This window comes from Bacillus sp. RC51, assembly GCF_044908115.1.
Lineage (GTDB): Bacteria > Bacillota > Bacilli > Bacillales > Bacillaceae_G > Bacillus_A > Bacillus_A mycoides.
The window spans coordinates 57,191-114,861 of the sequence record NZ_JBIYCW010000012.1 but is presented as its reverse complement, the minus strand read 5'-3'; the positions used below and the strand labels follow the sequence as shown (position 1 = coordinate 114,861).

57 protein-coding genes, 1 tRNA gene and 1 riboswitch (2 of these 59 running past the window's edge) are annotated in these 57,671 nt (G+C 35.9%); of the genes, 20 read left to right on the top strand and 38 right to left on the bottom strand.

Annotation, left to right across the window (positions count from 1 at the left end; genetic code table 11):
• From ABH959_RS21645 to phaR, 5 genes are all read right to left on the bottom strand, one after another.
• Window positions 1-143, bottom strand: partial view of a TrkH family potassium uptake protein gene (locus tag ABH959_RS21645; RefSeq protein WP_002011570.1) — the beginning only. It extends 1,207 nt beyond the left edge of the window; 143 of the gene's 1,350 nt are visible here — the first part of the coding sequence; its start codon is at window positions 141-143; its stop codon lies off the left edge, out of view.
• A gap of 23 nt (window positions 144-166) precedes the next feature.
• Window positions 167-1,360 (bottom strand): NAD(P)/FAD-dependent oxidoreductase, encoded by a 1,194-nt coding sequence (locus ABH959_RS21640; RefSeq protein ID WP_002011571.1) that lies wholly within the window; start codon window positions 1,358-1,360, stop codon window positions 167-169.
• A 94-nt stretch (window positions 1,361-1,454) separates the two neighbouring features.
• Window positions 1,455-2,540: a class III poly(R)-hydroxyalkanoic acid synthase subunit PhaC gene (gene phaC, locus ABH959_RS21635; protein WP_002011573.1), complete on the bottom strand. Its 1,086-nt coding sequence runs from the start codon at window positions 2,538-2,540 to the stop codon at window positions 1,455-1,457.
• Window positions 2,541-2,623: 83 nt separating this feature from the next.
• Window positions 2,624-3,367: an acetoacetyl-CoA reductase gene (locus ABH959_RS21630; protein WP_000250406.1), complete on the bottom strand. Its 744-nt coding sequence runs from the start codon at window positions 3,365-3,367 to the stop codon at window positions 2,624-2,626.
• 152 nt (window positions 3,368-3,519) lie between these two features.
• Window positions 3,520-4,005: a polyhydroxyalkanoic acid synthase subunit PhaR gene (phaR, locus tag ABH959_RS21625; RefSeq protein WP_113936970.1), complete on the bottom strand. Its 486-nt coding sequence runs from the start codon at window positions 4,003-4,005 to the stop codon at window positions 3,520-3,522.
• A gap of 198 nt (window positions 4,006-4,203) precedes the next feature.
• Here phaR and phaQ point away from each other — a divergent pair, with 198 nt between their 5' ends.
• The 7 genes from phaQ to ABH959_RS21590 all read left to right on the top strand — a co-directional run bounded on the left by phaQ (window position 4,204) and on the right by ABH959_RS21590 (window position 9,675).
• Window positions 4,204-4,656 carry a poly-beta-hydroxybutyrate-responsive repressor gene (phaQ, locus tag ABH959_RS21620; protein WP_000903018.1) on the top strand — a complete coding sequence of 151 codons (453 nt, stop codon included), beginning with the start codon at window positions 4,204-4,206 and terminating at the stop codon, window positions 4,654-4,656.
• A 42-nt stretch (window positions 4,657-4,698) separates the two neighbouring features.
• A complete protein-coding gene (gene phaP / locus ABH959_RS21615; protein ID WP_002011575.1) occupies window positions 4,699-5,223 on the top strand; it encodes a polyhydroxyalkanoic acid inclusion protein PhaP in 525 nt (174 codons plus the stop codon).
• A gap of 101 nt (window positions 5,224-5,324) precedes the next feature.
• Window positions 5,325-5,768, top strand: a complete 444-nt coding sequence (locus tag ABH959_RS21610) for a MaoC family dehydratase (RefSeq protein WP_001067911.1) — start codon at window positions 5,325-5,327, stop codon at window positions 5,766-5,768.
• 142 nt (window positions 5,769-5,910) lie between these two features.
• Window positions 5,911-6,096 carry an alpha/beta-type small acid-soluble spore protein gene (locus tag ABH959_RS21605; protein ID WP_000241212.1) on the top strand — a complete coding sequence of 62 codons (186 nt, stop codon included), beginning with the start codon at window positions 5,911-5,913 and terminating at the stop codon, window positions 6,094-6,096.
• Window positions 6,097-6,209: 113 nt separating this feature from the next.
• On the top strand, window positions 6,210-7,529 hold the full coding sequence (locus ABH959_RS21600) for a TrkH family potassium uptake protein (RefSeq protein WP_113936969.1): 1,320 nt from the start codon (window positions 6,210-6,212) through the stop codon (window positions 7,527-7,529).
• 38 nt (window positions 7,530-7,567) lie between these two features.
• A riboswitch (yybP-ykoY riboswitch) is annotated at window positions 7,568-7,742 on the top strand.
• Window positions 7,743-7,819: 77 nt separating this feature from the next.
• On the top strand, window positions 7,820-8,614 hold the full coding sequence (locus ABH959_RS21595) for a TerC family protein (RefSeq protein ID WP_113936968.1): 795 nt from the start codon (window positions 7,820-7,822) through the stop codon (window positions 8,612-8,614).
• A 209-nt stretch (window positions 8,615-8,823) separates the two neighbouring features.
• Window positions 8,824-9,675 carry a formate/nitrite transporter family protein gene (locus ABH959_RS21590; RefSeq protein WP_002011581.1) on the top strand — a complete coding sequence of 284 codons (852 nt, stop codon included), beginning with the start codon at window positions 8,824-8,826 and terminating at the stop codon, window positions 9,673-9,675.
• A gap of 27 nt (window positions 9,676-9,702) precedes the next feature.
• Here ABH959_RS21590 and ABH959_RS21585 read toward each other — a convergent pair whose 3' ends face one another.
• The 9 genes from ABH959_RS21585 to ABH959_RS21545 form a co-directional block, all read right to left on the bottom strand.
• Entirely contained in the window at window positions 9,703-10,014 is a 312-nt protein-coding gene (locus tag ABH959_RS21585; protein ID WP_002064363.1) for a cyclic-phosphate processing receiver domain-containing protein, read from the bottom strand.
• A gap of 14 nt (window positions 10,015-10,028) precedes the next feature.
• Window positions 10,029-10,751, bottom strand: a complete 723-nt coding sequence (locus ABH959_RS21580) for a prepilin peptidase (protein WP_242309976.1) — start codon at window positions 10,749-10,751, stop codon at window positions 10,029-10,031.
• Between the two features lie 112 nt (window positions 10,752-10,863).
• Window positions 10,864-11,574 (bottom strand): LutC/YkgG family protein, encoded by a 711-nt coding sequence (locus ABH959_RS21575; protein WP_002126142.1) that lies wholly within the window; start codon window positions 11,572-11,574, stop codon window positions 10,864-10,866.
• Complete coding sequence (locus ABH959_RS21570) at window positions 11,574-12,995, bottom strand: LutB/LldF family L-lactate oxidation iron-sulfur protein (protein WP_002011586.1); 1,422 nt, start codon at window positions 12,993-12,995, stop codon at window positions 11,574-11,576. Before ABH959_RS21570 ends, ABH959_RS21575 begins: the two co-directional genes overlap by 1 nt.
• 16 nt (window positions 12,996-13,011) lie before the next feature.
• Entirely contained in the window at window positions 13,012-13,731 is a 720-nt protein-coding gene (locus ABH959_RS21565) for a (Fe-S)-binding protein (RefSeq protein WP_002011587.1), read from the bottom strand.
• Window positions 13,732-13,899: 168 nt separating this feature from the next.
• Window positions 13,900-14,589 (bottom strand): FadR/GntR family transcriptional regulator, encoded by a 690-nt coding sequence (locus ABH959_RS21560; protein ID WP_201053587.1) that lies wholly within the window; start codon window positions 14,587-14,589, stop codon window positions 13,900-13,902.
• Between the two features lie 229 nt (window positions 14,590-14,818).
• The gene (locus tag ABH959_RS21555; RefSeq protein WP_078421964.1) at window positions 14,819-16,219 is read right to left on the bottom strand and encodes a sensor histidine kinase; all 1,401 of its coding nucleotides are present in this window, start codon (window positions 16,217-16,219) and stop codon (window positions 14,819-14,821) included.
• A 3-nt stretch (window positions 16,220-16,222) separates the two neighbouring features.
• Window positions 16,223-16,894: a response regulator transcription factor gene (locus tag ABH959_RS21550; RefSeq protein WP_002126137.1), complete on the bottom strand. Its 672-nt coding sequence runs from the start codon at window positions 16,892-16,894 to the stop codon at window positions 16,223-16,225.
• Window positions 16,891-17,862, bottom strand: coding sequence for a YncE family protein (locus ABH959_RS21545; protein ID WP_341307344.1), 972 nt, complete (start codon window positions 17,860-17,862; stop codon window positions 16,891-16,893). The genes ABH959_RS21550 and ABH959_RS21545 overlap by 4 nt, the downstream gene beginning before the upstream one ends.
• 288 nt (window positions 17,863-18,150) lie before the next feature.
• Between ABH959_RS21545 and ABH959_RS21540 the strand changes: the two genes are divergently transcribed.
• The 4 genes from ABH959_RS21540 (at window position 18,151) to ABH959_RS21525 (ending at window position 23,396) form a co-directional block, all read left to right on the top strand.
• Entirely contained in the window at window positions 18,151-19,266 is a 1,116-nt protein-coding gene (locus ABH959_RS21540) for a CdaR family transcriptional regulator (RefSeq protein WP_404445715.1), read from the top strand.
• A gap of 117 nt (window positions 19,267-19,383) precedes the next feature.
• A complete protein-coding gene (gene glcD, locus ABH959_RS21535) occupies window positions 19,384-20,796 on the top strand; it encodes a glycolate oxidase subunit GlcD (protein ID WP_404445718.1) in 1,413 nt (470 codons plus the stop codon).
• Complete coding sequence (locus tag ABH959_RS21530; RefSeq protein ID WP_404491158.1) at window positions 20,793-22,121, top strand: (Fe-S)-binding protein; 1,329 nt, start codon at window positions 20,793-20,795, stop codon at window positions 22,119-22,121. Before glcD ends, ABH959_RS21530 begins: the two co-directional genes overlap by 4 nt.
• A 465-nt stretch (window positions 22,122-22,586) precedes the next feature.
• On the top strand, window positions 22,587-23,396 hold the full coding sequence (locus ABH959_RS21525) for a CAP domain-containing protein (RefSeq protein ID WP_404457270.1): 810 nt from the start codon (window positions 22,587-22,589) through the stop codon (window positions 23,394-23,396).
• A gap of 36 nt (window positions 23,397-23,432) precedes the next feature.
• Here the strand turns inward: ABH959_RS21525 and ABH959_RS21520 are convergent, their stop codons facing one another.
• The 11 genes from ABH959_RS21520 to inhA1 all read right to left on the bottom strand — a co-directional run bounded on the left by ABH959_RS21520 (window position 23,433) and on the right by inhA1 (window position 36,566).
• Window positions 23,433-24,038: a DUF1648 domain-containing protein gene (locus tag ABH959_RS21520; protein WP_002126129.1), complete on the bottom strand. Its 606-nt coding sequence runs from the start codon at window positions 24,036-24,038 to the stop codon at window positions 23,433-23,435.
• A 91-nt stretch (window positions 24,039-24,129) separates the two neighbouring features.
• Window positions 24,130-25,053 (bottom strand): RluA family pseudouridine synthase, encoded by a 924-nt coding sequence (locus ABH959_RS21515; protein ID WP_201038524.1) that lies wholly within the window; start codon window positions 25,051-25,053, stop codon window positions 24,130-24,132.
• Window positions 25,054-25,153: 100 nt separating this feature from the next.
• Window positions 25,154-25,570, bottom strand: coding sequence for a hypothetical protein (locus ABH959_RS21510; protein WP_002011605.1), 417 nt, complete (start codon window positions 25,568-25,570; stop codon window positions 25,154-25,156).
• 99 nt (window positions 25,571-25,669) lie between these two features.
• On the bottom strand, window positions 25,670-27,862 hold the full coding sequence (locus tag ABH959_RS21505) for an MMPL family transporter (protein ID WP_242309965.1): 2,193 nt from the start codon (window positions 27,860-27,862) through the stop codon (window positions 25,670-25,672).
• 110 nt (window positions 27,863-27,972) lie between these two features.
• Window positions 27,973-28,620, bottom strand: coding sequence for a phosphatase PAP2 family protein (locus tag ABH959_RS21500; protein ID WP_404457265.1), 648 nt, complete (start codon window positions 28,618-28,620; stop codon window positions 27,973-27,975).
• Window positions 28,621-28,680: 60 nt separating this feature from the next.
• A complete protein-coding gene (potD, locus tag ABH959_RS21495) occupies window positions 28,681-29,730 on the bottom strand; it encodes a spermidine/putrescine ABC transporter substrate-binding protein PotD (protein ID WP_016093032.1) in 1,050 nt (349 codons plus the stop codon).
• A 38-nt stretch (window positions 29,731-29,768) separates the two neighbouring features.
• Window positions 29,769-30,569, bottom strand: coding sequence for a spermidine/putrescine ABC transporter permease PotC (potC, locus tag ABH959_RS21490; RefSeq protein ID WP_002135065.1), 801 nt, complete (start codon window positions 30,567-30,569; stop codon window positions 29,769-29,771).
• A 6-nt stretch (window positions 30,570-30,575) separates the two neighbouring features.
• The gene (potB, locus tag ABH959_RS21485; protein WP_002126118.1) at window positions 30,576-31,424 is read right to left on the bottom strand and encodes a spermidine/putrescine ABC transporter permease PotB; all 849 of its coding nucleotides are present in this window, start codon (window positions 31,422-31,424) and stop codon (window positions 30,576-30,578) included.
• Complete coding sequence (gene potA, locus ABH959_RS21480; protein WP_113937745.1) at window positions 31,421-32,404, bottom strand: spermidine/putrescine ABC transporter ATP-binding protein PotA; 984 nt, start codon at window positions 32,402-32,404, stop codon at window positions 31,421-31,423. The genes potB and potA overlap by 4 nt, the downstream gene beginning before the upstream one ends.
• Before the next feature lie 236 nt (window positions 32,405-32,640).
• Entirely contained in the window at window positions 32,641-34,008 is a 1,368-nt protein-coding gene (locus ABH959_RS21475; protein WP_088038168.1) for an aldehyde dehydrogenase, read from the bottom strand.
• Between the two features lie 170 nt (window positions 34,009-34,178).
• Window positions 34,179-36,566, bottom strand: a complete 2,388-nt coding sequence (gene inhA1, locus ABH959_RS21470) for a M6 family metalloprotease immune inhibitor InhA1 (protein WP_113937744.1) — start codon at window positions 36,564-36,566, stop codon at window positions 34,179-34,181.
• 342 nt (window positions 36,567-36,908) lie between these two features.
• On the opposite strand from inhA1, the gene ABH959_RS21465 reads away from it, so the two are divergent.
• Window positions 36,909-37,043 carry an anti-repressor SinI family protein gene (locus ABH959_RS21465; protein ID WP_113937743.1) on the top strand — a complete coding sequence of 45 codons (135 nt, stop codon included), beginning with the start codon at window positions 36,909-36,911 and terminating at the stop codon, window positions 37,041-37,043.
• 79 nt (window positions 37,044-37,122) lie between these two features.
• On the top strand, window positions 37,123-37,446 hold the full coding sequence (locus tag ABH959_RS21460) for a helix-turn-helix domain-containing protein (protein WP_002011473.1): 324 nt from the start codon (window positions 37,123-37,125) through the stop codon (window positions 37,444-37,446).
• An 82-nt stretch (window positions 37,447-37,528) separates the two neighbouring features.
• Here ABH959_RS21460 and calY read toward each other — a convergent pair whose 3' ends face one another.
• From calY to ABH959_RS21430, 6 genes are all read right to left on the bottom strand, one after another.
• A complete protein-coding gene (gene calY / locus ABH959_RS21455) occupies window positions 37,529-38,122 on the bottom strand; it encodes a biofilm matrix protein CalY (protein WP_002135058.1) in 594 nt (197 codons plus the stop codon).
• A 422-nt stretch (window positions 38,123-38,544) separates the two neighbouring features.
• Complete coding sequence (locus tag ABH959_RS21450) at window positions 38,545-39,423, bottom strand: DUF4047 domain-containing protein (RefSeq protein ID WP_404493145.1); 879 nt, start codon at window positions 39,421-39,423, stop codon at window positions 38,545-38,547.
• Window positions 39,424-39,585: 162 nt separating this feature from the next.
• Window positions 39,586-40,173: a CalY family protein gene (locus tag ABH959_RS21445; RefSeq protein WP_002064335.1), complete on the bottom strand. Its 588-nt coding sequence runs from the start codon at window positions 40,171-40,173 to the stop codon at window positions 39,586-39,588.
• Between the two features lie 61 nt (window positions 40,174-40,234).
• Window positions 40,235-40,804, bottom strand: a complete 570-nt coding sequence (gene sipW, locus ABH959_RS21440) for a signal peptidase I SipW (protein ID WP_113937741.1) — start codon at window positions 40,802-40,804, stop codon at window positions 40,235-40,237.
• Window positions 40,805-41,001: 197 nt separating this feature from the next.
• Complete coding sequence (locus ABH959_RS21435; RefSeq protein ID WP_113937740.1) at window positions 41,002-42,288, bottom strand: D-alanyl-D-alanine carboxypeptidase family protein; 1,287 nt, start codon at window positions 42,286-42,288, stop codon at window positions 41,002-41,004.
• A 155-nt stretch (window positions 42,289-42,443) separates the two neighbouring features.
• Window positions 42,444-42,671: a hypothetical protein gene (locus ABH959_RS21430; protein ID WP_002064332.1), complete on the bottom strand. Its 228-nt coding sequence runs from the start codon at window positions 42,669-42,671 to the stop codon at window positions 42,444-42,446.
• Between the two features lie 283 nt (window positions 42,672-42,954).
• Here ABH959_RS21430 and ABH959_RS21425 point away from each other — a divergent pair, with 283 nt between their 5' ends.
• Both ABH959_RS21425 and ABH959_RS21420 read left to right on the top strand, forming a co-directional pair.
• Window positions 42,955-43,179: a hypothetical protein gene (locus ABH959_RS21425; RefSeq protein ID WP_113937739.1), complete on the top strand. Its 225-nt coding sequence runs from the start codon at window positions 42,955-42,957 to the stop codon at window positions 43,177-43,179.
• A 190-nt stretch (window positions 43,180-43,369) separates the two neighbouring features.
• Window positions 43,370-43,441, top strand: a tRNA-Val gene (locus tag ABH959_RS21420).
• Between the two features lie 64 nt (window positions 43,442-43,505).
• Here ABH959_RS21420 and ABH959_RS21415 read toward each other — a convergent pair.
• The 6 genes from ABH959_RS21415 to ABH959_RS21390 form a co-directional block, all read right to left on the bottom strand.
• Window positions 43,506-44,102, bottom strand: coding sequence for a hypothetical protein (locus tag ABH959_RS21415; RefSeq protein ID WP_113937737.1), 597 nt, complete (start codon window positions 44,100-44,102; stop codon window positions 43,506-43,508).
• A 158-nt stretch (window positions 44,103-44,260) separates the two neighbouring features.
• A complete protein-coding gene (locus ABH959_RS21410; RefSeq protein WP_404493143.1) occupies window positions 44,261-44,806 on the bottom strand; it encodes a hypothetical protein in 546 nt (181 codons plus the stop codon).
• A gap of 49 nt (window positions 44,807-44,855) precedes the next feature.
• Entirely contained in the window at window positions 44,856-45,209 is a 354-nt protein-coding gene (locus ABH959_RS21405; protein ID WP_404493142.1) for a hypothetical protein, read from the bottom strand.
• 134 nt (window positions 45,210-45,343) lie between these two features.
• Complete coding sequence (locus ABH959_RS21400) at window positions 45,344-45,526, bottom strand: DUF3976 domain-containing protein (protein ID WP_002086895.1); 183 nt, start codon at window positions 45,524-45,526, stop codon at window positions 45,344-45,346.
• 28 nt (window positions 45,527-45,554) lie between these two features.
• Entirely contained in the window at window positions 45,555-45,932 is a 378-nt protein-coding gene (locus ABH959_RS21395; RefSeq protein ID WP_002117153.1) for a hypothetical protein, read from the bottom strand.
• Complete coding sequence (locus tag ABH959_RS21390) at window positions 45,929-46,144, bottom strand: helix-turn-helix transcriptional regulator (RefSeq protein ID WP_002188807.1); 216 nt, start codon at window positions 46,142-46,144, stop codon at window positions 45,929-45,931. The genes ABH959_RS21395 and ABH959_RS21390 overlap by 4 nt, the downstream gene beginning before the upstream one ends.
• A gap of 826 nt (window positions 46,145-46,970) precedes the next feature.
• Between ABH959_RS21390 and odhA the strand changes: the two genes are divergently transcribed.
• Together odhA and odhB are read left to right on the top strand one after the other, a co-directional pair.
• A complete protein-coding gene (gene odhA / locus ABH959_RS21385; protein WP_404493140.1) occupies window positions 46,971-49,838 on the top strand; it encodes a 2-oxoglutarate dehydrogenase E1 component in 2,868 nt (955 codons plus the stop codon).
• Window positions 49,839-49,967: 129 nt separating this feature from the next.
• Entirely contained in the window at window positions 49,968-51,224 is a 1,257-nt protein-coding gene (gene odhB, locus ABH959_RS21380) for a 2-oxoglutarate dehydrogenase complex dihydrolipoyllysine-residue succinyltransferase (protein ID WP_242309898.1), read from the top strand.
• 53 nt (window positions 51,225-51,277) lie between these two features.
• Here the strand turns inward: odhB and ABH959_RS21375 are convergent, their stop codons facing one another.
• A complete protein-coding gene (locus tag ABH959_RS21375; protein WP_404493139.1) occupies window positions 51,278-52,744 on the bottom strand; it encodes an RNA-guided endonuclease InsQ/TnpB family protein in 1,467 nt (488 codons plus the stop codon).
• Between the two features lie 266 nt (window positions 52,745-53,010).
• Here ABH959_RS21375 and ABH959_RS21370 point away from each other — a divergent pair, with 266 nt between their 5' ends.
• The 3 genes in view from ABH959_RS21370 to ABH959_RS21360 are tightly spaced (at most 22 nt apart) and all read left to right on the top strand, a layout consistent with a single transcriptional unit that may run on beyond the window.
• A complete protein-coding gene (locus tag ABH959_RS21370) occupies window positions 53,011-54,930 on the top strand; it encodes a putative thiazole-containing bacteriocin maturation protein (protein ID WP_113937730.1) in 1,920 nt (639 codons plus the stop codon).
• Window positions 54,927-56,876 (top strand): TOMM precursor leader peptide-binding protein, encoded by a 1,950-nt coding sequence (locus ABH959_RS21365; RefSeq protein WP_113937729.1) that lies wholly within the window; start codon window positions 54,927-54,929, stop codon window positions 56,874-56,876. Before ABH959_RS21370 ends, ABH959_RS21365 begins: the two co-directional genes overlap by 4 nt.
• Before the next feature lie 22 nt (window positions 56,877-56,898).
• A protein-coding gene (locus ABH959_RS21360) for a SagB family peptide dehydrogenase (RefSeq protein ID WP_404493138.1) crosses the window boundary here: on the top strand, window positions 56,899-57,671 show its 5' end (the start). 790 nt of this gene lie beyond the right edge of the window; only the first 773 of its 1,563 coding nucleotides appear in the window; it begins with the start codon at window positions 56,899-56,901; its stop codon lies beyond the right edge, outside the window.

The following is a 57,671-nucleotide window of genomic DNA, read 5'->3' as shown; positions in this document are numbered from 1 at the left end:
TCGATAAATGTCCATTTCACTTCAGGCTTCGTAACAAATGGTAAACTAAGCAAAATTACCGATACGACTACTGCTAGTAAATAAAATACAACGATAAGTTGTACGGGACGTAACTTTTGTAAAAACTTTTTTATATCTCTCATTCCATCACTTCGCTACCTTTTTTCTATCGATTAAATAAAGAAAAATCATCACTTTCTTCATTTGTAAATAACTGCTGAAATAGTTTCGCAAATACCATTCCGTATACAGTTCCATTTCCCCCATACGGCAGTGCGTAATATAAATTATGTATTTTTTTATCTTCTTTTAAAATAGGAAGACCGTCATGACTGCCACCAAATGCTGCTGCCCAATAGTACTCTGCCCGTATATTTTTATACTGCGGGAACATTTCTTTTACAATGTTAATAAGAAGATCACGCTTATGCAATAATTTCGTATCGCCGATTTTTTGAATTTTCAGCGCCTCATCTAATCCGCCTATAACAATGCGGTTTTGATACGTTCGACTATACAAATACGGACGTGCTGTTTCCCAAATTAACGATTGCTCATGCCAGCCTTCAAAATAATCTATCTTATTTGTCACAACGGCATAAGACGTTTCTACAGTTGTATTTTTTTCTTTCTTTCCAAAAATTGCTTCATAACCTGTCGCCATAATAATATTCTTTGCTACTATTTTATTTCCTGTATTCGTGTAACAAATTAAATCATTTTGGATTTGTTTAATATGTAATGCCTCTGTATGTTCGTATATAGTAGCGCCCATTTGTTTCGCTTTATGCAAAAGACTATGCGCTAATAAATACGGATTCACTTCTGCATCACCGCTTGTATATAACGCTGCTTGTTTTGCAAATGAATAACGTTTCTTAATATCAGACTCTGTAAAATATTCAACCGGAAATCCATAATGGCGTAACGTATTATATTCTTCTTGTAAAAATGAAACATCCTCATCTCTACTTGCATAATACAAACTATTTCGCGGAATAAAATGGGGATCAATATCGAGAGTTGGCACAACCTTCTCCATTGTTTGCAGCGCTTCATAACAAAGTCTATATGCTCGTACCCCTTTCTCTTCACCAAATGTATGAATAAGAGAGGTTAACGATTTATCATGAACAAATTGTAATAATCCTGTATTTGCAGCTGTGCTACCACATGCAATTGCTCTTTTTTCAATGAGCATAACACGCATTCCAATTTTAGCTAACGAATACGCTATATGAGCACCCGCTTCTCCACTTCCAATTACGAGCACATCACATATCATATCATTTTCTAACGTTGGATAACAAGGTACAGAAACTCCAGAATTCCAAAACAACTTACCAGTCATAAGCTTCATAATTATACTCCTACCATATAATTTTCTCCTTTCTATGTTTCGTCATTTTCCATAAAAAAATCCAACTAACATACGCTAGTTGGATTTTTTCTCTTTAATTAGAACGCTCTTCAAGCCAATTTCCAACCGTCGGATATGTTTGCTTTACAGCCGTTCCACCATACACAATAGACATATGTCCTGTCGGTAAACATACATACTCTTTATCTGTGCTAGAAATATGATCAAGTAAAGCTTCTACTTGACATGGCAGAGCGATATGATCACGCTTCGCAGAAATATTTAAGACATTCGCCTTAATATTTGCAAGGTCTACCTTTTGTCCGCGAATAACGAGTTCACCCTTCACTAATTTATTATTTTGATAAAAATCACGAATCCATTGTCTATACGATTCACCTGGGAACGGAATACCATCGCCTACCCACTTTTGAACTAATTTCCAACTTTCGACGAAGCGCTCATTTTCTGAACGATCGACTAAAGCAACATATGGACCGACAAAGTTTGTAATTGGTTTTAACATCTTATTTCCGAAATCAATCATTTCTGGTGGAATATTTCCAAATGTATCAACTGCTTTATCTAAATTGAAATATTTCTCATCTAATAAAGGACCGTATAACCCTGTTTCAGAGAAATCAAAAGGACTTGTCATAAAAATCAAGTTTCGAATTGGCATGTCCGGATGAAGCGCTGCATAAATAGATGTTAACGTTCCACCCATGCAATAACCAAGTAAAGAAATCTCGTCCGATTTTGCAGTTCTCATTACTTTTTTCACTGCTTTTGCAATATAATCGAACACGAAATCATCAAATTTCAAATGACTATCTTCTAAACCGAATGTGCCCCAATCAAGCATATACACATCAAAACCACGATCTACTAAATATTCCACTAAACTATTACCTGGAGTTAAATCCATAATATACGGTTTATTAATAAGAGCGTATATTAATAAGATTGGAACTCTCTGTGTTTTTTCTTGTTTTGGAATGTAACGATACAGCTTCGTTTTATTCTTCGTCCAAATAACCTCTTTCGGTGTTAAACCAACTTGTGGTTCTGGTTCGCGTAATAAAACTTCGCTCGCTCTTTTCACACGGCGATATGCTTTACGATATTCTTCTGGGTACAACTCCAATTGCTTTTCCCATTCTGTTACGAATGTAGTCATTTTTTCTATCTCCTTTTTGGTCAATTTCTTTCTAAAAAAAGAAGTGCATTCCTGCTATGGATATGCACTTTTTTCTTACTTCATTACATGTATAATCCGCCGTTAATGTTTAATTGCTGACCTGTGATATACGCACCGTCACGGCATAGATATACTACACCTTTTGCAATTTCATCAGCTTGACCAAAACGTTTTTTCGGGATTTTCGCAACGATTTTTTGACGCACTTCTTCTGGTACTTCTGCTACCATTTCAGTATCAATAAATCCTGGGCAAATTGCGTTTACAGTTACATTTGTTCTTGCAAGTTCTAACGCTAATGATTTTGTAAATCCTAGCATACCTGCTTTTGCTGCTGAGTAGTTTGTTTGTCCAAATCCACCAGCTTGGCCAATAATAGAAGAAATACTAATGATTCTTCCTTCTTCTGCTTCCGATATGTATGGAAGTACCGCACTTGTCGTATTAAATACACTGCTTAAGTTCACGTCAATTACGCGCTCCCAATCTTCACGATTTAATTTTTTGAATGTACGATCTCTTGTAATACCAGCATTATTAACAAGAATATCAACTTTACCAAAATGATTCACAGCTTCTTCTACAAGTCTGTTTGCATCTTCTACTTTAGAAACATCCGCTTGAACTGCATAAACGTCATGTCCTTCTTTTCCTAATTCATTTACTAAGTTTTCAGCTGCTTCTTTACTGCTGTTATAGTTAATAACTACTTTTGCTCCCTCTTCTGCTAATGCTACTGTAATTGCTTTTCCAATTCCTTTTGCCCCACCTGTTACGATTGCTACTTTGCCATTTAATTGAACCATTTCTTTTCCCCCTTAAATGAATTTGTGAACGATTGTTATGAATCATTTTGGTACTCATACTAATTGAGTCCATATATTAATTATGTTTCGTTGTTTATACATGAAAAGAGATTCTCCCTCTCTCTTTTACACGTTATAAACAAACGCGATTATCATTTTTTATTTTCTGGCTTATTTACTACAGGCTTTACTTCTTCTTTTACAGGTACTTGTAGTTTAGCTAGTACTGCATTTTGCTTTTCTAGCAATTCTAAAATTTGATCAACTTTCGTTTCTAACGTGCGCATATCTTGTTTTACTTTCGTAACATCACGCTTTAATGTAGGAGCTTGTCCTAATGAATCCACTTTCTCTTCTAGAATTTCCTCGATATTATCAACTTTATTTTCTAAGTTAATAACAAGCGTAGCTACTCTAGCGATATCCTCTCTCGTCGGCACATTCACCTGTTCTAAATAATTTTTTGTCGTATCATTTAATGCTTTTTGATAAAACAAATTCAAATCTAGAACGCTGCCCATCCAAGCAGAATATTCTTCTGTTTTAATTGTTTCATTGAGCGCTTTTCCCCAAAATGTTTCGGTTTGTTCATAAGCATTTTTCCATGCTTGCAATGGATCGAATTTTTGATCAATCACTTCGACTACACTCCCTTTTTCGTTTTTGAAACAATTCAACCTATTCACTATTTTCTAATATTCCGAATAAAACTTCAAGTATATATTTTATTTTTCTTTATTTTCTAACAAATGTATTGACATTAAAAACAGATAGGTGTAAATTGCACTTATAAGCAAAAAATTCCATCTAACTGATTCATGAGGTGATGCACAATCATGCTACATAATGAACCAGAACACCCAGAAAGTTTGGAAAAAAACCAAGCGAAACAACCAAACTCCATGCCAAAAAACTTCTTAGTTCCTTTCTTACTTCTCTGTCTAAAAGACTGGAGTCTTCATGGTTACAAACTTATTCAAATGCTAATGGACATCGGCTTTTCTTCTGTTGACCAAGGTAATGTGTATAGGACACTACGCAAATTAGAAAAAGAAAATCTTATTTCTTCTACTTGGGATACAAGCGAAGGCGGGCCAGCGAAACGAATTTATTCTTTAACAGAATATGGAGAGCAATATTTAACAACATGTGCGACTTCTTTTGAACATTATCAAAATATGTTGCGGACGTTTTTCACGTTATACACCAATGCATTCTTTCCATTTTCTACTTCTCCAGAAAAGGATGAAAAGGATTCTTCATCTTCACCTGGTGGTACAGCAGAGTAATCTGCGTTCACAATATGCAAAAAAACATTTGGAGGTCAAACAATGGAAACTAAGCCATACGAATTAGTCGATGCATTTTGGAAAAACTGGTCTCAATCTCTTTCCCTCTTCTCTTCAGCTGGGAAACAATTAGAGCAACTTACTTTAGAAACGTTAAAACAACAACAAGACGCTTTGCATAAATTAACATCAGGAGTAGATGAACTAGAAAAAGAACTACACCAATTCACTGCTCAGTTCAATAACCAATATACAGACTATGTGAAGCAATTAACTGGAAACTCCTTAAATGATCAAATTAACGAGTGGCAAGAAAAGTGGAATGAGCTTTCTAATCAAATGCACCAACTTACTGTTTCGCCTACGAAAACATCTTTGTCTATTCTTACTCAAACTAGCGGCCAATTTGAAGAAACAACAAAACACTTTATCGAACAACAACAGTCGCAACGTGAAGAGGTTCAAAAACAGTTAGAAGTTTTTTTGGGAGAGTTCAAGTCCAAACAACTAGAACTCGCAAAGCAGTTCGAGGAAAACTCAAAAAATCTATTTACTTCCATCAAATAAGAAAAATGTGGCAACTAACTGCAGCACAAACAAAACTCTTTCTTCCTCCTACTACATCAAGATGGCTTACATTTTTCGATATGGAAAAGAAGGAGGACAAAATGAATCCATTTCAAGAAGCACAAACTGTTCCGGAGCTTCGTTACGATGAGATTCAAGTCGGTGATCAAGCATCACTTACAAAAAAAATTACGGATGAGGACGTTATCAATTTTGCAAAATTGACTGGAGATGTAAATCCTATTCACATTCTAGACTCTTTTGCAAAAACGACAATGTTCAAAGAACGTATTGCCCATGGCATGCTCGTTTCAAGTTTTATTTCTACCATTCTTGGAACGAAACTTCCTGGCAAAAATACGATTTATTTATCACAAAACGTTTCATTCCGTGCTCCTGTCAAAATCGGTGATACACTTCGCGTTGTGGCAGAAGTTATTAAAAAACGGGACGATAAAAAAATTATCACATTGCAAACAAACATATATAATCAATCTGATGATATTGTCGTAGAAGGTACAGCGACAATACTGAAAAAAGAGTAGCAAATTTGCTACTCTTTTTTCTATCCAAGAACTTCTAATCACACCGTTTACTTCCGTGTATGAGTACGTCGTTTACACATAAAATAACATTACCAGATAGCACTTAGCTAAACTGGATTACTCTTTAAGGATGTGTATCAACATGGTGAAAACAAACAAATTACTAGTTCCGGGTGCAGAGCAAGCACTTGAACAATTCAAATATGAAATCGCACAAGAATTCGGTGTAAGCTTAGGATCTAATACAGCATCTCGTTCTAACGGATCAGTTGGCGGTGAAGTAACGAAACGTCTTGTTGCTTTAGCTCAACAACAATTACGCGGATAACTATATAACCTATGGCTTAGAGGCAGATATTCTCTGCCTCTTTCTTTTTTAACATACATAATAGTGCTTCTTCACATACTAGTAAGAGCAAATCGAAAGGAACGATATGTGAAATGAAACGGATTAACATTAGCATGAGCCCTCCCCGTGTTCTTACTGTATCTTTTATTATGCTATCAATTATCGGTACATGCCTATTGAAATTGCCAATTGCTACAACAACGTCTATTTCATGGCTCGATGCTTTATTTACAACGGTTTCTGCTTGTACGGTTACAGGGCTTGGTGTTGTGGACACTGGTAAAGTATTTACCTTATTTGGCCAATGTGTCATTTTAACACTTATACAAGTTGGCGGGCTTGGCATTATGAGCTTTGCTGTTTTAATTGCAATTATGCTCGGCAGAAAAATCGGCCTTCAAAACCGGATTTTATTACAACAAGCATTAAACCAAACAAATGTCGGCGGAATCATTCGTCTTGCAAAAGCGTTATTTTTATTTTCTTTTACTGTAGAATGTATCGCTACTTTACTTCTCTCTTTTGAATGGGTACCAAAATACGGGGTTGCCAAAGGTATATATTATAGCTTTTTTCATTCTATCTCAGCCTTTAACAATGCTGGGTTTTCTGTGTGGAGCGATAATTTAATGCCGCACTCCCATAGCATTCTCGTCAATCTCGTTATTTCTTCCCTCATTATTTTAGGTGGGATTGGTTTTACGGTTATCGTAGATATAAAAAGAAAGAAAAACTTTAAAAACCTTACTTTACACTCAAAGCTTATGCTCTCTTCTACTCTAATCATCAATATTATTGCTACAGCTTTTATTTTTATATTCGAGTTCCATAATTCTCTTTCTATGAGAGGATTTACACCATTTGAAGAAGGTATGGCTGCTTATTTTCAAGCAATCTCGACTCGTACAGCTGGGTTTAATACAGTGGATATTGCCGCTCTATCTAAACCATCACTTTTATTAATGATGCTTCTTATGTTTATTGGTGCTGGCAGTGCTTCTACTGGTGGTGGGATTAAATTAACAACTTTTTTAATTATGTTTTTCGGCGTATTTAAATTTTTGCAAGAACAAGATGATATTGTCGTGTTTAAAAAATCCATTAAAGATACGCTCATTGTCAAATCATTAACGATTACTATTATTTCAATTTCGTTTATTTTTCTTTCCATTTTAATTTTAAGCATCACTGAGAAGGTTCCTTTATTAATGAGTGCTTTTGAAGTATTTTCAGCATTTGGAACTGTCGGCCTTAGCATGAATTTGACACCACACTTAACAATCATCGGCAAAACAATTATTATCTTTATGATGTTTTTTGGAAAGATGGGGCCTTTAACATTAGCCTTTTCATTTGCACGTAAAAAACAAAGAAAAATAAAATATCCAAACGAAGATATTTTAACAGGTTGACAACCGTATAAATTATCCATATAATGAGAGTACAATAGCATATCTCCAAAGGGGAGTAGCGTCCAAGAACTATTTCTTGGAAACAAAGTCGTCATTACGTAGAACTTAGTTCTTCCGGCTTTGTTGGCATTTTCATTACATATGTCTAGCAAGACCTTTGCCTATCAACGGCAGAGGTCTTTTTTGTTTTCAAATTTCCTCCACCGTTGATGCGTAGGAGTATGGGGAAACTAAACAGTGGGGAACTTCTTCACTTGTTTAGACTTTATAGAAATGAGAGGAGAATTTACATGGATGTATCATTATTATTGGAGTATGGTTGGGTATTACTCATCCTAATTGCACTAGAGGGGATTTTAGCGGCTGATAACGCTCTCGTTCTCGCAATTATGGTAAAACATTTACCAGAAGAAAAACGAAAGAAAGCACTATTTTATGGATTAGCAGGAGCGTTCGTTTTCCGATTCGGATCACTATTTATGATTTCGTTCCTAGTCGATGTATGGCAAGTGCAAGCAATCGGTGCAATTTACCTTATGTTTATCGCTGGTAATCACTTATTTAAAACGTATGTTAAAAAGAATTCAGATGAAGAAACAGAAGAAAAAGAAGCAAAGAAAAAACAAGAGAACTTTTGGTGGACTGTATTTAAAGTCGAGGTTGCTGATATCGCCTTCGCAGTTGATTCAATTTTAGCTGCTGTTGCATTAGCAATGACTTTACCGAAAACAGGATTAGGTACAATCGGTAGTCTTGATACTGGACAATTCATTGTTATCTTTGTAGGTGGACTTATCGGATTAATCATTATGCGATTTGCAGCAACTGCTTTCGTACAAATTTTAAAACGTAAACCAGGACTTGAAACTGCAGCATTCTTAATTGTAGGTTGGGTTGGTGTGAAATTAGCAGTTTATACATTAGCACACCCTGCATTAAATGTAATTCCGCATTCATTCCCAACATCTACTCCGTGGAAACTTACTTTCTGGATTGTATTAGTTGGAATCGCAGTTGGCGGTTGGTTCTTCTCGAAAGAAGTAGAAGTAAAAGTAGAAAAGAATTTAGACGAAAAAGCGCTGTAATTACAGCGCTTTTTCTTTTTTCTCGTTTCAATCCCCCTCTCTATTTTTAGAAAAAATTCCATTATACTACCTTTTGTAAACGCTTCCCTTCTAGATGTATGTCCTTTTTGTGAAATATTGCACAAACTTATTGAAACTATGAACAAATCCATGTACCTTATTCATATAAGGAGTATTTATAGACGATGTATTAAAGGAGCGTATTACTCATGCTAGAACAAGGATTAGATTACGTTGTAAAACTGGCTAAGAGCAAAAAACAAATGCTAGATATAAATCCAATGCAATATTTCATTCGTGCTGCACTTGCGGGCATTTATATCGGTTTTATTATTGTACTATGTTTTAAATTAGGTAACTTTTTTCATATTGCAGATTCACCAGCAACATATTTAGCTTCCTCCATGTTTTTCGGAATTGCTCTCGTACTTATTATATATGGCGGCGCTGAATTATTTACTGGCAATACGATGTACTTCACAGTGGCAACTTTAAGAAAAGAAACAACGATTTCTGATACACTTCGCAACTGGGTTGCTTGTTATGCAGGTAACTTAGCTGGCGCTTTATTCTTTGCCTTACTATTTTACGCAACTGGAATTTTCGAAGCAATTGATCACAGTCATTTAATGAATAAAGTTGTTGAAGGAAAGATGAATACACCTACAATGCAATTATTCTTTAAAGCGATTTTATGTAACTGGCTCGTATGTCTTGCCTGCTTCTTACCTTCTCAAGTGAAAGGTGACACAGCCAAAATATTAATGATGATGATGCTCGTTTTCACTTTCTTTTTATCTGGTTATGAGCATAGCATTGCTAACTTATCACTGTTTGCTTTATCTTTAGTATCACCACATCCTGAGACAATTTCTTTTGCGGGCGCTATTCATAACTTAATTCCAGTTACAATCGGTAACATTATTGGCGGATCCGTATTTGTCGGTATGGTATATCATTACTTAACAAAGAAAGCACCTGTTGTTGAACAAGAGAAAACTCAATTAGTTGGAGCTCAAACAGAGGAAATTATTCCTTTACAAGCACATATGAAACATTAAAAACTCCAAAGTTTCACTTTGGAGTTTTTAACTCCCTACATATTTCAAGGCAATATAAGGATTAATTTCCCCGTTTTCCTTCCCTCTCTCTATGCTCTTTTTCATCTGATGCATACCGATGACATCATTTGTATGAAGGTGAATTTCATTAACATATAAACCTTCGTTGCAGAAAGCTTCTACGAAATCTAACCCACTTTTTTGTCGCCATCCCATATTATAATCGAGGGAAATAATATTCACCTCATTGTCCCTAACAATTTGCAAGGCAGATTCTACTGTAGTTGCCAAAACATATCCGTATGGGCAACTTCTTTGATCATCCATATATACATTCATTTTCTATCTCCTCTCTATTTTGCATATGTGACCAACACATAACATATTGCTCCAAGGCTAATAAAAGGTCCAAACGGAATTGGAGTTCTTATTTTTATACGCTTTAGCGCTATACCTATTCCGAAAAAACAAAGACTAAAGCAAGATGCTAAAAATAAAGTTATAAAAACCCCTTTCACTCCGACTATACATCCGAGTAACGAAAGTAATTTTACATCACCTCCGCCAAGACCATCTGGATAAATCTTTTGCATGCAATATAACAAAATGAATATAGTTCCACTGCCAGCTAAACTATCTATCCAAGTAACTAACGGTACAAAAATACATTCTAAAATAAGCAAAAGTGCAAACCAAATTAAAATACGATTAGGTATTAGCATATATACTAAATCTGTAACTGAAATAATTAGAAGTAACGAAAAAAGCGATAAAATGATGATGAGCTCTCGTTCCATTCCAATTACATATACAGTAAGAAAAAATAAACTGCCTGTAACAAATTCAAATACTATGTACAAACTTGAGATTTTCCTTTTACAATTCGTACAACGCCCTTTTTGTATACAAAATGAAATGATTGGAATAAGTTCTTTCGGCTGTAACGTATACTTGCAGTAATGACAGTACGAACGCGGTGTAATAATAGATTCCCCTACTGGGACTCTCATCGCAATCACCATAAAAAAAGAACCAAACACCATACCTATTAACAATGCATATAAATAAGTGAACATCCCTTCCTCTCCTTTCCAAAAGAACATAACAAAAAAAGGAGAGAACTTCTACTTCATATTATCTTTATTCTATTAAAAAAGCAGGCCGTTTTCCGGCCTGCTTTCCCCTATTTTATACGATGAAATATACTGCTTTTAATGGCCCGTGTACTCCGACAACAAGATTCATTTCAATATCCGCAGAGTTACTTGGTCCTGTAATAAAGTTAATGCAAGATGCGACTGCTTCACCTTTTTCCACACGTGAGTTCATATGTTGAACTGCTTGTGTAATACGCGGTACAAGTGTTTCACGTGGAATAATTGCAAAGTATACAGTCGGTAAAAAGTGTAAAGAACGCCCTTGTCCTTTATGACTTTGTACAACAATCGTACCAGATTCAGCTAAAGTATAATCACTAAATGCAATACCGATATTCGCTTTTTCCGCTATACGCATATTCTCTTCTTTTTTCTCAGGATCCCATACATTTACCTCAACATTTTGCTTTGGAAGCTCTTCTTTAAATAAAGAAGTCAATCCATAGGAATCAAAACGTTCATCTGCTGATAATATAATAGGTCCTCCGCCGTTTTCAACGATTACTTTTTGAATATCTTCACGTAAGCGGTCGTTTGTCGTTTCCACAACAGTTGTATGAATGTTTGTACATTGCTTTTTAAATACTTCTAACAATTCTTCTTGTGAATAATCTTTTAACGTTTCTACATTCACATTACTTTTCCATGCCGGACGTTCTACGCCTTCTGTTTTACGCGCGCGCCCAAGTTCTTTTGCGATATTATCTAGAAAGGACTCACGGTTTTGAATTAATCCTGTCATTATTTGTCCCCGCCTTTCTTATGATCTTTATACCAATCACGGAATCGTTCTTTACTTGGAGCTGGGAATTCACGAATATCCGTCCAGTTTTTAAGTGGTCCAACACCTTTTGATACACGGTTACCAGATGTAAATGGACTCATTGCTGCCGGTGCCATTTTCGATCCCATTTTATACAAAGCTGCTGAAGAAGCACCCATACTAAACATTTTCATTGCTAATTTTTCTGCAAGTGGGGCACGACCTTCTTGCTCAACGATGACTTGACGATGTTTTAATAATAAATCATGTAATGGAATTTTTACTGGACAAGCTTCTGTACATGCTCCGCATAAACTAGATGCATAAGGAAGCTCTTTGTAATCGTCATACCCACCTAAAAGTGGTGTTAATACCGCACCGATTGGTCCTGAATAAATAGATCCATACGAATGTCCACCAACGTGACGATATACGGGACATACGTTAACACAAGCGGCACAACGAATACATTGCAATATTGAACGGAATTCCGATCCAAGAATTTGAGAGCGGCCATTATCAACAACGACTAAATGAAACTCTTCTGGTCCATCTACCTCTTCCTCTTGAATTGGTCCTGCTACTGTTACATAACTTGTTAATTTTTGACCTACCGCACTACGACATAGTAAACCAACTAAAACATCTAATTCTTCCATTGTCGGAACCATACGTTCCATACCCATTACTGCAATTTGTGTTTTCGGAATCGACATGACAAGATCGGCATTACCTTCGTTCGTCACTAAACAAAGAGAGCCAGTATTTGCAACAGCGAAGTTACAACCTGTCACACCAATTTCTGCATCCATAAATTTCTCACGAAGTTGTTTACGAACAAACTTTGTCATTTCGTATGGATCATCAGAATTTTCATATCCAAGTTTTTCTTTAAATACATCACGAATTTGCGTTCTGTTTTTATGAAGTGCAGGCGCAATAATATGTGATGGTGGATCGTTATCTACTTGCAAGATATACTCCCCTAAGTCACTCTCTAACACTTCACAACCAATCTCTTCAAGAGCATGATTCATACTAATTTCTTCAGTTACCATTGATTTTGATTTTACAACTTTCTTCGCTTGTTTCTTTTTTGCAACGTCTTGAATATACTTTGCTGCATCCTCTTTCGTTTTCGCAAAGTAAACGTGACCGCCTCTTTTTGATACATTTTCACTTAACTGCATTAAATAATAATCAAGATTTTCTAACGTATGTTGACGAATTTGTTCACCTAGTTCACGCCACTCTTCCCAGTTTCCCAACTCGTCAGCTGCTTTTAATCGATTTGTATATAAACGCGTTTGTGCAGAAGATACCGCTCCGCGCATAAACGAATCTTGAATTCCATCGCCAACGCGATCATTAAATTTTTTCTCACTGATTTTCATAGACATAGCTTATGTTCCCCCTTCATGAGCGACTATTCAAGACCTCAGCAATATGCATTACTTTTACTTCTTTTCCTAAACGCTCAATACGTCCGCCAATGTTTAACAAACACCCACAATCTGCACCGATTAAATAATCAGCACCTGTTTCCATTACACTATCTACTTTTTCATCTACCATTTGCTCAGAAATTGGAGTCATCTTAACTGAAAACGTTCCCCCAAACCCACAACAATTTTGCACGTTCGGCAGTTCTCTCACAATTAATCCTTTTACGCTTGATAATAAAATTCCTGGTGCCTCTTTTACTCCAAGCAGGCGTGTCATATGACAAGATTTATGAATAGTAGCTATCCCTGGTAAACTTGCACCAACATCTGTAACTTTTAAAACATCTACAATAAATTGTGTAAATTCATATGTTTTATCAGCAACCTTTTGTGCACGTTTAGCCCACTTCGGATCATCTTTAAAAACATGCGGATACTCATGAAACATTGTCGCACAAGATCCAGATGGCGTAACGATATATTCTGCATCTTCGAAAGTTTCAATCATATGTTTCATCGCTTCTTTTGCTGCTTCTACATGGCCGCTATTATAAGCAGGCTGACCACAACAAACTTGTGCTTCTGGAAATTCAATTTCACAACCTAAACGCTCCAATACTTCAACTGTTGCTTTACCGACGTTTGTTTCAAACATATCGACTAAACAAGTAACAAATAAAGTAACTTTCATAACTATAATTCCCCCTCATTACAACTCCGCCAAAAATCATATGGTCATCAGATGACTAAGATTAGAAGAAGTAGGCTCAACCATAGCCTATCCTCTCCCTCTTCTAAAGAAAACGCTTACTTAATCTCTCTCTATTTTATCAGAAAATTAGATTTTTAAAAGATTAAATTACGAATTTATATCGCTTTTACCTGTGACAATATGTTCTACATTTGTTAAATGATCTAGCATCGCTTGCTGCGCTAATTCCACATCTTGCTTTAACACCGCATCATATATAGATTGATGCTCTTCTAAAAGTCGTTCTGATGTTGTTTGTTCACCATATAAAATAATGCGTCTTGATTCACCAATCGTTTCAGCAATCATCTCTGAAACATGATTCATGAGCTCAAGCAAGATGTTATTGTGCGAAGATTCTGCAATCCCCATATGAAAATGAAAGTCTGCTTTTTCGCCAGCCTTCTCATCTCCAATGCTCTTTGCCATTTCATCTAACCACTGCTTCATATTTTGCAAATTAGCTTCCGTACGTTTTGCCGCTGCCGCTCGAACTGCCCCCACTTCGAGCACCTTCCGTACTTCTAATAAATTCAAAATATCCTCTTTCTTCATTAATAACTTGTTATTTAGTGATTTTGTTAATGAAGAAGGATCGAAATTCCTTACATATGTACCTTCTCCTTGTTTCATTTCAATTAAGCCCATTGCTCTTAGCGCACTTAGCGCTTCACGAACAGCAGATCTGCCAACTTGAAACTGCTCAGCTAATTGATGAACAGGAAGTAGTTTGTCACCAGGTTTTAACGTACCATTTTTAATCATTGTTAAAATAGCTTCAGATACTTCTTCGTAAATTTTTTTCGGTTTAATAGATTTGTACTCCAGTTAAATCACCTCAGTATCTTCCAAACAACAATTGTAACGTTTTATAAGAACTTAGCATCCATAACTATTTTAGAACGAATTAGTAAGAAGCACAAATGTTTTGTTCATAAAATAGTCAAATTTTTGATATTTGTTTGATATTAATTAATACATTTACGCGTAACTATTTACCTTCAATATGAAGAGTATATTCCAAAAGTTAGAATATGCTCTCCTCATCTTGTGCTTTTAATTTAATACTAACTGTCGTGCCCTTACCTTTTTCACTTTCTATTCTCCACTCACCGTCATGTATATGAACAATTTGCCTTACAATTGCAAGACCTAAACCTGTTCCACCGTGTTGACGACTTCTCGCTTTATCTACTCGGTAAAAGCGTTCCCCCAGATTTTCTAAATGCTCTCTATCAATACCTATTCCTGTATCTTTTATGTGCAATTCACAATAATCATCGATTTGCTTTAATGTTATTATGATATCCCCGTTTTGATTTGTATAACGTATCGCATTATCTAATACATTATGAAGTACTTGTTGCATACGATCCTCATCAATCATTACGATAATTTCAGGATTTAAATTCGTTGAAATACGAAGGGTTTTTTCTACAAACTGTAACTCGTACGTATTTAGTACATCTTCAATAAGCTGTGAAAAAACGATAGGTTGTTTCTTTAGGGGAAAGTGTTCACCTTCTAGCTGCGCTAGATCTAATAAATCATGAACGAGGCGCTGCATGCGACCTGCTTCTTTATGAATAAGTTGCGTTACTTTTTCCTGCTGCGGCCCCTTCGCTACACCGTCTAAAATAGCTTCACTATATCCTTTAATATAACTAAGCGGTGTTCTAAGTTCATGCGAAACATTAGCTAAAAATTCCTTACGCTTTACATCTTCTGTTTCTAAGGAATTTGCCATTTTATTAAAGGCTTTTCCCAATCGTCCAATTTCATCTTCTGAAGAAATTGTAATCCGCTCTGAGAAATCTCCAGTAGCCAAATGATTTGCAACTCGTTCCATTTGCGAAAGCGGTCTCGTAATGGCGATAATAATTTTTCTACCAATCCATATTGTAATTAAAATCATTGCAAGTGCTAACGGCGCTAAAATAAGACCCATATCAAATATTAAGTCTTTTATACTTTTTAAAGGAATATAAGAGTATACAATACCAACTAATTTTTTATTATCTAAAACAGGGATGACAACACCCATAATATTACGATCAAAATGTTCTTCATACCCTATCTTTGTCACAGTTTTCCCATCTAATAGTGCCTGTCTATCCCCTTCACTTATAAGAGAATGATGGTGAACATCAAAAGGCAAACATGCGCTTAAATCACGCGGATTGTATACGAAAAGGACATCTGAACTAGATATTTGATCATATGCCCTTACTTTCTCTTCAAAAGTGGATACTCCTTCACGTTTATCATATTGCGTGGCAAGACGTTTCCCTTCCATTACTAATGAATCTTTTAAATTATCAACGTATAACTTTTCATATGAGTATAAAGATACAAAATAAAGAAAGGAAACTGTTACACATACTGCACATACTACTGTAAGCCAAAGCTTTTGTACCATCGTAAACATACGTTACACCTCAAATTTATAACCTACACCCCAAACGGTTTGAATGTAGTTTCCACTTTCTCCTAGCTTTAGACGCATCGTTTTCACATGCGTATCTACCGTTCTTGTACTTCCTGCATAATCATATCCCCACACCTTTTCAAGCAATTGTTCCCGGCTAAATACTTGTCCATTATGTTGGCAAAGAAAATATAGTAAATCGAACTCTTTTACCGTAAGAGGAATCGTCTCACCATTCGTCTCGACCCTCCTACTTTTTTCATTAATAAGAATCGGTCCAAATTGAATCTCTTCTTGCTGTTCTTGCTTTGTATATCGTCTTAAAACAGCTTCCATACGAGCAATTAGTTCCCCGGGACTAAATGGCTTTACAATATAATCATCTGCTCCCATACGTAAGCCGTTCACCCTATTCCACTCTTCACCTTTTGCTGTTAAAAATATAATAGGTACATCCGACGTTTTTCGAATCTCTTTACAAACTGAAAGCCCATCCATCTCAGGCATCATAATATCTAGTACAACGAAATCGTAATGATCCGTCTCTAATTTTCGAAGTGCCTCTTTTCCATTTTCAGCTTCTCCCCACTCGTATCCGAAGTTATCTAAGTACATTCCGACAAGTTGCCTCATATCACTTTCATCATCTACGACTAGCACGTTATATTTACTCATTGTCCTTCCCCTTCTCTCTCTATGAGTTGAAACGGTCCTTTTCCGACTTTAATTGTTTGTTTTATTTTCATATTCTTCATATCCATTACGCATACTTCATCGCTATCATAACTAGCTACATATCCTTCTGCCCCGCTTTTCAAAAATGCAAATGGATTAGATCCTACTTCTGCAAACCCTACCTCTTGATACGTACTTGCATCAAACTTTCTAAGCGTATTTGAACCGTGACTTAGCGCATATACATACTTATCATCCTTTGTTATATTCACAGGCATAAACGGAGCATGTAAAGAACGCATCATCTCTCCGCTTTGTAAAGAATACACTAATACTTTCTCATTCACTTGACTTCCATCACCATGTCCACCAATCCATATTTCTTTCCCATCAGCGCTAACCGTTGCTCCTGTTGATGCTGGTGGAATCATAAAGGACTGTATCACTTCTTTTTTCTTTGTATCAATGGTCGTTAGTTTCGTATCATAAAAGTTGAGTACTGATAACTGGTTATGATGCTCTACCATCGTTATCGGCCCTTTTCCTGTTGAAACACTTCCTGTCTCTTTTCCTTTTATCGTAAAGAACCTTACCTTTTGTTCATTTTGATCGGCAGCAAATAATTGTTTTCCATCATCTGATGCGATAACATTAGCAATTCCTTTTCCAGTCTTATATTTGTCCACTTGTCTTCCTTCTGCTAGTGAATATACATACATATATTCTAATTGCTTACCATAAACAAGTATTTCTTCGCCATTTGGAAGTAGCGTAACCCCCGCAATCGGCTCATTTAATTCCCATGTTGTTAATAGCTTCTTTGTTTTTTTATCAATAAAACTAATACTACCTTCCTTTATATTCGTTGTTATAATAACACTTTTATCTTTAGCAATCGGTGTATACGAACTTCCTTGACACCCTACTAATAGAAATAAAAAACAGAGAAGAAAAACATACTTTCTCAAAAGATTCCCTCCATCTTCAGATGATTTCGTTATAATTGTAAAATAACAAATAAATGTGTGGAAAATGTGAAATCTTCCTTTATTAATAAAGTGAAACTTTAATCAGTGGGGGTTTTCTTCATCCCCCACTGATTATTAGTTGAACCAATCGGGCTTTTATGGGCAGTTGATCCCCCATCTAACTTCTTTGCTTTCGCTGAATTTTGAGGTGGGGGTCTTACTGCCCATTAATGCGGGATAAACTTACATATATAATGTACAACAAATAGAATTTGAGGTGTGTAAATTATGCTTTTTCCTGATTTAGCGAATAAAATTGTACGTGAAGTACGCAGATTAATTACTGAAAACATTATTATTATTAATATACAAGGCATTATTATCGCAAGTACAGATGCGGAAAGAATCGGTCAATTTCATGAAGGTGCACTCCGCTGTGCGAAACAAAAGAAAACTGTCATTATTACAAAAGATGATGAACGACGACTGCAAGGTGTAAAAGCTGGTATGAATCTTCCTTTACTATTCCATGACGAAGTAATCGGCGTGATTGGAATTACAGGAGAACCTGAAAATATTTCACAATACGGAGAAATATTACGTAAGATGACCGAATTATTAATTCATGAAAACTACTTTTTAGAACAACTAGAACTTGAGCACCGTTCTTATGAAGCATTTGTCTTTGATTGGCTTCAAAATACAGACTGGTCTCCAAGTTTTCTCGATCGTGCAAAAACGCTTGGCATTGATTTATATAAGAAGAAACAACTTATTTTATTATCAATCGCCCAAGATAATACGATGCTCCAGCGTAAAATTTGGCAACATATGCGCAACATTTTAGCAAAAGAAAATTTATTTGTTCGCTGGGGAAATGATCGGTTTATTTTGTTTACAACAATCCAATCCAAAGAGCAAACCTTTCAATTTTTAAAACGGTTAAAGCAAGACTGTGAAACTTTATTTTCTATTACTTTATATATCGGGATTGGACAAACAGTTACGCCAAGCAATATGAACTTATCGTACGAACAAGCATTACGCGCCCTTTCAGTATCACTTGAAACGAAAAAAATTGTATTTAATGAAGATTTACGTTTAGAAATGTGCTTACAAGATATTTCTACTGAAACTCGAGAACAGTTTCTAGAGCGTACCATTGAAAACTTAGTATCATCTCCTGAGCTTATGCACACTTTACGTTTATTTATCGATTATAACCAATCTTATAAGCAGACAGCTGAGCAATTACATATACACATTAACACATTGCATTACAGGCTAAAAAAGATTGAAGAGCATACAGGACTTGACCCGAAACAATTCAAAGATTTAAATGTTTTATACTTCGCACTCCTCTTATTAGATAATCATACAAAAAATAATGATAAAATAGATTAATCTTTAGATGATTGTACATAGAAAGAATCCCCCAACTTTTTTATCATTATAACGAAAGCACTGTTACAACGTTTTTTATTATGACGAAATACGTTAACAGTTTGAGGGGGATTTCCAATGTTAGAAAAGCAAATTATTGATTCATTCGTATCTATTGTTGGCGAAGATAATGTAGATACATCCAATATGGGGCGTTTAACTTATAGTTATGATGCCACTCCAAACTTCCAAGCGATGCCTGATGCAGTCATTGCTCCTCGTAATACAAATGAAGTAGCTGAAGTGTTAAAAGTATGTAACGCTCACAAAATCCCTGTGTATGTTCGTGGTTCTGGAACAAACCTTTGTGCAGGAACTTGTCCACTAGAAGGCGGTATCGTCCTTATTTTCCGCCATATGAACAATATTTTAGAAATTGATGAAGAGAATTTAACAATTACCGTACAAGCTGGTGTCATTACACTTGATATTATTAAAGCAGTAGAAGAAAAAGGTTTATTTTATCCACCAGATCCAAGCTCTATGAAAATTTCTACAATCGGCGGTAACATTAATGAAAACTCCGGCGGATTACGCGGTTTAAAATATGGCGTAACACGTGATTATGTAATGGGGCTTAAAATTGTTTTACCGAACGGCGATATCATTCGCACTGGCGGTAAATTAGCAAAAGATGTAGCTGGTTATGATTTAACTCGTTTATTTATTGGTTCTGAAGGAACACTTGGTGTTGTTACAGAAGCTATATTAAAACTTGTCCCTATGCCTGAAACGAAGAAAACGATGCTTGCGCTATATGAAGATATTAACGAAGCTGCTCGAGCTGTTTCTGCTATTATTGCAAATAAAATCATTCCTGCGACACTTGAGTTTTTAGATCAACCGACAATTGAAGTTGTAGAAGAGTTTGCACAAATCGGTTTACCAACTGATGTCAAAGCAATTTTATTAATTGAACAAGATGGCCCGCCCGAGGTTGTCAATCGAGATATTGAAAAAATGGCTAACGTTTGCCGTGCTATGAATGCGGTCGATGTTCGCATTGCAAAAGATGAAGCCGAAGCAGATGCGCTTCGTACAGCACGCCGTAGTGCACTATCAGCACTTGCAAGACTAAAACCGACAACAATATTAGAAGATGCAACTGTACCACGTTCACAAATCGCTCCAATGGTTGAAGCAATTAATGCAATTGCAAAGAAATATAATATTCCTATTTGTACTTTTGGTCATGCTGGTGATGGCAATTTGCATCCAACTTGTATGACAGATGCCCGTAATGAAGAAGAAATGCATCGTGCCGAACAAGCTTTTGCTGAAATATTTGCGAAAGCGATTGAGCTTGGTGGTACGATTACTGGTGAACATGGTGTTGGCGCAATGAAAGCTCCGTATTTAGAAATGAAATTAGGTAAAGAAGGTATTGCTGCTATGCAAGGGATTAAACAAGCCTTCGACCCAAACAACATTATGAATCCTGGAAAGATGTTCGCGAAAGACTCTCGTAAAAGAGTGGTGGTTGAGCGATGACCACATTAAATAAAGAAAACATTCAAAAGGAATTTAAAGAACGATTAAGTGAAGATGAACTACTAAACTGTATGCGATGCGGCTTTTGTTTACCAACTTGCCCTACTTACATTCAATCTGGGTATAAAGAATCACATTCCCCACGCGGACGTATCGCCTTAATGAAAGCCGTCGCTGATGGTTTAATTGAGCCGGATGAAGATGTTGAAGATACATTAAATGTTTGCCTTGGCTGCCGCGCTTGTGAACCTGTTTGTCCATCTGGTGTGAATTATGGACATTTATTAGAAGAAGCTCGTGATATTATTAATCAAAATAAAAAGTTCTCCATGCCCGTGAGAGCTGTTCGTAAAGTTGTTTTTGAAGGACTATTCCCGCATCAAAACCGAATGCGAACATTAACAGGACTAATCGGATTTTACCAGCGTTCTGGTTTACAAACGCTAACACATAAAACAGGTATTATGAAGTTATTCCCTGAAACACTTGCAACGATGGACCTCGTTTTGCCAAAAGTCCCTAAAATGAAAGCAATGAAAGATCGTCCTGAATTTTTACCTGCTGAGGTGGCAAAGAAGAAACAAGTTGCATTCTTCACAGGCTGTTTAATGGATACGATGTTTTTAGAAACAAATAACGCAACGATGAAACTTCTTCAGTTAGCTGGTTGTGATATCGTTATTCCGAAAACACAAAGTTGCTGCGGGGCATTACACGGACATGCTGGTGAAAAAAGTGGAGCAAAAGAATTAGCGAAGCGAAATATAGAAGCATTCGAAGATTTAAACATCGACTATATTATTACGAATGCAGGTGGTTGCGGAGCTTACCTCGTAGATTATGATTATTTACTAAAGGATGATCCAGAGTGGGCAGAACGCGCAAAGCAGTTTGTTTCTAAAATTAAAGATATTACTGCTATATTAGTAGAACTAGATTTCCATAAACGTAATGACTTACGACTCACGCCGCAAATCATTACGTATCAAGACTCTTGTCATTTACGCAATGTTATGCGAACATCTTCTGAACCTCGTATGTTACTAGAGGCCATCAAAGGTGCAATCTATCGTGAAATGAAAGATGCAGACCGCTGCTGTGGTTCTGCTGGTATTTATAATATTGTTCATTCAGAGTTATCAATGGAGTTTCTAGATTACAAAATGGACCGTGTGCATGAAACAGATGCAGCGACAATTGTTACTGCAAATCCTGGATGTCTATTACAAATGAAACTAGGTATTGAACGAGAAGATCTTTCTCATAAAATGAGAGGAATTCACATTGTAGATCTATTATTAGAAGCAATTGAAACCAACTCGTAATAACTCGTAACATACGTAATAATAGGAAAACGGCTATCTCCTTCGTCTATGTAAAGAGATAGCCGCTTTTTTGTCTGCTACAACATTAAAAATATGTTACTTTATTATAAAAAAGAACAACAGAAACATTACAGTTTTGTAAAAATACATCCAGTATATTCCTCGAAAAAATGCTCAAATCATTGATACAATAGGATTCTTTATTTTTAATATAGGTACATTTATCCAAAAACCCCCTCTTAAAACCAAGTATAAAAATGCTAAAAATTCCTTTTATACTCTATGTTTCTCTTATTTCATCCCTTTCCTCCTCTTAGGATAAATTAGGAAAATTTAAAGTCTATGAATTTTTTTCCATCTTTTTTCTCGCAAATTGTATGCTACGATGAATTGGTCAGTCAGACAGGCTGTCAAAAACAAATCGTGTGAAAACAAATTAAAACTTTATATAGGGGGACACACATCATGAAAAAGCGTGTTTTATTATCTGTAGCTGCTGCAACAGCTCTTACTTTAGGAGTATCTTCTTTAGATGCACAAGCTGCAACAGTACAACCATCTAACATAAAGGTTCAAAATATTCAGCATTCAAAAATGATGATGAAGCAAATGAGCCAACAAGAATTACAAGCATTCTTACAATCTATGGGAGTTGAATCATTAGCACAATGGAATCAAGGTCAATTCCAACAAGATTGCTTCATTCCTGGTCAACAGCCTACTGAAAATGTTGTTACTGAACAACCAACAGCTAAGCCAGAAGCTCAAAAGCCTGCTGAACAAAAGCCTGCTGAAGAAGTTCAAAAACCAGAAGCTCAAAAACCTGCTGAAAATAACAATACTCAAACTGAAACACAAAAACCTGCTGAGCAAAAGCCTGCTGAAGAAGCAAAATCTTTAAGCGAATTCGAACAACGTGTTGTTGAATTAACAAACGCAGAGCGTACAAAACAAGGCTTATCAGCATTACAAATCGATACTGAATTAAGCAAAGTAGCACGCATTAAGTCTGAAGATATGCAAAAAAACAACTACTTTGATCATAACAGCCCTACATACGGGTCTCCGTTTGACATGATGAAGAAATTTGGTATTTCTTATAAATCTGCAGGTGAAAACATCGCCCAAGGTCAACGTACACCAGAAGAAGTTGTACAAGCTTGGATGAACAGTGCTGGACACCGTGCAAACATCTTAAATAGTGGCTTCACTCATATCGGTGTTGGCTATGTAGAAAGCGGAAACTACTGGACACAACAATTTATTACGAAGTAAATAGAAAAAAGAGTCTTCTCCTAGAAGACTCTTTTTTTATGTTTCATAGCTTTCTAATATGTATGCGTATAAAATGTAGAACATAAACAAAATAGACCCGCAGCTTATTACACTAATTAACAAGTAAAATCCCCACTTCAGGCTCAAAAGCAACGAAAATAATATGCTGCATGCCATCACTTGAAAGATTCGCCTACTAACTAAACGGATTTTTTGTAATTTGATCGGTTCTTTCTCTCTATCCTTCACCTTTTTAAACACTTTACTAAACATAAAAAGAAACATACTAATTCCAATCGTTAGTCCTGTCTGAAAGGATATAATACTTCCCAAATTAATAAAGAGAATTAGTATATGGACAAACATCATAAATAAAGTAATACTCTTTATAAATCCATTTATAATGAAGTACTCCCCTTCATTAAACTTATATATATTATGTAAAATAACATATACTAATCCATGTAAAATAATAATAAGGACAGGGATAAATAATACGACAACTTGTTTACTCATAAACTCGTTCGCTCCACCATTCTCGTTCCAATGCACTGCCATACGAGTTGGTAAATATGGATAAATACATAGAGTAAGTAAAAGACAAGCGAAAAATATCCCTAGCATATATTTATATTTGATCAAGTAATTCTCACCTCTCTTTTCTCTTAACGGCTTCGCCTCTTTTAGAGAAATCCCTGCAAAAATCTACCTTTTTCAACTTTAAATTTACACTTTACCCATTTTCTCTTTCAAATTTTTTCATTGTATCGTTTAAATTTGTAGGGAAAGGTACGTCAACAACGATCTCTTCTTTCGTAATCGGATGCAAAAAATTAATCTTCATCGCATGTAACGCTTGCCCGGACATATATGTTGTTTGCCCACCATATAATACATCCCCAACTAATGGATTTCCATTATAGCTCATATGAACGCGAATTTGATGCGTTCTACCGGTTTCTAACTGTAACGTTACGAGCGTCGCATTTTGTTTTTTAAAATATTTCTCTACTTTATAATACGTTATAGCTTGGTCTCCCTTTGGAGAAACACGACGCCTTGTAGCATGATGTCGATCTCTTCCGATAGCTGCATCAATTGTCCCCTGCTTCTTTTTTACTTTTCCTTCAACAAGTGCCATATACGTTCTTTTGATTTTCCGTTCCATTAATAAACGATCCATAATTGCACCCGCAATTCTATGTTTTGCGAATACAACACCACCTGTCGTATCTTTATCTAATCTATGGATATGCCGAACCTTCGTCTCTAAACCTTGCATTTGAAAATGAAAAGCAACAAGATTGGCAAGTGTTCCCGTCCCATTTTTTTCAGAAGGATGTGTATCCATTTGCCCCTGCTTATTTACAATGAGTACGTGATCGTCTTCAAACACTACATTTAATTCACCATATTCCGGCTCTACGCCGTACTCCTCCTCCATAAACATATGAACTTGTAACTTATCTCCTTCTTTTAAAAGTTCATTCCATCTCCTTTGTTCTCCGTTAACCGTAACACCTTTTTCCATACGAAGTTGATGTAATAACTTTTTTGGTACTTCCCATTCCATTTTTAACAACGACTCAATACTTATACCATTCCACGTCGCTGGAACCGTAATTTCGCACCATTCGCCCTTTTTCTTTGTTTCCATACTATAATCACCTTATTTCTATTGATTCTCTCATTGTAACGGAAAACATACTTTGATGCACCGTCAAAAATAGAGGACAGTCTTATAATCGACTGTCCCCTCACGCTCTAAGCCTTTTCATCTCCTGCAACACTTCTTCAGCTTTTTGTTCATACAACAAATCTTTAAAGAAATCCGCCAATCGTTTATAGTCGTTGTACGTATCTAATAAGTCGTCTATTTTCTCTCCTTTCATAACTTGCTGCTTTTGCTTCATTTTTACTGGATAACGATACCCCGATACTTCTTGTATTTTATAATACTCATCCTCTACTTGAATAACTTTTACAATTTCCTCTTCTTCCGCATCCATCGTATACCCGTCAAATTCTCTAAGTAGTTCATAAATAATATGAGTCCATTCATCTTTTGGGTAAAACCCTTTTTCTAACCGATAACCGACAATGCGATACATATGCCCATCGTTTTCAGCAAACTGTACTGTATCATTTAGCTTAAACTTAAAATAACGAAACATTGCCTTCACCTACTTGTATGTAATCTTCTTATCACATACTATGCGCAAAATATAGGCCCTGCTATTCATAAAAAAAACTCATCTTATAGATGAGTTTTTTTATGATGATTTTTCTCTTTTCTTTCGAAATGGTAGCCACCAGTTCCAATCCCCAAACAATTTCATTAAACTTGGTACGAGCATAAGACGGATAATTGTTGCATCAAGAAATATTGCTAATGCAACCCCAAGCCCCATCTGCTTTACTGGTAAAATATCAGTAAAGGCGAACGCACCGGTAACAACAATCATAATTAAAGCAGCTGACGTAATGATTCTACTTGTCGATACAAGTCCTTCTAACGTTGCTTGATCGTTATCTCCTGTTTCTTCATAGAGCTCATGAATACGTGAAATAAGAAATACTTCATAATCCATGCTAAGCCCAAATACGAGGCCGAAAATAAAGATTGGTAATACAAATAAAACTGAACTCTCTTCTAATCCGAAATGGCCACCTTCAAATAACCAAATAACAATTCCAATTGTTGCACTTAAACTAAGTACGTTCATAATAATAGCTTTAATTGGAATGAGTATAGAGCGGAATGCGAATAATAAAATGACAAAGGTTGATCCAAATATAACAGACATACCAATTGCAACTTTATCTTTAATTTCATCTTCTAACTCTTGCTGGAACGTTGTCATACCGCCCAAATAATAAGTAACATCATTTTCTTTATAATTCTTTTTGAAATCACGAACCCATTGTTTTGCAGTTTCTGTACTTGGCTTCGTATCCAAAAAGACTTCCATTGTTGTTTTATTTCCTTTCGTATACGCTTCAAATACAGGAGCTATTTTCGCAGCTTCTGGCGACTGCAATATTCCAGCAACTTGATCTGCCTTCATTCCATTTAGCCCGTCATATACACTTTTCACCTTATATACTTGCTTATCATCTTTTAACTTTTGAACAACAGCTTCTATCTTTTGTAAACTTTCTTTTTCTGTTATGTTTTTCTTCGTCTCTACTACTAATGTAACATCAGCGTGTGTTTGGACAGTTTTATTAAAGGCTTCTTCATACTTCTCAAATGCAACTCTCGTATCACTCTTTTCAGGTAACGCTTCAACACCAGGAAACTGCAAGTTAGCTGTACGTAGCGGTAATAAACAAATAACAATAAATGTTGTAACAACAATAATCATGACGATTGGATGTTTCATTACAAACTGTGCAAATTTACGCCATACATTTGATGGGGTAGGCGCCGCCTGATTCTTTTTTAATATCCTTTTACCAATTAAAGATAATAACGCTGGAAGAAGTGTGAGCGAAAACAAAATGCTCATAATAACGACAATCATCCCGCTAATAGCAACAGACTGAATATAATCTATCTTAAAGAAAAATAAGCCTGATAAACCGACGAATACACATAACCCTGAAAATACGATAGCACGCCCTGCCGTTTGATACGTAATCGCTATCGCTTCTTTCACTGTTCTCCTCGCAACTTCCTCTCGAAAACGATTTACAAATAACAGTGCAAAATCAATTGATAATGCGAGCCCAATCATCGGCGCAACATTTAACACGAAAATAGATAGCTCTTTATCACTACCTATAAAATATAAAATCCCCATCGTACTAATTACACTAAGCGCACCATTTACAATCGGTAAAATAGAAGCAATCAGACTACCAAATGAGAATAATAGTACGAGAAAAGCGATAGGTAATCCAATCATCTCTGCTACTTTTAAATCATTTTGCGTTCTTTCATTAATCTCTTGATTAATTTTCGGATATCCTGTCGGTGTTACTTTTAATACGCTATTACTTTCCTTCTCGATTTTTCCGGCAAATTGTAATGTCTTTTCCATTCGTTCTTTATTTGTTTTCCCGGAAAATAAAATCGTCGCATAACCGATATCATCTTGTAGCATCACTTTATTTTCTATCGGATGATGGAAAGACTCATACGTTTCTTTCTCTTGAATATGTTTTATAATTCCCTCTATACCTTTTTGAAACTCCTCATGTGAAGCATTCTTGTTCTTCTCAAAAATGAGTAAAAGTGTATCCTGAGACTGCTTAAAATCTTTATCTAAAATTTCCTTCGTCTTTTGATAATCCCCTTCTGTTTGGAAACCATCACCGCCCAATACTCCTGGAAGTTTTGGAGCAAAAATACCGAGCACTATCGCAAGTAGTAGTAATGCTACAATTACTGTATAACGAAATTGATACAAAAAAGTTCCTAACTTCCCCCACTTATCAATTTTATGTACATTTGTCTTCACACATTTTCACCTACTTTATATAATTCACTTGTCATTTATACTGTATCACATCTCCCCGTAAACAAAAAACGTCTAGAAAAACTATAATACTAGTTTTTCTAGACGTTTTTCTATCTCTCGTTATTAAGTCCCAATCTCTCGGTAAGTAAACGATGACAATAAATTGCTATAATTAACAAAATACCACTTGCGCAGTAACCTGCTAAAATATCGGTTGGATAATGAACATTTAAAATGACTCTACTTAATCCAATCAATATAATTAATATGCCCATTGAAATCGTAATACCACATTTTCCAGCTACACTCTTCAAATTCGCAGCAATGATATAGGCAAGAAAACCAAATGTCATAATAGATAGCATTGCATGTCCACTCGGGAAGCTATATCCAAGTGCATCAAGTGCCTCGTTTAATGATGGACGGTCTCTTTTTACAATTTCTTTTATCCCTTTATTAACAAGATGTGTCGTTAATATAGCCATTGGATACACGATCATAGCAGCATAATAACGTTTTTTCCAAAAAACGAGCAAACTTATAATTAGTGTCGTTATAACTCCAATTGCAGATCCTAACTTTGTAAAATATGTGAAGAATGTAATTGAGCTTTCTGTTTGTAATCCTTTTACCATCTCTCGGGCATATGTATCCACTGCTGTAACTCCGCTTGCTTGTACTCTCCAAGCGATAATGCCGAATAAAGCAAGTAATAAAATCATACACATGAACTCATATCGATGTAACTTTTTCTTCAAACGATTTCCTCCTACTTATGAAAAAATGCGATTTCTACTTTAGAAACCGCATTTTCTTACTTATTTACCTTTTGTTTTCAGCTCTGTCCAGTAACGATCGTAATCTTTTAACTTATCGTCTACATCAACAAGCCATTCTGTACGATCTAATTCTTCTTTCGTTAAGAAAATCATGTGGTTTTCACGATATTCTTTACTATGAAGAGGACGAGCTTTTTCATTTGGATTACTGTAACCAATTGACTCATAGTTTTTCACACTTACTTTTTCATCTAATAAGTAATTCATAAACTTCTCTGCAAGTTCTTTATGTTTCGCACCTTTTGGAATCGCTAACGTGTCAGCCCAAATTGTGCCGCCTTCTTTTGGTACAACGTATCCTACATCTTTGTTATCTTTCGCGATAAATGCTGCGTCTCCAGACCATACAGTCCCGATCCACGCATCTTCTGTAATGAATTTTTGTTTAATATTATCTGTATCAAATGCTAATAAGTTTGGAAGTAGCTTCTGTAAATCATTAGACGCTGTCTTTAACTGTGCATCCTCTTTTGTACTATTAGAGAAACCATTTTTCTTAAGTCCCATTCCTAATACTTCACGAGAATCATTTAATAAAGTAACATGTCCTTTATATTTATCGTTCCATAAATCATTCCAGCTTGTAGGTGCTTCTTTCACATACTTTTTATTGTATGCAATGCCTGTTACACCCCAAGTATATACTAGAGAATACTTATTCTCTGGATCAAACGCAGGTGTTTTAAAGTTAGAAACAAGGTTCTCGATATTCGGGATGTTCTTCTTATCTAAAGGCGCTAATAAGTCCATCTTCGCCATCGTTTTCACCATGTAATCAGATGGCTGAATTAAATCATATGTCGCGCCACCAGCTTGTAATTTCGCAAGCATTTCTTCATTACTTGCATATTTATCATAGTTAATTTTCACGTTATATTTCTTTTCAAAATCTTTTAAAACTTGCTCATCAAAATTGTCAGCCCAGCTATAAATGTTTAATTCTTCTTTTTTCTCACCACAACCAGCAAGTACACCTGCAGCAAGACTGAAGCTAATTGCTATACCAGCTAATCTCTTCACTAATTTCATCGGTTTATTACCTCCTCGTTCTTTCTATATCATTCGTATTATAAAGGAAGGTGTCCTCCAGAGTTTTCTTCACCGTCTGCACCTTTATTACGGAAGATTTCCGATAGCACCATTAATCCTACAATTACAACAATTAATATTGTAGAAAGAGCATTAATTTCAGGTGATACTCCGCGCTTAACCATACTATAAATGTATAATGGCAATGTTGTTGATCCTGGTCCTGATACGAAGAAACTAATTACAAAATCATCAATCGATAATGTGAATGTTAATAATGCGGCTGAAATAACTCCTGGTGCAATTGCTGGAAACGTTACATAACGAAACGTTTGCCACGGCGTTGCTCCTAAATCGTTTGCAGCCTCTTCTAAATCACGTCCCATACCAGAAAGACGTGCCGCTAAAATAACAACAACAAATGAAATACTGAATGTAATGTGTGCAATAATAATTGTTGTTTTTCCAAGTTCTATACCTAATTGACTAAATAGGATAAGTAAAGATAATCCCATTAAAATATCAGGAATTAAAATTGGTAAATATACAAGACCGTTAATGGCCCCTTCAAAACGATATTTGTAACGGTGTATTGCAATAGCAAAAATCACACCAAGAACTGTCGTCACAATTGTCGTTATAAGAGCAATCGTAATACTATTTACAAACGCATCAATAACATCTTGTTTTTGAAATAAATCTGTATACCAATGGAGTGTAAAGCCCTCCCATTCCGCATTAATGCGAGAATCATTGAAGGAATATACCATTAAAACCATCATTGGAAAATACAAAAACAATAAGATTAACCAAGAATAAGAAACTAAAAACTTCTTCATTTTTGCCTATTCCCCTCCGTTTCCATCATATTTATATACTTTCGTTGCACGATAATATAAGTAAATTAACAGAACAGAGAATAGAACAACAATCATAGATAACGCGGAACCAAACGGCCAGTCACGTGAACCTAAGAATTGGTTTTGAATTACGTTTCCGATTAATGCTACTTTCGATCCACCCATAACGTCTGATACAACAAACATTCCGATAGACGAAACGAATACTAAAATAGAACCCGTAGTAATCCCTGACATCGTCATCGGTACTGTTACATTCCAAAATGCCTTTACTGGTGTTGCTCCTAAATCATAAGCTGCCTCTAGCTTACGCTTATCAAGCTGCTCAATTGCTGCATACACTGGTAAAATCATAAATGGTAATAAAGAATATACCATTCCGAGTATTACAGAAGGTGTATTGTATAACAGATTTAAAGGTTCACTAATAATACCTAGTTTCAATAGCAATGTGTTTACAAGTCCTTGTGAACGTAAAATAACAATCCATGCGTATGAACGAACAAGAAAGTTAATCCAGAACGGAATCGTTGCCAATAATAGAAGGATAGAACGATATTTACGATCAACAATTGTAATTGTATAGGCGAATGGATAACCGATTAATAAACATAGTACTGTCGTAATAACAGCTATCTTCACTGTTTCCCATAATGTCCCCATATATAATGGATCAAACACACGTGCTATGTTATCTAATGTAAATTTCATTTCCACTGTCCCGTATGCTCCGCGCTGCATGAAGGCAAATGCTAATACGAACAGAAGTGGAATTAGGAAGAAGAGTAACAGCCATACGACTGTAGGTAATGCGAGTAATTTCCCTTTCTTCAATTTAAGGTCACCTCGTCCTCTTGCTCCCAGCCTACATATACATTATCTCCAATGCTCCACTGCGTTGCTTCTTCAGCAGTTTGGTATGCCATTAGTAATTCCGCTGTTTTCTCCTCACGTACATATAGCTTTTCCATATTTCCAACAAATTCAATATCTTCAATATGTCCAAGATGGTATTCTTTTAAAATTGGCTCTTCAACCGAGCGAACTTTTACATGTTCAGGGCGAACTGCTACGTAGTTTTCCCCATTTTTCACGATATTATTTTCACCGATGAACGTCGCAACAAACAATGTTTTCGGCTTATTGTAAATTTCTTTAGGCGTGCCGACTTGTTCGATATGCCCTTTATTCATAACGACAATACGATCACTCATACTCATCGCTTCTTCTTGATCGTGCGTTACATATATGAATGTAATTCCTAAATTACGTTGTAAGTTTTTCAATTCACGTTGCAAATCTTTTCTTAACTTAAAGTCAAGCGCTCCAAGTGGCTCATCTAATAGTAATACACGTGGGTTGTTTACAATTGCTCTTGCAATTGCTACACGCTGCTGCTGTCCACCAGAAAGCTTCGAAGGTTTACGATTACGGAACTCAAGTAACTGCGTTAAACGCATTGCCTCTTCCGCACGTTCTTTCTGTTCTGCTGCTGATACTTTTTGCATTTTCATACCGAAACAAATATTTTTTTCAACATTCATATGTGGGAATAGTGCGTAATGTTGGAACACTAAATTCATATGACGCTTGTATGGCGGCAAATCGTTAATCTTTTCATCATCTAATAAAAGATTCCCTTTAGTTGGGGTTTCAAATCCTGCGATCATACGAAGTAAAGTCGTTTTCCCGCAACCACTCGGTCCTAAAATTGTTAAAAATTCTCCTTCTTTAATATCTAAAGAAAGAGGGGGGATAATCACTTGATTTCCAAAATGTTTTTCTACTGCTTCAACTTTAATAATCTTTTTCATTTTCCCGTCCTATCTACCTTAAATTTTAATTTTTATATTCATGAATAAATATTTATGTTCTATAGACTATTTTTTGTTTCGATCCAAACAAAAATGGTTGTTTAGCAGCGTTCTCTTCTATTCTTTATGTAGTATGTTTGATTCATTTTCGCATGATACATATGTCGAACAGAAAAACCCCTTCAGTTGCGAAGGGGTTTTTATCATACGGCTACGCCTACTGATAAACACCATCATCATTTTAACAACTTTCGTATGAATTTTAAAGCACTTTTTGTAGAAGAGTAACGAATTTTCATGTCGAATGCTGTAGATTGGGACAAAATGCTTTTATAATGGGAAAAAGTCCGAAAACTTTGTTCACCATGATAGCTGCCTAATCCACTACTTCCAACGCCCCCAAAAGGTAAATATGGCGTTGCAAGATGATATACGACATCATTTATACATCCTCCGCCATATGAAATATTACTCGTCACTTTCTCTTGCACTTTTCTATCTTCAGAAAATACATATAGTGCTAACGGCTTTGGATGGTGCTGAATCGTTTCAATTACCTCTTCTATTTTGTCATATTCTATAATTGGTAAAATCGGCCCAAAAATTTCATCTTCCATAACAGCACTTTGCCATGTAACATTCGTTAACACTGTCGGCTCGATGTGTAATGTTTCTTTCGTATAATTCCCGCCAATCACAGGTTTACCATCTTGCAAAAATGTACATAAGCGTTCAAAATGACGCTCACTCACAATTCGTACATAATTGTCATTTTGCAAAGCATCTTTTCCATATTGCTCTGCGATTTCATGTCTTAATGCCTCGATTAACTGCTCTTTCACTGAAGAATGAACGTACATATAATCAGGCGCTACACACGTCTGCCCAGCATTCAAAAACTTCCCCCAAACGATACGTCTTGCGGTTACATCTAGCTTTGCATCTTTATGTACAATACATGGGCTTTTCCCGCCAAGCTCTAACGTAAGAGGCGTTAATTTTTTCGCCGCTGCTTCCATCACAACTTTTCCAACACCAACACTACCTGTAAAGAAAATATAGTCAAACGGTTCCTTTAAAAGTGCAGTGCTTTCCTGAGCACCGCCTTCTACTACCGATACAAGCTCTTCTGGGAATAATTCACCTAACATTCTCGTAAGCACTTTTGAAACGTTTGGCGTTAACTCTGACGGCTTTAAAACGACTGTATTGCCAGCTGCCAATGCTCCTACGAGTGGTGCAATTGCTAATTGAAACGGATAGTTCCACGGTGCGATAATAAGCGTCACACCATACGGTTCTGGCACCACTTTCCCCTTCGATCCAAAATGAGTAAGAGCTGTGCGAACACGCTTTGATTTACTCCAAGATGAAATATGCTTCATTTGAAAAGAAATCTCTTTTAGTACATATCCAATTTCTGTTGTAAATGATTCGTGAACTGATTTATTCAAATCTAATTTCAACGCTTGAAAAATCTCACCTTCAAAACGCTGAATTCCTTCATACAGCTTCTGCAAATTATTCTTTCTTGTCTCTACACTTCTCGTATGCCCTTTATAAAAATATTCCTTTTGTTTATTTACAATAGAGGAAATACTCATTCACTCACCTTCTCCCACTATTTTTATCCAATTCTTTCATTATTTATATAGACTTCATATGTAACAAATTTCTATTCTTAAAGTTACATTATATATAACTTTTCCCTTTATATAAAATTCATTGCTCACAAAAAACTACCGAAAGAAAATCTCCCGGTAGTTTTACTGTATTAACGGTATAAACGAACAGCACCTGCAGAATTATCATCAGCTTGTCCTACTACTTCAAACTTCAGACCAAGCTTCGGTAAAATACGTCCTGCATCTGGAATCTGCTCATTAATATACTTTTTAGAGTCATCGAACTTCGGTACCCCTGGTAATCCATCGTATACGAATGTTCCACGCGTTGGAGATACAACTTTCCAAGCTGGCGTTTTGTCGAATGAGAACGCCGCATCAGCAATTTGGAATCGCGTACTGCTTGTAAATGTTGGTTTGCCATTTAAAGTTCCTGCAATTGCTTCTGGATGAGAGTCAACTACACCAAGGAAACCATGTCCTGGATGTATGCCAACCCAGTTATCTGTGTAAGCTGAATCCGCATACCATACAACCATACCAGTGTTATATACTGGACCGCGAGCAAATTTCAATGCGTTATCTGAACCCGCATAGTTTCTCCACTCTACATAGTAGTTATGCTTTTTCTTATCCATTCCGTTAGATGCAACGAAACCGTCCAATTTGAATTGTGGTGTACCTTCTGCATCATCAGAGAATGCAACTTTACCATCTACTGTTAATGACGCATTATCAAGAGCAAATCCGTTTAACGCTAAACCACCATCCGTAATGTACTCAAATGTTAATTTCACTTTCTTACCTTTGAACTGACTTAAATCATATGATTTATCAACCCATTTTCCATTTGTCGTAGCTGCATTTCCACTATTTGCTTTCTCACCAATTCTTTCAATCAACGTTTTTTGTCCATCTTCTGTTACAGCGTGTACTTCAAGGAAATCGTACTCTGCTTCGATTTCATACAATGACTTATAATCGAATTTTGCAGTCGTTGCTTTCGTTAAATCGAATAGTGGCGTTTCCATCGTTGTATGAAGGTCATCACCTTTTGTGCTGTAGTAATACTGTTTACCAAATGCAGGCTGAATTCCTTTTACATCTTTATCTGGTAAGTTAACACGAATCAGACCTGGACGATCTGACTTCGTAACACTTTGGTCTAAGTATGTTGCAAGACCGATACCTTTATTTAATTTCTCGTAATCTACTTCTACGATATTCGCCCAGTTACCACCGATTGTTTTTTGGAAAAACTCTTTATTTTGTGGTGATAAACTCGTTGGCGTTGTTCCTGCGATTTTACCAGCCCAGCTTCCGCCACTCATAATAGACCAAGCTTCAACCGGTTCACCATCACCGCTATACTGTGTATCATACTCATCTGGAAGACCTAAATCATGGCCATATTCATGTGCGAATACACCAACTGCACCATCTTCTGGTTCAATTGTGTAATCATACGCAGCCATCTTTCCTTCCCAATACGGAACTTTCGACTTTGTTCCTTCAATCGGGAATGGCTTTGATCCAACTGTCCAACGATGTGACCAAATCGCATCATCACCTAATTTACCACCGCCTGCTTCTTGTCCAACGCCCGCATGAATAATCATTAAATGATCGATTAAACCATCAGGTTGATTTTTATTTCCATCTTCATTTACATCATATTGGTCAAATTGATCAAACTCTGATAAATCAAGTCCGCTATCTACAGCCGCTTTTAATGCATCTTTTACTAGATCACGTGGTCCTTTTGGTCCTTTATTATCATGACCTGTACCAGCATCTGCACCGTAATCAGCAGCTTTACCTGGAACTGTTAACCATTTTGTGACTGTTCCGTCCACTGTGTAACTACCACCTGATTGCTCTTCGTAATATTGTTTAAACGTTTCGATTTTGCTTCCATCCTCTAACGCGAATGGCTCATTACCGAATAACATTTTTTCATAATGTTCTTTGTTAAAATCGTTAGAATACATGTAGCCAGGCTCTTTATCAATATTGTTATGCTTGAAATCAGCGTACTCTACAAGTAAAACAAGTACTTTATCTTTACGAACTTCACCGTTATACTCTTTTTGCTTAGCAGGTGAAGTTGGTACTTTCCCATTTAAGCCTCCTCTAACTGGACCTGTTCCTGCTGTAGTCCCGTTTGCTGGCTGCTCTGATTTTTCTTTCGTATCTGCCTTTGCATCTTTCACTTTCTTTAAAAAGTCAGATGCATCTTTCGTAAGTTGGTCCCCACTTGCCGCTTCTTTCCCAGGATTTTCACCCTTCTTTTTCTCTACATACTTTTCGACAGCTTTCTTTGTTTCTGTCCCTGAAGCAGATGAATCAATTACCCCACGTTTTTTTAGCGCATTTGCTAATCTCTCTTCTGGGATTAAGTGATCATCAACTGGGCTTGTAGCTGTCTTGTTCTCCGGCGTTTCAGCATATACAGACTGGCTTCCAGCACCAAACGACAAGCCTAGAACAGCTGTCAAAGCAATTGATGATAACACTTTAAATGGTTTCTTTTTCATCCCTTATTGCCTCCCCTAATATAAAATATGTATTACATACTCTATATTATTAAAAATTCAATATATTTTCAATATTTAGTTATATTATGTAATTTTTTTAATATATTTGTAAAAATTTCATAGTTAGTATACGAATATATCACAATTCAACAATGTTTTCAGAAAATATTGAAAATATTTGTCAGAAACTTTATAATCGCCATAGAGGGAATTTAATGGGGATTTTATCTTTGTTTCATCTACAAAATATTTGATAATTCACTATATAAAATACAAAATCCGATTGCATTATCATATATTCTGTAGCAGCAATTATGACCACTAATTAGGGAGGAATTACATTTGTACAAAGATAAGGCTGACTCACTAGATCAAGAATGGATTGATTTAATACTTGAAGCTCTAGATGCTGGCATTGCCCTGCAAGATATTGAACACTTTTTTCAACATATGAAGCATACGAGCCAGGCTCAATAGCCTCGTTCTTTTTAACGAAGTTTATGTTATAATAATCACATCATAAGACGACTACATATTGATAGAAAGGTGCGCAAATATGATAGGAGAACGTATAAAACGCCTTCGTTTACAAAAAGGCATTTCATTAACAGAACTCGCCGAAAAAGCTGGTGTCGCTAAATCTTACATTAGTTCTATAGAACGGAATTTACAAAAAAACCCTTCTATTCAGTTTCTTGAAAAAATTGCAGCTGTTCTACAAATTCCAGTTGATACTTTACTTCACGATGAAACAACAACGGAAAGTCATCTAGACTCCGAATGGACACAGCTCGTTAAAGATGCGATGAGCTCTGGTGTCTCAAAAGAACAGTTTCGTGAATTTCTCGAATTTACACAATGGAAGAAAAATCAACAATAATACATATGAAAGAGTGCTTAAAACGGGCACTTCTTTTTTTCTTTATAAAAAAAAGCGGGGAATCCCCCGCTTTTTTTATTTATTATTTTTCTTCGCCATCTGTTTGGTTAGCATTGAATGTCCATTCTAAGTTCAATGAATCGCCTTGGAATTTGTTTTGATCTTTACCATCATCTTCGAATACAAATTGTACCCATAGATAGTCTTCTGAATTTGGTGCTAGACCACCATTCTCTGCCCACTCTGGAGCAAAGATGTCTTTAGCTAAAACATCTGGATCCACATTTTGTAAATCTGCTAAAGTTGTTTCATATACAGGCTCACTTTGTTTATCCCAGTTCCAAAGGAATTTCACTTTAATGTGCTTACCAAAATCTTCACCAGCATTATCACCTTTTGCATCTTTAATAGTATACTTTGTCGCTAATTTAACGTCTTTAATCGCTAACGTACCGTCGTTCTTTAATAAGAACTCTTTCTTAACAGAATCCCCTGGTTTTAAATCTTTAATATCTACAAGCGTTTTAGGGTTTAATGTAAGATCTAACGTCCCAGCTGCAAATGTATTGTTCGATACTTCTTTATCGCTAAAGTAAGCGAATGTTCCTCCACCAATTAAAGATAACCCCAATGCTGCTGATGCAACTCCCATACCTAATTTCTTTTTCAGACTCACAATCAATTCCCCCTAGCTGTTTTTTGTATTTTTATCTCTTATTTCAAAATAAGAGGTGTAACTAAAACTATATTAGCTTAGCTAATATTTGTTCTTTTTTAAAAACCTTAAGTTCATTATAACGAACAAATCTATATAAGTACAATATATTTTTGATTATTTTTATTTCTCAATATTATTTTGACTTTTCAGAAATCAAAAAGAGATACTTTAATAATTTAACAATTATTCATTTTTAATACTATAAGAAAAAGAAAGTAAAACAAAGAGGTGAGGGCTGGCGTTCCCTCACACTCATATAAACATTAATATTTTTTATAACTATTTACAGCTAATGTATTCGCATTCTCTTGCACCACATTATTATTTTCCAGCCGTTTCATGATCCATTTGATCAGACTGTTTTTCTATTTATATTTTTTCTACTCTTCTAGCTTTTTTTGTTCTTCTGCTTTCTTCTGTTCTTCTACTTTCTTTTGTTCTTCTGCTTTCTTCTGTTCTTCTACTTTCTTTTGTTCTTCTGCTTTCTTCTGTTCTTCTGCTTTCTTTTGTTCTTCTACTTTCTTCTGTTCTTCTGCTTTCTTCTGTTCTTCTGCTTTCTTCTGTTCTTCTACTTTCTTCTGCTCTTCTGTTTTCTTTTGTTCTTCTAGCTTCTTCTGTTCTTCTACTTTTTTCTGCTCTTCTAGCTTCTTCTGTTCTTCTACTTTTTTCTGCTCTTCTAGCTTCTTCTGTGCTTCTGTTTCATTCTGCTTCTTTACTGTTTCATCTTTTAATAGTTGTTGTAACGCCTGAATTTGTTCATCAATGGCTTGCAAACTAGCCTCTTTATCAACATAATCACGCTTCTCTTTAATGCTATGAAAACCTTCGTTCACATACAAGGATACTTGCTGAATTGATTCACTTTTATTCACTTTCAATTCTTCTTGTATTTGATTGTAAGGCGTTTCTATTAAAGTATATACTTTTTGTAAAGACTCCTTCTCAGAAGCAATTTTCTCACGCCCTTGCTGCCATACAACAATTGCTTGTTCTATTTCTTCAATAGAAGTAACTTTCAATTTCGCTTTCATTTCTCCATACTCATGTCCAATAAGCTGTTTATGTTGCTCAGCTTGCTCTTTTAACGTATCAACTGTTTTCGGAAATATAATCGCTGTAGAAAGAGTGGCTTCTACTTTCGTTTCGTGAATAAATGAAGCTTCTGTATACGTCATCATTTGAGAGCCTAAATAAAACGTAATAGAGCACATACACGGCAATATAAGCATCCTTTTTAATTTGCGAGGTGTTTTCAGCATCTTAATCTCTCCCATCGAACAATGTGTTCTTTATACAGAACGTTACTTTCATTATAATAAAGACCTGTACAAAATGATAGCCATATCCTAGAAAATACATTCCAATCCACGCTATTTAAATGTAAAAGGGGCTATCAAGGTGATAGCCCCTTTTACATTATATTATCTTTCTGTACCATCTGTTTGTTGTGCATCAAACGTCCAAGTTAAATTTAGTTTATCGCCTTGGAATTCATTTTGGTCTTTTTTATTATCAACAAACTCGAATTTCACTGTAAATTTATCTGACTTACCTGCAGAAATACCTTTTTCATCCCAGAACCAAGCAGATAAATCATTGTCTACCGCTGTAAGTGTGTCACCCTTCAATTTATCTAGCGTTGTTTCTTTTACAATTGTTTCATGCTTATCTACATTCTTTAAGAATGTTACTTTAATATGTTTACCAAAATCATCTTTATTGTCGCCCTTCGCATCGCTTACTTTGTAATCTGTTTTTAGTAAAACTTTTTTAATGTCTAAAGAGCCTTTATTTTCTAGTTTAAAATCTCTTTTAATTGTATCGCCAGGCTTTAAATTCGATACATCAACAACTGTCGATGGGTTTGCCGCTAAATCAAGTGTACCAGCCGCAAATGTATTGTTTGACACTTCTTTGTCGCTAAAGAATGCAAATGTTCCTCCACCAACTAATGCTGCTCCTAGTACTGCTGATGCGATACCCATTCCTAATTTTTTCTTTAAAGTCATGTCCAAATCCCCCATAATATATATTTGTTAACTTCCTAATAGGAAGATATAACCAAACTAACTATACGGATTGTTCTACTTTTTTATCTTTCTTTTCTCCGTCGATGCTACGAATAGCGCCAAAAATAGAAATCGCGGAATAACCAAGTAAAAAGACTCCTGGAATAATAAGAAGTAATGCTGCTCCCGCTTTTGAACTCGCATAATTCAGTCCATAACCAAGGTATGGAACTGTAATATCTGCATATTTTCCGATTACATTCTCTGCAAGTACTGGTGCTAAATCTGGTCCGTTGTTGTTATCACCTTTTGTTTCATACATTACTTTTCCATTTGTATCTTTCACACCGATAATACGGTGAGTGATAATTTTGTTATCTTTCTCTTTAAACGTAATAACGTCACCTTTTTTATATTTAGATCCATCTTTCGTAGGCTCTATCGCAATGATGGATCCTGTTAAAAATGTTGGTTCCATCGACCCTGAAAGAACGCTCTTAAATTGATATCCCATAACAGTCGGATCCCCGCCACTCGCTTTTGACGAAATAACTACAAAAGCTAAAAAAACCATCAATGCAAATAAAACAAATGAGATAACGTTGCTAATAATCTTCCAAACGAATTTCATCATCTCTCTCCCTCTCTGTTGTTTTATATCATTTTGAAATTAATAACGCCCTAATTGTTCTTTAACAAGAACATAAACAAATAATATAACGAACAAATAAGAAATGCAAGGTGAAAATTTACAATTATTAGTTAAATCACTTTTGAAATGCATGCAAAAAAGACCGTGACAAAATCTCATCACGGTCTACTAGCAATTTATTTTTCTTCTGATTTCATCCCTTGGTTATTTCGGCGCAGCACTACATATAAAATCGCTCCAAATAATACAATCGCACCGATCCCAACACTTATCACTTTCACATTCGATACCTTTACTTCAGGTGCAACTGTATCTTTTTTAGGCATCGCAAAAGTAACATCTTCTTTTGAAAGAACATTTATCGTCGCAATTGTTTGATTATTCTTCGTAATATCAACTGCACCAACTATCTCACCACGATGGATTCCCTTATGATACAAAGAGTCTTTATCTAATGAAGCGGCTCGAAAAATAGTTTTCACATTTTTCCCTTCATCTTTCTTAAGCATAAGCTCAGCACTTTTTTCTAACTCAGAATCAACATCTTTATTTAAATATGTTGTCTTTTGATGCCAACTATGTTTATCTAGCACCGTTTGTTTCGTAAATTGCCCAAAAGAATATTCCGCCATCTGCTTTAAATCCTCATAGATTTCAGGTCTTTGAGAAGCCATTACTACATTTATAATACGATTTCCATCTTTCTCATTTAATAAAACGAGCGTATTGCGCGCTTCATTCGTAAATCCTGTCTTACCACCAATGCTATATGGATTTTCAAAATAAGTAGACTTATTAAAAATAGAAACTGTTTGCGTAGATGTCATAACCGTCGTTCTTTTCGTATTCATCGCTTGTAAAATTTCAGGATACTTTTGCACACCTCTCGTAATCATGGCCATATCATATGGCGTCGTATAATGATTTGGATCATGCAATCCATTTGGCGTTACAAAATGGCTATCTTTAGCCCCTAATTGCTTCGCCTTTTCATTCATCATATTAGCGAAATTTTCAACACTTCCTCCAATACGCTCCGCAATCGCATACGACACATCATTCGCACTTAGCACCATTAAAATCATAAGCGCAGTATTTCTATTCACCGTCTCACCAGGTTGAAACTCAATTTGATAATTACTCTTCTCCTGATCTAATGCTAATTGCGAAAATGTAAATTGATCCTCTGGCTTCGTATGCTCCATAAGTAAAATTGCCGTTAACACTTTCGTTATACTAGCCGGAAACGCACGATGATGTGCATTTTTGTCATACAACACATCCCCTGTTTTCGCATCAATCGTAGCTGCAAACTGACTAAAAACATTCGGCCCTTCCGCTGGTGGTGGTGCCACTTGCTCCGGATTCACTCCAACATTCGTCTCAGCATATAACGTCATAGGTGTCAAAAAAAATAAACAAATAACCATAATAAAAGCCGAAATTTTCTTAAAATTAACCATATGACTCTCCCTTTTCACTTTACTTTCACACTCTATAAAATGACTCTACCAATCTATATGTAATTTGTATTAAATTGGAAGAATATTCACTGTTTTTTACTATATCATATTTTTACGATAAATAACATAAATATACAATAAAAAATAAGAAGGAATTACTCTTTCTTATCCTTCTCATCAATCAACGAATCTATTAACTTTTGTCCAGCTTCCTCGGCCGTAATCTCATCCGTCATCCCCATAAATGACCACCCTTTAGAATCGACCCACTCAACGAACTCTTGCAAAAACTCATCATGCGTCACATCCACATCAAGAATCGAACCATCAATCGAAATCGTTCTATTTCTAGACACACGCATCTTGAACGTTTTTCTTACCATTACAATTATTCTCCCTCTACTCCTGAATATTTATAAATATCTTGTACTTCTTTTATACATGATTTCTTGAAAATTGTAAAAAGGATATATTGGCCAATTTGCATATTAAAAATGAAAATCTCTTATTATATAACCCTCACACTACATTCATTTAGTCATAAATTACGGAATACATCCATATAAAAAAACAAACCAACTTACATTATATCACACCAAACACACTTGACTTTAGTACAATGAAATCGAATATATTAGAAAATACCTTAAAATGAGGAGGAACTCCATGGCGCGTTGTACGTATTGTAAAACGAAGTGGAAAATAAAAGATGTATGGTCAATACTCGTGACATTTGAAAAAGATTGTCCGTATTGTTTCGGAAGACAATATCTATCAAAGAAAACATTGAACGCTATGCCAGAACTTATAAGCTTACCTTTACACTTCTTATTCCCTTTTCTTGTTGATTTAAGCGATAAAGGTCCTTTGGATTGGTATCGGAAATCATAATATAACCGGTTTATTCAAAATCCACTTTCAATTAAATGCTCTTCTTATATATTCCTTAATACACTACTAGCCTGATTCCAACTATTTTCCCATCAAAACATTAATATAAAATATTGTAAAATTTCAGTTAATTATATATAATTACTTTAGCATAAAGATTAAAGATGCTGTTACATAAGCATTTTTGAAGATCCCGTAGCTCAGCAGGGAGAGCGCCACCTTGACAGGGTGGAGGTCGTGAGTTCGACCCTCTCCGGGGTAATAAAAAAAGAGACACCATATCAACCTACTACGTGATATGGTGTCTCTTTTTTTATGTAAGTAAATCACTTCCCACCAAACATCTTCTCCAAAGACTTCGCATTAGCAAACAATACTTCTTTCAAGTTATCATCTGCAGCGATTTTATAGTCGCCATCTTTGTTTTTCTTTAAGTTCAATGTAACTTCGCGAGTCGCCATGATTGCATCTTTATCTGATAAGTGTTTGACGATTGCTGATGTCATCGTTTTTTCGATTGCTTTTTCAGATTGTTCTTTGTCTTCGCTAAAAGCACTAGCAAAGGCCATTGGCATAACTTCTCCCACTGCTTTTGTTACGGCAACGGATAGATCAACAGATGTAATTTTCACTTTCACTTCTGCTTTGTCATCCTTTTTCGATACTTCTTCTGGCTTTTCAAATTTAAAGTTTTTCGTAATTGCACTCAGCATTGCTTTTGCCTCAGCATCATCTGTTTTTTCATTTAGTTTATTAAATTCCTTGTCACTCTCAACAAATGTACGAGCCTTTTCTACATCACCTTTTTGTATCGCTGTTAAAAATTCTTCTGTAGTATCTTTCGGATTTGCACACCCTGCTAAAACACCTACTGTTAATCCTACTACCATCATTAACAGCAATAATTTCTGTATCTTTTTCACGTTCATTCTCCTCTTATCTTTTCTAGTAAGTCAGCATTATACAATAGTATGAAACTGACATTACAAACATTTTTTAGTATAGCATTTATATGATTTGTTTTCTATTCTTTCCCAAAAGATAAAGAGCCTTGTAGTATTTCTACAAAGCTCTTTATCTTTCAATCCGTATCCGTAGCGCAAATTAACCACATTTTATGCTCCTTACTATCTAACACCATCCAAGTATTATCCCATGCAACATCGTAAAACCAGTCCGTCCAAGGGCTTTGACTTTCGAACACTATAATATCCTCATAACGATCTTGGAACATGTATTGGCATACATCGCTCGCTAATTGCTTCGCAACTACCATTCTCTCTGGAAAATATTTATATGCTCCGCCTCTTATAATTTGAAATGCAATACTCCCATCAAGCATTACCGCGCTATTATATTCAAATTGAAACTTATATTTTTCTGATGTATGTATTTTTAATTCCTCTAAGTTATTGATTATATCTAAAGAGTTGAAGATTTTTTTGAAAAAGTGCTCGTATCTATCTATTTCATAAGGTACTTCTTTGAAAAAATCTTCGTTATGTACTTTAAAACAGCTTATTACTGCCCCACCATTTAAGTTTTGTTTCTTAAATGTATTTATAAGTTGCTTAATAGATGAGTCATTCGTTTCTATTTTTTCAAAAGTTCCTGCTTTCCATCTCATAACGCTCACTACTCTCTATTAAAAATGTGTTTCTTCATTATTATAGTACTTACTTTAACATCGGCCTCGCTACTCTATATTCTTCACTCTTAGGCTCTTTTAGGAGTATAGGTGGCCTTTCATCCTCTTCTTCTAAAATCATCTCAAATACTTCTGTTTTTTCTTGTAATATGTTGGATTCACTATCTTTAGTAGGCTGTTTGCTCGTTTCAATTTTCTTTGTTACTTCACCAAGTCTTTGTCCGATTTCTTCTGCTTTGGCAGGTTCATTCGTAACGTAGTATTCTTGGTTCTCCCATACTAACATAGGTGGCACTTGTTCTCGTTTGTTACATATTATATAAGTAATACTAGCTATAAGTAGTAAACATGTTAATAAAAAGAAGATAGCTTTTTTATTCATATACTATTCTCCTTATCTATCATTTCATTGGATTATATAATACAAGATATAGATAGAAAATGGATTTTATGGTAATTTTTAGTTTTATTTTCAAAAAGAAAAACCTTACAAAAGTAAGGCTCCATTTTTAAATTCTATAGTGACTGATTTATTAAAACGATCATTACGATAATCGCTATAAACATAACAACTAAGCAGCCGATCATTTTATAAAATCCTCGTTTCGTTAACGTTCCGCCTTGAACGTCTTTCCGAATAAATAAAAATACGGCTAAAAATAATACAAGCCCCATGCCAAAAGCATACATCATTTGCATATGTTAATCTTCCTTTCTCTTTTACATCTTAATATCTTTTCGATAAAACAACAAACGATATAAAAACTGTACTCATCGTAAGTGCCATTAATATATTCAATAGTTCAACCGCAGATAGCGTAATTACTTTTAAGTTTAAGCCAATAGAGAAAAGAAGATAGTATGCCGTTAGTGCAAAAAAGCTGAAGAACATTCCTTTATAACGAATGAGTTTCATTCGCTCATCTTTTTCTTTAAATTGCGGGTGCAAGTAGCTTAGGCAAAAACACATGATCATCATTGCAAGTACTGTATAGGTTGGAATTGGCGGTGCAGAATGCGTCATTATACCTGCTAATATCATAGTTCCGCTCATAATTAAAAAGATAATCCCCATAATTACAAAGTACTTTTGTGAATAATTCATCCTTTCTCCCCCTCTTCTTTTCCTTCATAAATAAATACATGTTCTATCGTTGTCTGAAATGTTTTTGCTATTTCAAATGCTAACGGAAGTGATGGATCATATTTTCCCTTTTCAATTGAAATGATGGTTTGTCTGGAAACTCCAAGTTTCTCAGCCAATTTTTCTTGAGATAGTCCAAGTTTTTTTCGATATTCGACCATTTTATTTTCCAAGGAAATTTCTCCCTCCTTCCTTATACCGAGTATATACGTAAAGGAAACTTTACGTCAAGGTTCCTTTACATTCATTTCGTTTATTTTTCATTCTATTTATATAGAAGAAACTCTTTCAAATTCAGCACGTCTATTTTGAAATGAAACATGGAACAATGTATATAGCCGTTACTATATCTCCTCCCCATTTTTATGAAAATTTAATATCTCCATATTTGTTTTATCCTTTTAAAATGTTTCATTCTGCTCTTTATCGGGTGAAATGCGCTATTGTTTTTACGTTGTTTTTCGCCATATTTATAGAAACTAACGGTTTATGAAGCATTTTTTATGTATAGCCACTTTTTTTGTAGAAATCCTTCATTTTCCTTTCGATATTTAACACTATCGAGATAAAGTTTATGGTAAATTCATAATTTTTTATTTTTTATACTATATTCCGTTATATTGTTGTATAATATCAATGAAAGCGCTTATTATTCCAATATACATAATTCGAACTAAACTTTATCGAAACATTCTGATAGTTATACTTATATTTAAATGCAACAATTATAGGTATTAATGTAGGTATACCAAATATATCCACCCCATTTTCCCGTGAAATTACTTTATAACATGAAAGATTAACTTGGGTGATAAGTTATTGTGAATGTTTTTTTACAAAACAGATAAGTAATAGTGTTTGGTATTATGTAAATTATTGTAATAACATAAGAGTAAAGAAAAACATTTACATTGATTATTGGTTCATCAATTATTGAAAAGAGCAAAATGCACCTTTTTGTATGGAAAAAGGATTATATGCATTGGGAGGTTTAAACAAATGACGAGGAAGAATACAACGACAAACCCTTGGGCCAAGTTCCATGGTCCGAACCTTGGTTATGTTATTGAACAGTATGATCTTTACGTAACTGGAGCAGGTTCTGTTGATCCGGAATTACAAGAGCTTTTTGAAATTTTTGGAGCTCCTTCGTTTCAAGATGATGTCGTAACAGGGGACAACACAGCAACACATTTTTCTCCTCAAAACACAGGGAATATTGAAAAGATTCTTAAAGTCGTTCAACTTGTTGAACAGATTCGTTCTTTCGGGCATACATTGGCTCACATTAATCCGATGGAAGATGCTGCAAACGGACAATCTCTTATCGAGAAAACAATGAACGAACTGAGCGATGCTGACTTGAAAGCGATTCCAGCAAAAACAGTATGGCAAGATGCACCAGAGGGTATTCACACTGCACTTGATGTAATTCATAGATTAAAAGACGTTTATACAAAATCTTTAGCTTATGAATTCTCACATATACAAGATAGTGAAGAACGCGCGTGGTTGCATCAAATGGTGGAATCAAATTCATTGCGTCAACCATTATCAAATAAAAAACGAACTGCTCTTTTAAAACGTTTAACTGCTGTTGAAGGTTTCGAGCAATTCTTGCATAAAACATTCGTTGGTCAAAAACGTTTCTCTATAGAGGGCGTTGATATGCTTGTACCTGTACTAGATGAAATTGTTTCAGAAGGTGCTAAAGGCGGAGTAGAAGATGTCATGATTGGTATGGCTCACCGCGGTCGTCTAAGCGTACTCGCTCACGTATTAGAAAAGCCATATAATCACATGTTTGCAGAATTCAAACATGCAAAAATAGAAGGTGCAGTGGCAAATGCTGGCTGGACTGGCGACGTGAAATACCATTTAGGTAGAGAACAAGTCGTTGGTAATGAAGAAGTTAGCACTCGTGTTACATTAGCAAATAACCCGAGTCATCTTGAGTTCGTTAACCCTGTTGTTGAAGGTTTCGCACGTGCAGCTCAAGAGAATCGTAAAAGATCTGGTCTTCCAGAACAAGATACTACAAAATCATTCGTAATTTTAGTTCATGGTGATGCTGCATTCCCTGGTCAAGGTGTTGTGTCTGAGACACTCAACTTAAGTAGATTGAATGCATACCAAACTGGCGGAACTATTCATGTTATCGCAAATAATGCAGTCGGCTTTACGACTGATAGCTATGATTCTCGTTCTACTAAATATTCAAGCGACCTTGCAAAAGGTTTCGATATTCCGATTGTTCACGTGAATGCTGATGATCCGGAAGCTTGTCTTGCTGCTGCAAACCTTGCGATCCAATATCGTATGCTGTTCAAAAAGGACTTCTTAATCGATTTAATCGGTTACCGCCGATATGGTCATAACGAAATGGATGATCCAGCAGTTACGCAACCACAAGTGTACAAAAAAATTAAAAATCACCCAACTGTAAGAGCAATTTATGCAGATCAATTACAATCTGCTGGCGTTCTGAATGCAGATGAGGTTGAAACAATTACTCAGTTTATACACGAGGAATTAAAGGCTGAATACGCACAAGTGCCACCAGCTGATACGAGTGCTGCAACAATTCACGTTAAAGTTCCAGAGGTTGTTGCAAAAGGAATCCAGCCGATTGACACTGGTGTTTCAATTGAATCACTTCGTGCAATTAATGAAGGACTATTATCTTGGCCTGAAGGCTTTAACGTATATCCAAAAGTGAAGAAAATTCTTGAGCGCCGTAAAGATGCTCTTGAAGAGAACGGTAAAATTGAATGGGCACTTGCTGAATCGTTAGCATTTGCTTCTATTTTGCAAGAAGGTACGCCAATTCGTTTAACTGGTCAAGATTCACAGCGTGGTACATTCGCGCACCGTCATATCGTATTACACGATACTGATACAAACGAAACATATTCACCATTACACCGTTTACCGAACATTAACGCATCATTCTCTGTTCATAACAGTCCGTTATCAGAAGCTGCTGTTGTTGGTTACGAATATGGTTACAACGTATTTGCTCCAGAAACTCTTGTTATGTGGGAAGCTCAATACGGTGACTTCTCAAATACTGCGCAAGCATTATTTGATCAATATGTTTCAGCAGGAAGAGCAAAATGGGGTCAAAAATCTGGTTTAGTTCTTCTATTACCACACGGTTATGAAGGTCAAGGGCCAGAACACTCTAGTGCACGTCCAGAGCGTTTCTTACAATTAGCTGCTGAGAACAACTGGACAGTTGCAAACTTAACGAGCGCGGCACAATACTTCCATATTTTACGTCGTCAAGCATCTATCTTAGGAACAGAAGCTGTTCGACCGTTAGTGCTTATGACACCAAAGAGTTTATTACGTCATCCACTTACGCTTTCAACTGCTAGTCAGTTAAGCGAAGGACGTTTCCAACCTGCTTTAGAACAAGAAAACCTTGGTACAAAGCCAAATAAAGTAAAACGTCTTGTTTTAAGTACAGGTAAAATGGCAATTGACTTAGCAGCAGAAATCGAAAGTGGTAAGCATGAGTACAGCCTAGATGAAGTTCATATGGTTCGTATCGAGCAGTTGTACCCATTCCCTGCTGAAAAAGTTCAATCTATTATTAAACGCTTTAAAAACTTAGAAGAAATCATTTGGGTTCAAGAAGAACCTCGTAATATGGGCGCATGGCATTACATGGCTCCAATTCTGTTCGAACTAGCTGGGGATAAAGTGAAAACAGGTTACATTGGACGCCCGGATCGTTCTAGCCCATCTGGTGGCGATCCATTCGCTCACAAAGCTGAGCAAGAATTAATCGTTGCACACGCTTTAGATGTGAAGTACAACTTCCGTCAAGATAAACAAGAAATTGAAGTTTTTAGTAACTAAAAGTAACAATAAATTTTTCTGGCTCGACTTGGGCAGATGTTCTGCCCAAGTCGAGCTAACAAATGGAGATTACCGAAGATTAAAGAAGACAAAACACACCGTTAGGCAAATAAGGGGAGGACATTTAAAATGATCGAAATTAAAGTACCTGAGCTTGCAGAATCTATTTCAGAAGGAACTATTTCACAATGGCTTATCAACGTAGGCGACAAAGTTGAGAAAGGTGGCAGTGTTGTTGAGCTTGAGACTGACAAAGTCAATGTAGAAATCATTGCAGAAGATTCAGGTATTGTATCGAAGTTATTAGGCGAACCTGGGGATACAGTTGAAGTTGGCGCTACTATCGCAATTTTAGATGCAAACGGCGCAGCAGTTGCAGTAAGTACACCAGCACCACCTGCTGAGCAACCAAAACAAGAAACTACTGAAGCACCGAAAGCAGCAGCTCCAAGTGCTGAACAAAATAAAGCGTTGCAAGGTTTACCAAATACAAATCGTCCTATCGCATCACCAGCTGCTCGCAAAATGGCTCGTGAATTAGGAATCGATTTAAACGAAGTACGTAGCACAGATCCACTTGGACGTGTGAGACCACATGACGTACAAGCTCACGCTGCAGCGCCAAAAGAAGCACCAGCTGCTCCAAAACAAAGTCCGGCTCCAGTTGCAAAAACTGAATTTGAAAAACCAGTTGAGCGTGTGAAAATGTCCCGCCGCCGTCAAACAATTGCAAAACGTCTTGTAGAGGTTCAACAAACATCTGCAATGTTAACTACATTTAACGAAGTTGATATGAGTGCAATCATGGAATTACGTAAAGAACGCAAAGATGCTTTCGAGAAAAAACATGATGTACGTCTTGGCTTTATGTCATTCTTCACAAAAGCAGTTGTTGCAGCATTAAAACAGTTCCCATTATTAAATGCTGAAATTCAAGGCGATGAGCTTATCATTAAAAAATTCTATGATATCGGTATTGCAGTAGCAGCTCCAGATGGATTAGTTGTTCCAGTTGTACGCGATGCTAACCAATTGAACTTCGCTGAAATTGAAAGCGAGATTCGTAATTTAGGTCTGAAAGCACGCGATAATAAACTTTCATTAAAAGAGCTACAAGGTGGTACATTTACGATTACAAATGGTGGCGTGTTCGGTTCTCTAATGTCAACACCAATCCTAAATAGTCCACAAGTAGGTATTCTAGGGATGCATAAAATCCAAGTACGTCCAGTTGCAATTGATGCAGAACGTATGGAAAACCGTCCAATGATGTACCTTGCACTATCTTACGATCACCGTATTGTTGATGGTAAAGAAGCAGTTAGCTTCCTTGTTGCTGTTAAAGATATGCTTGAAGATCCAAAATCATTATTATTAGAAGGTTGATGAACACTCCCCCACTTAGCAAAGCTTGAAGTGGGGGTTTCTAACGTTTCGACCTAACGGATGATTAACGTCAAGGGAGTTAACACATTAGCGAGCTGTTTCACGCCTAACCCCTCTATCCCATTTGTCCATGCATTTGGGATTACTTTTCGTAAAATGTTAGCCGCAGCATTTACATCTGCATTAATTAAAGTTTTATTTGCTGAACGATATATGCCGCACTTTATTCGTTTTCCTGAAAAAGTTGTATTTTGGTCATTTTCTCCATACGTTGGAATGAAGTCGTTATCCAGAAAACTTGCTTTCGATGTATATGATTCTTCAGTTACAACAACTTGAATGCCTACAGCATTTGCTTTGTATGTAATCATTTGAATCAGTAAATTATGCGGGATATGACAAAACGATTGGTTATTTCTTTTTCCCATATTCGTTTCTTGTTTCCAACTTTTGTTTTGACCAATAACGATTTTACAAACTTCTTCTTGAGCTAGTTTTACGATGTGGTGACTAACTTTATGGAAGACGTCTTTTATTTTCAAGTAACGTTTTTGATGAAGTTTTTCTATCCTTTTAGAAGTAAAAGGTCCTTCATTAGTTTGTTTTCCCTTTCTAAGAATGCTTGTAAAATGACTCTTCATTTTGTTGTAATATTGATTTATGCTTTTGACATGTTTGCCCTTAACAAGGACAGGTTTCATACCTGTGTTTGTTACGATGGTTGCAAGGTTATCAATCCCTAAATCAATACTCATATAACGAGCATTCTCTTCAATAATTTGTTGTTCAGAAGGAACATCAATTACCAATTCCACTACATATTCATTGTATTTTGGAATCACACGAACTTGTTTCAGTTTACCTTCAGTGAAACCTAGTTTCCCAATATTTAATTGTAATTTCGTCTTTGGAAACTTTAAAAATCTACCGTTTTTAATGATGCAATCTTGGTTTGTATACAGAATCTCTTTTTCAGAAGAACGAATATACTTTGGGATCCTAGGCATTCCAGCATATTTGTTTGGATTCTTTTTATAGTCTTTTAAACTAGCAAAAAAAGATTTCCAATTTTGGAACAACCCTTTCATGATTGACTGGCTACATTGCGTAGGCAAAGCTCGATAATCATTTTGAATCATAGCCTTAAATAGTGCATCTAGAAAGTTGTAATCTACATAAGGTTTTTCAAAATTAGGTTCTGAAAACAAATTACATTTAATCTCTTTCTGTTCTTCTTTAGGCTTTAATTTCTCTTTTTCCAATTTCTTCTGATAGGCCAGGAGTTGTGTGTCATTCATCTTACCAATATTTTTATGAATATTATCCAGAACTTCTTTTTGCAAAGGCTGCAACTCTTTTTCTTGTGTTAATCCAGTGTACACCTGGCGTATATAAAAGTTTGTGGTGTTGTACATGTTCTTAGCGTTATGACAACATTCTTGAAAATAAGAATACATACGATGCCCTTTTTTAATCCAAATTTGAAGAGTTTTATAGTTTGATGGATTTTCCTTTGTCATTTTATTCACCTCCTTGTTAAGGATATTACAGCAAAAGAGAACGTATGTTTTCTCTCTTTTCTTGAAAATAAAATATTTCTTTCGATTCACCTCACCACCTTCGCTTACGTTTAGAGGTGGGAGTCCTCTCGAAAGGCATGATAGATTAATAATCTAATATATAAAGGTTGTAGAATACATCATTCTACAGCTTTTTTTGCGTTCATACGGGACAAATCACACTACATAGACTAACAATGTATGCCTAAAACGTAAGGGGGATAAACATGAATAACCTTCCAGTTCATGCAAAACTTAAAGCAAATAAGGATACTTTCTTCCTCCCCGATTCAAACGGGGGTGTTTACTTTCGAAATAACTCCAGTTCATTCCGTATGGATGGTGATGGAATTTATGACTGGATTGAGAAATTAATGCCTATGTTTAACGGTAATCATTCTTTGACAGAAATAACCGATGGTCTCCCTCTCCCCTATCAAAATCGTGTATTTGAAATTGGAGAGATTTTATATGAAAATGGTTTCATTCGTGATGTAAGCCAAGATGCTCCCCACGAATTAAACAGTGCATTACTCGACAGATATGCTTCGCAAATTGAGTTTTTAGAAGCTGATTCCCATTCAGGCGCTTTAAAATTCGAAACGTACCGCGCCGCAAATGTGCTTATAATTGGTTCTGGCGATATGCTTACTTCCCTAGTTTCTTCTTTATTAGAATCTGGTTTACCTACATTCCATTATCTTGTTACAGATCGTGCTGAAACAAACTACGATCGAATTCATGAACTAAGCGAACGTGCATATGCAAATGATGACAATGTACTTATTCAAGAAATAGATATTACAATTGATCGCCCTTTACATGAAGTATTCGAGCCTTTCGACTGGATTTTATACGTTTCCCAAAATGGAGATATTGAAAGTTTAAGAGCAATCCATACTATTTGTAGAGAATTTAAGAAAAATTTCATACCAGCTATTTGCCTATCAAGAATTGGTTTAGCTGGACCCGTCGTAACCAGAGACCGTGAAGAATGCTGGGAATCAGCTTGGCATCGTCTACACGAAACTACTTTACAAAGTGAAAATCCACCTGAACCTTTCTCACCAATTGCATCTGCAATGTTAGCAAATGTTATCGTTTTTGAGTTATTTAAACATGTCGCTGAAGATTCACATAGGCAGCATAATCCTCAATTCTTTTTATTAAACTTGGAAACACTTGAAGGAAAGTGGCACCCTTTCATAAAACATCTTCTCGCAACCGATGAAATCTTTACAATTGATACGGTGCAAAATCTTCAAGAAAACCTTGCCCAACGTTCCGGACAATATACTTCAACTGAACTTTTTCGTTTTTTTGATACGTTAACTTCTAAAGAAGCTGGCATATTCCACATGTGGGATGAACAAGATTTACACCAATTGCCTTTATCACAGTGCAATATTCAAGTTGCAAATCCATTATCAGACGGACCTACCTCTCCCCTTCCTACTATAACTTGCGGTGGATTAACTCATAATGAAGCACGCCGCGAAGCTGGTTTAACAGGAGTTGAAACATATGTAGCTGAAATGATTCATCGTCTTATCCCCGAACATACTGATATCGGTATTGGTGCTGGGGAAACGATGACAGAAGGTGTATACCGAGCACTCCAAAAACATTTAAATAATAAGTTATATGAACGCCAATCACATATGCTAGAAGAGATTACAGAGCTTGATTTAACCGAAATTCATGATAAACATTGTAGGTTTTACTACGATGCTCTCTCTACAATTCATGAAATACCTAAAGTAGGAATGAGTGAGGAGTTACTTGGTTTTCCTGTCGTTTGGATCGGTATTAATGATAGATGGTATGGTGCGGCAAATATTAATATAACACTCGCTTTAAGAAATGCTCTGCAACAGGCACTCCTTCATATTCAAAATGAAGAGATTCCTTATAAAGCTAATATGTTACCGGAATCATCCATTGTTTTATATAGTACGGATTCTGTTAGAGTAGCAATACAAGAAGAGGAAGAAATTCCAGGCGTACAGTCTTTACAAGTTGCTTTGCAAAATTTAGCGGAAAACAACTTGTATCCATTCGTTTTTGATTTAGCTATTGAGTCATTTTTAAGAGACAGCTTAGACGGTGTATATGGAGTATTAATTGCAAAGGAGGATGACCAATGACTCAAAACATACTACTTATAGGAGATGGCCTACTCACAGACTATGTACATGAGCAATTGTGTAAGCAATATTCACTCATCCGCCAGCATACAATTACAGAAGCTCTTCCTGAAAACATTCATCTTGCTCTCGTTTTACATGACGGGTCTCCTTCTTCCGTACATCATGATGCTGAGCTTATCTTTCGCTCAAATAATATTCCGTGGCTTCGCGCGTTTACTTCGTTTGGTGAAGGTATTATTGGTCCTTACGTGAAGCCTCTTACAACTGGATGTTCCCACTGCGCTGATGGACGCCGGTTTATAGCTGGCTTTGATCAAAGAGAAATGTGGGAACTACAACGAAAATATGCATTAAAAGCAGAGAACGTGACGAGGCGTGATGTACGCGCCACCCAAAATGGAATGTTACAAATGTGCCAGCTCATTCATGCTGAAACAGAGAAAATATTAGCTCATGGATATTCTTCTTTAGAAAACGAACTCATTTTACTGGACTTACAAACGTTACAATGTACCCGGAATTCGTTTCTTCCAGACCCTCTCTGTCCGGTATGCAGCAATTTGCCTGACGATACAGCAGATGCAGCGCAAATTTCTTTACAACCAAGTTTGAAAACGAGTACTGAAACGTATCGCTGTCGTTCCATTCATGAGCTAAACACATTTTTATCGAGAGACTATTTAGATTACCGGACTGGTATTTTAAACGGCCAAATGCAACATTCTTTATTACCGTTTGCTGATGTCATTATAAACATGCCGTTACTGTTTGGAAATGAAGGTGTCGCGGGCCGGACTCATTCATTTTCACTTAGTGAAGCAACCGCTATTTTAGAAGGATTAGAACGCTATTGCGGTATGTCGCCTCGTGGAAAAAAAACAAATGTACATGGCAGTTTTCGTGAGCTAGAAGATGTTGCACTGAATCCCCTCACACTTGGTGTACATACAAATGAACATTACAATCGTGATAGTTTTCCATTTAAGCCGTTTGATCCTGATTATGAGCAAAACTGGGTATGGGGATATTCTTTATTACAAAGCAGGCCCCTTCTAGTTCCAGAATCAATCGCTTATTATAGCCTTGGTCATAGAGATGCTTTCGTGTATGAAACATCAAATGGATGTGCCATTGGTGGTAGTTTAGAAGAAGCAATTTTTCACGGCATTTTAGAAATTGTAGAGCGTGACGCCTTTTTGCTCACTTGGTATGCCGAATTACCTCTTCCCCGTCTCGATCTTAGTTCAGCCAATGATACTGAATTGCAATTAATGATTGAACGCTTACGCACAATTACTGGATATGAATTATACGTTTTCAACGCGACGATGGAACATGGTATTCCGAGCATATGGGTCATTGCGAAAAATACAAGGCAAGATGGTATGAATCTCGTCTGTGCTGGCGGCGCACATATGGAACCAATTCGAGCTGTAAAAAATGCAATTCATGAAATAGCGGGCATGTTACTTATAACAGATGAAGAGCTTGAACAAAAAAGAGAGAAATATGAAAACTGTTTACAAGATCCATATCTTGTTTCGCAAATGGAAGACCATAGTATGCTGTATGGATTGAAAGAAGCGGAAGAGCGTCTTCACTTCCTTTTACGTGATGATGCTCCGGTGCAAACGTTCCAAGAAATGAATGCATTACAATCATTTGATGTGGATTTAACATCTGATCTTCATCAACTTTTAAACAGGTTACATCAATCTGGACTTGAAGTAATTGTTGTAGATCAAACGGTCCCCCTTATAGAAAAGAACGGCTTACATTGTGTAAAAGTAATTATTCCAGGCATGTTACCGATGACGTTCGGTCACCATCTCACTCGGGTTACAGGACTGGATAGAGTGTATACCGTACCGATGACACTTGGATATTGGGCTGAGCCTTTAACGAATGAAAGTTTAAATCCACATCCGCATCCGTTTCCATAATTCATAGTGAGGGGGAAATTTGATGCAACCTGATACTTTTTTACATCATCTCCATTTTTCTATTAATGAAATTATGTCGTCCGATAAAGAGATTAACTGGGAAGACGCACCACTTCCTTATAAATTATATCGAAATTTACCAGTCATCCCTCTCTCTTTAGAAATCCCATTAACTTTGCGAAATTCTTCTACTAAACCTAACTTAGAGGAAATCGGTCATTATCTTTGGTACTCATTTGGTTTAACACAATTATGTCAGCCTACTACTAGCCTAGAAAATAATAAAACAACGACTCTATTCCGAAGATTCATCCCTTCTGGGGGTGCTTTATATCCAAATGAATTATATATGTATTTAAAAATTGATCATTATCCAGACGGCATTTACCATTACAACGCCGCACACCACCGTCTTATCTTACTTCGTGAAGGAAATTTTGATTCTTATCTTGCAGAAGCACTCGGCAATCGTTGTAACATACATTCTTGTTTTGGTGCTGCATTTATATCCACTATGTTTTGGAAAAACTTCTTTAAATACAATAACTTTTCGTATCGTCTTCAAGGATTAGATAGTGGTGTTCTAATCGGTCAATTACTTGAATGCGCAAAACAATTTGGTTATACAAATGGTGTATATTTTCAGTTTCTAGATCGGGCAATGAATCATTTACTTGGACTGTCAGAAGGTGAAGAAAGTGTGTATGCTGTTATTCCTTTAAGTACAGGACCGAATACAGATTGGTTTCATGATGATCATCGTAAAAATAAACCCATTACTTCTCATGACTTGTT

What these genes read in the sequence shown, in the direction of transcription:
- ABH959_RS21370 (WP_113937730.1), top strand. Translation starts at nt 53,011, where the DNA reads ATGAATAACCTTCCAGTTCATGCAAAACTTAAAGCAAATAAGGATACT.
- glcD (WP_404445718.1), top strand. Translation starts at nt 19,384, where the DNA reads ATGTTAGAAAAGCAAATTATTGATTCATTCGTATCTATTGTTGGCGAA.
- ABH959_RS21475 (WP_088038168.1), bottom strand. Translation starts at nt 34,008, where the DNA reads ATGAGTATTTCCTCTATTGTAAATAAACAAAAGGAATATTTTTATAAA.
- ABH959_RS21630 (WP_000250406.1), bottom strand. Translation starts at nt 3,367, where the DNA reads ATGGTTCAATTAAATGGCAAAGTAGCAATCGTAACAGGTGGGGCAAAA.
- ABH959_RS21550 (WP_002126137.1), bottom strand. Translation starts at nt 16,894, where the DNA reads ATGAGTAAATATAACGTGCTAGTCGTAGATGATGAAAGTGATATGAGG.
- ABH959_RS21575 (WP_002126142.1), bottom strand. Translation starts at nt 11,574, where the DNA reads ATGACAGGATTAATTCAAAACCGTGAGTCCTTTCTAGATAATATCGCA.
- ABH959_RS21580 (WP_242309976.1), bottom strand. Translation starts at nt 10,751, where the DNA reads ATGTTCACTTATTTATATGCATTGTTAATAGGTATGGTGTTTGGTTCT.
- ABH959_RS21430 (WP_002064332.1), bottom strand. Translation starts at nt 42,671, where the DNA reads ATGGTAAGAAAAACGTTCAAGATGCGTGTGTCTAGAAATAGAACGATT.
- potC (WP_002135065.1), bottom strand. Translation starts at nt 30,569, where the DNA reads ATGAAGAAGTTTTTAGTTTCTTATTCTTGGTTAATCTTATTGTTTTTG.
- ABH959_RS21590 (WP_002011581.1), top strand. Translation starts at nt 8,824, where the DNA reads ATGCTAGAACAAGGATTAGATTACGTTGTAAAACTGGCTAAGAGCAAA.
- sipW (WP_113937741.1), bottom strand. Translation starts at nt 40,804, where the DNA reads ATGAAATTCGTTTGGAAGATTATTAGCAACGTTATCTCATTTGTTTTA.
- ABH959_RS21400 (WP_002086895.1), bottom strand. Translation starts at nt 45,526, where the DNA reads ATGCAAATGATGTATGCTTTTGGCATGGGGCTTGTATTATTTTTAGCC.
- ABH959_RS21605 (WP_000241212.1), top strand. Translation starts at nt 5,911, where the DNA reads ATGGTGAAAACAAACAAATTACTAGTTCCGGGTGCAGAGCAAGCACTT.
- ABH959_RS21410 (WP_404493143.1), bottom strand. Translation starts at nt 44,806, where the DNA reads ATGAGATGGAAAGCAGGAACTTTTGAAAAAATAGAAACGAATGACTCA.
- ABH959_RS21460 (WP_002011473.1), top strand. Translation starts at nt 37,123, where the DNA reads ATGATAGGAGAACGTATAAAACGCCTTCGTTTACAAAAAGGCATTTCA.
- ABH959_RS21565 (WP_002011587.1), bottom strand. Translation starts at nt 13,731, where the DNA reads ATGAAAGTTACTTTATTTGTTACTTGTTTAGTCGATATGTTTGAAACA.
- ABH959_RS21395 (WP_002117153.1), bottom strand. Translation starts at nt 45,932, where the DNA reads ATGAATTATTCACAAAAGTACTTTGTAATTATGGGGATTATCTTTTTA.
- ABH959_RS21515 (WP_201038524.1), bottom strand. Translation starts at nt 25,053, where the DNA reads ATGGAAACAAAGAAAAAGGGCGAATGGTGCGAAATTACGGTTCCAGCG.
- ABH959_RS21510 (WP_002011605.1), bottom strand. Translation starts at nt 25,570, where the DNA reads ATGTTTCGTTATTTTAAGTTTAAGCTAAATGATACAGTACAGTTTGCT.
- phaC (WP_002011573.1), bottom strand. Translation starts at nt 2,540, where the DNA reads ATGACTACATTCGTAACAGAATGGGAAAAGCAATTGGAGTTGTACCCA.
- ABH959_RS21425 (WP_113937739.1), top strand. Translation starts at nt 42,955, where the DNA reads ATGGCGCGTTGTACGTATTGTAAAACGAAGTGGAAAATAAAAGATGTA.
- ABH959_RS21530 (WP_404491158.1), top strand. Translation starts at nt 20,793, where the DNA reads ATGACCACATTAAATAAAGAAAACATTCAAAAGGAATTTAAAGAACGA.
- odhB (WP_242309898.1), top strand. Translation starts at nt 49,968, where the DNA reads ATGATCGAAATTAAAGTACCTGAGCTTGCAGAATCTATTTCAGAAGGA.
- ABH959_RS21375 (WP_404493139.1), bottom strand. Translation starts at nt 52,744, where the DNA reads ATGACAAAGGAAAATCCATCAAACTATAAAACTCTTCAAATTTGGATT.
- odhA (WP_404493140.1), top strand. Translation starts at nt 46,971, where the DNA reads ATGACGAGGAAGAATACAACGACAAACCCTTGGGCCAAGTTCCATGGT.
- ABH959_RS21435 (WP_113937740.1), bottom strand. Translation starts at nt 42,288, where the DNA reads ATGGTTAATTTTAAGAAAATTTCGGCTTTTATTATGGTTATTTGTTTA.
- ABH959_RS21525 (WP_404457270.1), top strand. Translation starts at nt 22,587, where the DNA reads ATGAAAAAGCGTGTTTTATTATCTGTAGCTGCTGCAACAGCTCTTACT.
- ABH959_RS21365 (WP_113937729.1), top strand. Translation starts at nt 54,927, where the DNA reads ATGACTCAAAACATACTACTTATAGGAGATGGCCTACTCACAGACTAT.
- ABH959_RS21610 (WP_001067911.1), top strand. Translation starts at nt 5,325, where the DNA reads ATGAATCCATTTCAAGAAGCACAAACTGTTCCGGAGCTTCGTTACGAT.
- inhA1 (WP_113937744.1), bottom strand. Translation starts at nt 36,566, where the DNA reads ATGAAAAAGAAACCATTTAAAGTGTTATCATCAATTGCTTTGACAGCT.
- ABH959_RS21450 (WP_404493145.1), bottom strand. Translation starts at nt 39,423, where the DNA reads ATGCTGAAAACACCTCGCAAATTAAAAAGGATGCTTATATTGCCGTGT.
- ABH959_RS21600 (WP_113936969.1), top strand. Translation starts at nt 6,210, where the DNA reads ATGAAACGGATTAACATTAGCATGAGCCCTCCCCGTGTTCTTACTGTA.
- potA (WP_113937745.1), bottom strand. Translation starts at nt 32,404, where the DNA reads ATGAAAAAGATTATTAAAGTTGAAGCAGTAGAAAAACATTTTGGAAAT.
- phaP (WP_002011575.1), top strand. Translation starts at nt 4,699, where the DNA reads ATGGAAACTAAGCCATACGAATTAGTCGATGCATTTTGGAAAAACTGG.
- ABH959_RS21405 (WP_404493142.1), bottom strand. Translation starts at nt 45,209, where the DNA reads ATGAATAAAAAAGCTATCTTCTTTTTATTAACATGTTTACTACTTATA.
- ABH959_RS21555 (WP_078421964.1), bottom strand. Translation starts at nt 16,219, where the DNA reads ATGTTTACGATGGTACAAAAGCTTTGGCTTACAGTAGTATGTGCAGTA.
- ABH959_RS21595 (WP_113936968.1), top strand. Translation starts at nt 7,820, where the DNA reads ATGGATGTATCATTATTATTGGAGTATGGTTGGGTATTACTCATCCTA.
- ABH959_RS21540 (WP_404445715.1), top strand. Translation starts at nt 18,151, where the DNA reads ATGCTTTTTCCTGATTTAGCGAATAAAATTGTACGTGAAGTACGCAGA.
- ABH959_RS21585 (WP_002064363.1), bottom strand. Translation starts at nt 10,014, where the DNA reads ATGAATGTATATATGGATGATCAAAGAAGTTGCCCATACGGATATGTT.
- potD (WP_016093032.1), bottom strand. Translation starts at nt 29,730, where the DNA reads ATGAAATTAGTGAAGAGATTAGCTGGTATAGCAATTAGCTTCAGTCTT.
- ABH959_RS21570 (WP_002011586.1), bottom strand. Translation starts at nt 12,995, where the DNA reads ATGTCTATGAAAATCAGTGAGAAAAAATTTAATGATCGCGTTGGCGAT.
- ABH959_RS21640 (WP_002011571.1), bottom strand. Translation starts at nt 1,360, where the DNA reads ATGAAGCTTATGACTGGTAAGTTGTTTTGGAATTCTGGAGTTTCTGTA.
- phaQ (WP_000903018.1), top strand. Translation starts at nt 4,204, where the DNA reads ATGCTACATAATGAACCAGAACACCCAGAAAGTTTGGAAAAAAACCAA.
- ABH959_RS21445 (WP_002064335.1), bottom strand. Translation starts at nt 40,173, where the DNA reads ATGACTTTAAAGAAAAAATTAGGAATGGGTATCGCATCAGCAGTACTA.